Genomic DNA, 57,671 nt, shown 5'->3' on the forward strand with positions numbered 1-57,671 from the left:
CTATCTTATGTAAACACGCTCAGAATAGAAAAAGCGAAAGAGCTCCTAAAGGATACCGATATGAACTTGGGGGAAATCGTAAAACAAATCGGATATGTCGATCCATCCAGCTTTGTCAGGAAATTTAAGCAGGAGACGGGTATGACACCCGGGGATTACAGAAAAGTGAACGGAAATTTTTGAATCGAGCGATCGTTTGATCGTTCTTTTTTGTTCAGATGAGGATTTTCGCCTTCGTTTCGTTTTTGCATATGCCAAAACAAATGACAAATAGACATCTCGCTCTAAAAATTCATAATAAGGCATACATCGAGAAACGAGTGATGGAGGAGAGAGAGGCTCATGATACCCGGCATTGTGAAAAGCATTCGTTCGAACTGGCAGCTTTATGTATTCATTGCACCGGCTTTGCTATTGATCATTGTTTTTAAGTACGTGCCCATATACGGCGTACAGATCGCGTTTAAGAAATTTACCATTTCACATGGTTTTACAGGAGGGGATTGGAACAACTTTGCGAATTTTATCCGGTTTTTCAACACGTTTAACTTTTGGACGATCATAAAGAATACGTTTACGTTGAGCTTAACCAAGCTGGTTGTCGAATTTCCGCTGCCGATTCTGCTTGCCATTTTGTTGAACCAGGTCTACAGAAACGGATTCAGGAAGCTTGTGCAAACGGTTACTTATATGCCGCATCTGATCTCGATGGTCGTAACGGTAGGGATGGTGTCTATCTTGCTGTCACCAAGCTCGGGTGTCGTCAACAAGATCATGGGGATGTTCGGGAAAGAACCGGTCAACTTTTTAGGGGAACCGGGCTGGTTTCTGCCGATTTATATCATTTCCGAGCTGTGGCAGGATGTCGGCTTTGAAGCCATCCTCTATATTGCCGCACTGGCTTCCATCGATGTGCAGCAGGTTGAGGCGGCCGTCATCGATGGCGCGAGCAAGCTGCAGAGAATCCTATATATCGATATTCCCAGCATTGCCCCCACCATCATCATTCTTTTGGTATTGAAAATCGGAAAAATGATGGAAATCGGTTTTGAAAAAATTTTGCTTATGCAAAATGCAATGAACCTGGAGGTTTCTGAAATTATAAGCACCTATGTATATAAAGCTGGAATCCTGGAAGGTCAATACGGCTTTGCTGCAGCGGTAGGACTTATGAATTCCATCATCAATGTCGCCCTTCTCGTTATCGCCAACAGGACGGCCAGAAGAATGAGCGGTACATCACTTTACTAGCACCCGGAGGAATCCCAATATGAACAAGCTGGCGAGAACTAGCCAAGATAAGTGGTTTGACCTGTTTAATTATGCTGCCCTTTCCGTATTAATCGTCATTGTTATTTATCCGTTATATTTTGTGCTCATAGCCTCTTTCAGCGACCCCAATTTTACCAATGCAGGCAAAGTATTGCTTTTTCCCAAAGGCATTACGCTGAAGTCCTATGAGCTCATTTTTGCCGATATGAAAATATGGATCGGTTATAGGAACTCTCTCGTTTACACGATAGTAGGCACGTTGATTAATCTTGCCGTGGCACTGCCTGCCGCCTACGCATTTTCGAGAAGGGATCTGAAGGGCGGCAAGGTATTAATCTGGATCTTCTTATTCACCATGTACTTCAACGGAGGAATGATCCCTACTTACCTTCTTATTAAAAATCTCGGAATGCTCGACACGATCTGGTCGCTTGTACTGCCCAACGCGGTTATCGTCTATTACATGCTTATTGCGAGAACGTTCTTCGCGACGACCATCCCGGATGAGCTGCTTGATTCTTCGCGAATCGACGGTGCAAGCGATTTCAGGTTCTTCCTCTCCGTCGTGCTTCCACTATCCAAGGCCATTGTGGCCGTGCTTGCTCTCTATCATGCGATTATTCACTGGAACTCGTATTTTAACGCCATGCTGTATATCAGCAGCGCCTCGAAGCAGCCGCTTCAGATCGTGCTGAGAAGCATCCTGATGGCCACGGACTACACCAATGAAGCCATGGTGGACAGCAAATCGCTGGAAGAAGCGGTCCTATTGAAGGAAACCGTGAAGTATTCGGTTATTATAGTCGCAAGTATTCCGGTACTGCTCATGTATCCGTTCGTGCAGAAGTATTTCATCAAGGGTGTCATGATAGGCGCAGTGAAAGGGTGAGAACTCCCTTGCTTGAATTACCTTTCAGGTATTCAAAATAAATAAACGGAGGTTTATGAAAAAATGAAAAAATGGCTGCATCTATCGGTCGCTGCGCTTATGGCAACCGGATCCTTGGTGGCATGCAACAAAGAGGAGCCTCAGCAAGCCGCGCAAACCGACAAAGCATCGCAGGACGTCACATTTCCTCTGAAACAGCCGGTGACCTTGAAATTCGACGTCTCCAAGTCCGACAAAGACAGCAAGTTTTTTGAAGATCTGGAGTTAACCAAGAGAATGGAAAAAGAAACGAACGTAAAAATTGTATGGAATGTGCTCACAGGGGACAGCAAGCAAGTGGATGAAAAGAAAAAGATCATGTTTGCATCAGGCAGCTTCGGGGATGCCGTTCTCAATATGACCGATCAGGACATGATGAATTATTCTTCTCAAGGTTTGATTGTCCCGCTGGAAAGCTATATGAACGAGAAGAACACACCGAATCTCATGGAGCTCTTTAAGAAGCGTCCGTTTAACAAAAATGTGGTGACGTTTCCGGATGGACACATCTACACGATACCCAAGTACACCGGCTTTAAAGAGACTTTTATCGAAAACAGGTTATGGATCAATAAGGTTTGGCTGGATAAGCTCGGGCTTTCCATTCCGAAGACGACGGATGAGCTTTACACGGTTTTGAAAGCATTTAAGGAAAAGGACCCTAACGGCAACGGAAATGCGGATGAGATACCGCTTACCCTGGTTGATGAACACGCCTTTATGCATATGGAGTCATTTATGGGAATGTGGGGAGTAGCTACCAAGAGCGGATTATTCGACAGCTATCTTACCGTTAAAAATAATAAAGTTTCATTCGCTCCTTTGGAAGCCGGCTTCAAGGACGGGATGAAATATTTGAACAAGCTGTACCAGGAGAAGCTGCTGGATAATGAGGTGTTTACTCAGAAGGAAGCCAATGCGCTTGCCAAGATCGGGGCTACGACGGATACCGTTGGCTTGTTCGTTAATAAGACGAATTTGGCAAAAAATAGAGACAACTATATAGCCATAGCTCCGCCGAAGGCTCCGGGGTATGAAGTCAATTGGTATGTGCATCCGGGTTCCGCCGGTGCCAGAAGCAAGTTTGCGATAACCAAGTCGAACAAGTATCCGGAAATTACGCTCGCCTGGATGGATAAGTTTTTCACGACCAAGGATACTTATTTGGCCCAATTTGGCATTGACTCTTTGACTGAGGAAGCAGGCGTTTTGAAATTCAAGCCAATACCTGCCGGAATGACGGAGGATAAGTTTTACGATACAAATTCCTATATGAAGACGGACTGGCCGGGAGTTATTTATGACGAAGATATAGATAAAACGGTTGAGCTGCCCTTTATGTGGAGAGAATTGCTGAGCTACAAGGGATTGTACGACCCTTATCTAACAAAGAATTCATGGCCCAGACCGATTCTAACAGATGATGAGAATGAAAAAATTATCGCTTTAAGAACAGATCTGTTTAATGCCGTTAAAAGCATGAAATCGAAGCTGCTGACAGCAAGGGACGATGCCGCTTTCCTGGCGGAATGGGTTAAATTTTCAAACGATGTCAAGAAGATGAACGTAGACGAGTATGTCAAGCTTCAGCAGGCCGCTTATGACCGATTTATGAAAAAATAACGGATGAGGCGATAATCGGATGAATGAAGCGGTGAAGGTACAGGAATACGTATATAAAGAAACGCAAGGATGCTCTCTCCATTTAAAGGTTTACTCGCCGGAAGGGGAGCAAGGAGCCCTTCGTCCGGTTGTAGTCTTTTTCTTCGGCGGTGGCTGGGTTAGGGGAACGATCGATCATTTCCAGCCGCAAAGCGAGTTCATCGCGGAGCAGGGCATGATCGCGATTACACCCGACTACCGGGTGTTTAGCAGGCATCGCACCACTCCCTTCGAGTGCGTGGAGGATGCCCGGGATGCGATCAGTTGGGTATCGCGGCATGCGGAGGAACTCGGGACCGATCGGGAGCGCATAGCTGTAGGGGGCGGCTCGGCAGGCGGTCATTTGGCGCTATGCACCGTCTTGCTGCCGCCGGAGGTTGGTCAGGGACCGGACGTTAGCGGAGTGCCCAAAGCTATGGTGTTATTCAACCCTGTTTGCGATACGACGGATAAAGGGTTCAGATACGAGAGCTTGGGTTCCCGGATGCTGGAGCTATCTCCTCTTCACCATATTCGGGAAGGGCTGCCTCCGGCGCTCCTCTTCCACGGGACGGCGGACAGGACGGTGCCATTCCGATGCGCTTCCGATTTCCGCGCCCGCATGCTTGCGTGTGGAAACGAATGCGAGTTAATCGCATACGAGGGCAGGGGGCACGGCTTTTTTAATCCCGGACGATCGGAAGGGGAGGCAGACCACGAGGATACGAAGCGGAATGCCGTGAAGTTTCTGAAGCGGATATTCGGATAAGAAATATAGGTTGCCGATCAGGCTTTATTAAAAATGAAGTCAATAAGGAGGGCGTATAATGGTTATCGGTAAATTATGGATTAAAATCCTTATCGGAGCATTATTCGGAATCGCTGGAGGGTCGGTCATGCAACAACAGTCTGCTCATGCATCGGAGATTATTGTCGATAACGATCAGGCCGGTTTCACCAGAAGCGAGTTTGCAGCAACCAGCAACGCGGGTAATAAGGAACATTACGGCAGCAATTACCGATATGACGGCGATACGGTGGCCGGTGGCAGTCAATGGGCGAAATGGACGCCGACCATCGGCACGGCGGGAACGTATAAAATATACATGAAATGGTCGTCCCATACGAATCGTCCCCAAGCCGCCCCCATCGAAATTTCGTACAACGGCGGAGCTTCGGTTCGCCAGATGACCGTAGACCAGCGGATGGAAGCGGATAATTGGCATTACTTGGGGGAATACGAACTGAAGGCCGGAACGGGCAATTACGTGAAGATTACGGATGCCTCCGCAGGGGCGACCATTGCCGATGCCGTGAAATTCGCTTATGTCGAGGAGACGGCCATTACGATCGATAACGATACTGCCGGATTCACCCGCAATGGCTTCGATACCGTCAGCTCGGGCGGGAATGGCGAGCAGCTCGGCGTAAACTACAGGCAGGACGGGAGCGAAGCGAGCGGAGGCAGCCAGTGGGCGCAGTGGACTCCCGCCGTTACGGCAGCAGGAAACTACAAGGTGTATATGAAGTGGTCGTCGTTCGCCAACCGTCCGGACGCCGCACCTGTACAAGTCGTTTACAACGGCGGTGCGCAAACGTTCAATACAACAGTCAATCAGCAGCTTGATGGGAGCAACTGGCACTATCTCGGCGATTTTCAGCTGGCTGCAGGCAGCGGCAACTACGTGCGAGTTACGGATGCGGATAGCGGTTATACCGTTGCGGACGCCGTGAAGTTCGTCTATTCGCCCTGGGATTATGCGGATGATTTCGAAGACGAATCGATCGGAAGCAATCCAAGCCATTGGATCGAGAAACATACATTGAACCGGTGGTCGGTCGTGTCACACGAAGGCAGCCATGTATACAAGCATACTCCTGCCGCAGAATCGACCCATTCCTGGCTGCACGTGTTCGAGCGCGATGTAGAGTTTTCCGCGCGGTTCAAGGTGCTGTCACACAATCCCGAGAACGCCAAGATTCGCTTGTCGGTCCGCTACAATGACGAGGAAGCGCAAATTTATGCCGGCTACGATTTTGTAAATGCCAAATGGCATATCAAGGAGCGAAGAGGCGAAGATTTCGAATGGGTAACCTTGGCCGAGAGCGCAGCGGAAACGCTGTCGCTGAATACGTGGTACACGATAAAGGCTGTTACGGAAAATAATCAAGTGCAGCTGTACGTGAACGACATGCGGAAGCCGAAGCTGACGACGGCTGCAAGTCGGCATCAGTCTCCGGGAAGGGTGGCGTTAAGCGCGCTTGGCACGGAGGTTTACTTTGATCAGGTCAGGTTGAAGCTGAACAGCGGCCAAGGCCGGTTAAACGATGGTGTATTGGAGTACACGCTTGGCAGTGAGGGCGATATGTCTCGTGAAGGCGCTTCCATTGTGGAGAAGCTGAATGGAGATTTGGTGCTGCTGCACCGGAAGGAGACGTTCCTGTCAACGGACGATGGTCAAACCTTCCAGCCGACAACGTCCATACCGTGGCCGAAGAACGGTCATTCTCACTACAGCGTGATCCGGCTGCAATCCGGCAAGCTGCTCAATATGGTAGCCGAGTACAATATGCCGAATCCGAAGTTCGACTCGCCGTTGCGGTTCCGCGCTAAGCTGTCAAGCGATGACGGAGCCACTTGGACCAACGGAGGGCTCACATGGACCGCGTATCGCGAGGGGGTGCTAGGCGAGTCGGAGGCGATTGTCATGAACGATAAGCTGACGCAGATGCCGGACGGCCGGATATTTTTTGTCGTAGGCATACGTGAGGATGACGGGACAAAGGTCATCGGCCATAAGTCTGAAGTGTATTACAGTGACGACGAGGGAGCAACGTGGCATCAATCGGTGAACGATACCGACAGTGTTACGAGTCTTGTCCGATATGCCGAAGGCAAGGTCATCGCGACCGCTGACGGCAAGCTGCGGCTCTATACGCCATGGAATGAAGCGGATAGCGTCCGGTATTCCGTATCGACCGACAACGGCGTGACCTGGGCGGGGGACTACCCCTTGAGCAGTATGAAAAATTCGCGGTCCTCGTTTGCTGTCATTCAGGATCCTTACGCATCCACTTTGACTTACTACATGGTCTGGGTGTACAACGATAAGAATGATTATGATATCGTATTTCTGCCACGCTCGCGGCTTGCCTTGGCCAGAAGCTATGACGGCATCAATTGGGAATATATGATGGATGTGGAGCGCTGGATCAGTCCTGATCGTACTGACGGAAGAGCGATCACCCAGATTTTGGACCCGAGCTTGACGGCAACACAGGATTATTTGTATGTCACAATCGGCAGGTCGGAGAAGATCGATGAGTCGACCGGACACAACTTTCAGAGGCTGCGCGTTTACCGGATCGATAAGTCGAAATTGTTTGCCTACGAAGCTTGGCCGACCGAATATTGATAACATTCCTGTTAAGGCTAAGAAATCGCCTTTGCCAAAAAAGGAGCGCCCCGGTAGGATGGGTTTGTCCACGGGTTCGAAACCTAACACCATCAGGTGGTAACAGCTTATTTTCCGTTGACCGCTGCAATACAAGATGATGAAATCCTGCGAATGAGTGAGTATATAAAGCTCCTGAAAGGATGGTCGCTATGACCACCCTCTGTATAACTGCTCAAACGGTCCAGTGCATGGTTGTCCTGAGCCGAAATGCACGCCGTAAGTCACCGCGTACACCGGGCCGACGACAGCCAGGGGATGGACGCGATCGTCCTTCTGATCAGGGAAAACTCAACGTACGCCCCGACATTCGAGGTCGTATACAGTGAATCCCCGCCCCAGAAAAGCACGAAGCGGATTATGGAAGTCAACTGCGCGATCTTGCCATCGACGATCGTCTCGATTTTTTCCAGGAGGAGGGGACGCGGGCCGAACATGCCGCGATCGGATCGACGTATGGGGACCATACGATCTTTTGGGAGTTCGCGCAGGGAGACGGATATTCGCTTCAGGCTTTCGTGCAGCTGCCTGAAGACGATGGCGAGAGAGGGGGCGCCGCAGGCGTTTTCGTCGTTCCGGCCGATGTAGAGTTCCGGTTGTCCACGCTGGCCAACTCGAAGTTCGGCGTCTTTATTCGCAACGCGCGGGGAAACGCTCAGCCGTCTGTGTACGCCCCCATTTTCGGAGGGAGGGCTCGGAGAAGCTGAATGGAGATTTGGTGCTGCTGCACTGACGAATTGCTTGGCGGCCTGTTCGACGAAATGGTGAATAGTGGAGTCGGCATTGGAAAACATCGGATCTACTGGATCAAGTTCAAGAGAATTGCCTTCTATTTCGGCCGCATATCGTTTCCAGTATGCTAGGTACGAACGATCATGCCATATATAAAAGAATGAAGGAGCCGATTGTATCTCTTGAACAGTACGAGTGAAATTGTAAGCCGGATTCAATCCGTAGATCATGGAAACAGTTCACCGATAAGCTCGACGGCTGCGATTTAAACAGCAAGGGGCAGCAATTGGTCTACTATAGTCTGTTAGAGGAGCTGCGCACTCTTATCGCAAAATAAAGTTTGGATGAATTGACAATGAAGCAGGAACAGATTACTATATCATTATACTATGGTTATACCATCTTATCCTATCTTCTTTGAAAACGTTTCAACGATACGATTGAAAACGAGGACGGTGGTGTAAAATGTTGACGGCGCATTTTGTCGAAAAGTAGGATCGAAAAAAGAGGAAAAAGTGGTCTGACCATATTATTTAAAATGATTGCAAAATTTTCATTATTATCGTACTTGTGTGTTCATTGTACAGGGGGATAAGGAATTGATTGAACGAATTTTTCAACGCACCGACGGTTACATCGAGGTCAGCTTGCAGCCGGATAAAAAAATATTGCTTGTCAAATGTTGTACAGTGTAGGAGCCGATTCGGAGCGATCCGATTGGAAACCGGCAAGCGTATACCCGACGTTGGATGATGAATTTGTTCTTAACGGCTGCGATTACATTTGGAACGAAGCGCAATCGAGCGGCACCGTACGTTTATGCGAAACGAAACAAAACGCAATATGGTGGAATCCGTATATCAATATCGGCTTGATTCAGGCGGAAGTGCAAATCAAAGTATCGTTTATTACCGTTGATGGCGATTACGAGGATACCGGCTCCGTATCGATCGAAAGCGGAGGCATCTTGTACTTGTACGATTGGCCGCAATATTTGGGGGAAGCAGGTTCAGGCAACCCCCAGCCTGGCGAGCAAAAGTGGGTGTTTAGCGGTCAAGGTCGCGGTTCGTTCATATGGATGAAGCATAAGGAACAACTCCCGTCGATTCAAGTACCTCTTCCTGCAGACGGTACATACGACATATACTTTGGGATGAAAAATTCGGGTATCCATTTTTTAGCCCGCATAAACGATGAGCCTTTCACTCGTCTAATCACAAGCGGAACGACCGATTGTTTGAACTTCAGCAACTATCAGGGAAAACAAAATAAGGAAGTATTCTGGAAAAGGCAAAAGCTGCAAAGCGGATTTTTGGAAATAGCAGTTATGCAGGACAGTGTTCTCCGAGATCGCGATTTTGGCCGGCTATCCTACATTAAACTGGTGCCGTGCGGAGCGGAAACAACCGATTCGAATGTTAGCGCAAAAGAAAGCGTTTTCAACAGCCGTATACCGGAGCTGATTCTTTATTACGAGCCTTACAGCTATGCGCTGCGCGGATTTCACGATGCGAAATCGATGAACGAAATTATGCTGGAAGAGTTTTTGCGCATGAATCCGCATGAAATCACTTGCCAGACGGTAAGGGTCGGAGCAAGGTCGCTGCATTGGAGCCGCATCGTAGAACGGATGAACCAGTCGGCTACGGACGATTTCAATCAAGTGAACGAAGATTCGATGAAGCTGGGCACGCAATGCGATATTCTGCTGGAATCGAGCCAATATATGCGCGACGTTGCTCCGAATACTCGATTCACCGCCAATGTCGGAATGAATCGGCCTTATTTATGGAATCCGAGACTATCCGATACGTTTACGAATGAGCACCGCGATTATGTGAAAAATGGCGATTTCGATTATGCGATTCCGGAAGTACGCGCTTATGCCAAATCGATTTTGCATGAAATTAATTGAAAACTATGACATCGACGGGCTCGTGCTCGATTATATGAGAAATTACTTGAACCAATCGATAGACAGACTGACCGATTTATGCCGGGACGTAAAGCGCTGGCTGGATGAAAAAGGGCGGAAAACGGGCAAAACGTTGGAGCTGAAAGTCCGTATTCCCGCCGAGCAAATCGTGTACTACAAGGCGATGAAGCAGTGCGCGACCGAACGTCTTGTCGACGGCATTATCCCGTCCAATCATGTTTCCGCTGACCCGCTTCCGCCGGTCGAACATTACCAGCATATATGCAAAGGAACAGGGGTCAAAGTGTACGGCTGTATCGATGGGTGGAGGTGGATATTGGGACACCATGCCAAAACGGGCGTACTGCGAATGGCTCATTCGCCGGAAAGTATAGATCGGTACATCGATCACTACACCCGGCTTGGAGTTGACGGCATATTTGTTTACCAAGGAGATCAAGTGACGGGCAATCCGTATTTGTTCAATCTGTTTCGTTAATCATAATTACCACTTTATACGGGGGGATTTGCAAATGATAAAAAGAAAAGTTGCAGCGGTATCGGTATTGAGCTCCATGATCGCGCTGTCAGCATGCGGTGGCAATGCGGCGCAAACGGAATCGAATAAGCAGGAGCCGAGCGGCGCTGTCGTCGATGTACAAAAGCTGATCGATACGCCGACCGAGCTGAAAGTAACGTATCCGGGCGCTACCGAAGAAATGTTTAATCAAAGGTTCGGCGACCAGCTTCGCAAAAAATTTCCGAAATATACGTTTACATTTATTAAGTCGGACGGCAACACGTTTAAAGATTTGATCGCCACGAATCAGCCGATCGACATTTTGTTTTCGTCTTCAACCGGGATGGCCGTTTATTTGTTGGATTATAAGCTGCAAAGCGATATTAGCGATCTAGTGAAAAAATACAAGTACGATTTGTCCGGAATTCAGCAGGCGCCGATCGATTTGCAGAAGCAGATCGGAAACGGGGCGGTTTACGGCCTCCCTTGGACGATGGGGACGCTTATATCGATTTACAATAAAGATTTGTTCGATAAATTCGGCGTCGCATATCCGAAAAAAGGGATAACGTGGGACGAATTATATGACGTAACCCGGCAAATGTCGCGTACGGACGCCGGTATCCAGTATCGCGGACTGACGATGGCGTTCGATCATATGATGGGCTTGAACCAGTTGGAAGCGGCGTATTACGATCCGGCTACGTTTAAATCGAAATATACCGACGATACGTTCAAAAGAGTATTCGATAACGCGGCGAGATTTTGGAAGCTGCCTGGTAATGAGCCGCCCAGCAGCAAATATAGTTTAGCCCAACTGCGGGATTTGTTCAATAAAACGCAAACAACAGCGATTCATCTAGACGTTTCCGGCTATGCGCAAATAGCCTCGACAACGATGAACACGTGGGACCTTACGACATTCCCGGTATTTAAAGATAAACCGACGCAAGGCGCTTCCATACTTCCCGATTTCGCTTTCATCACGAATAAAAGCACAAACCGCGACGCTGCCTTCCAAGCGATTGCTTACCTCACCTCGGATGAATATCAGCAATGGATGGCGAGCACATTGATGTTATTGCCGATATTGGCCAAACCGGAACAAGCGATGAAAACGTTTGGCGACCAAATCCCGGGCGTGAAGGGCAAAAACGTACAGGCGATCGTAGCGAATCCGTTTGCTAAAATGCAGCCGTTTACGCCTTACTATTCGCTCTCCGCAGCCGAAATGACCACGGCTGTCAACGAATATATGGGAGGCAAAGATACGAACACCGTTTTGAGAGAAGCGGCCGAGCGGGTGGACAAAAAAATTGCCGAGCAGCGCACGAAATAATGCAGGGCGAATCCAGGCAGCTTGAAGTGCAAAAAGAGTCTTCGACCGTGTAGGACGGTTGAAGATTCTTTTTTTTTGCTAACAGAAAAGCTTCGTGCTTTCCATATCAGCTATAATGATGGTGTCGCACAATACGTTGTTTCTGCTAAAGGAGTACGATAGTTCAATTCTCCATAGGCGGTAGCCGGCTATACGATCGGCTGCTGTTGTTCTTTGAAGTAACGGGCAGCATAGTTGAATGTTAATTTCGGTGAAAGAACAGGTTCGATATCGATAGTAGTGGATCATAAATCTATCGCAGAACGATAGCACAAAAGTAGGCTGCCGATTGGCGGCCTGTTTCACTCCGAAGCGACGCAAGGCAAGCCGAACCGAAAAGCGGGGTTGACCTGGAGTCGACTCCAGCATGTAGAATGCGGAATGAAAGGAGGTACGCTCGTTGTACACGATCGGTCAAGTCGTAGAGATGACAGGGCTCGGACACGATACGCTCAGGTATTACGAGAAAATCGGGCTGCTCAAGCCGCAGCGCAAATGACCAGGCGGCGCGCGCGTGTTTAGCGACAACGATCTCCGACTGCTGTCCGGACTGAAATGTTTGAAACGGCTGGGATTGTCTTTGGAAGAAATGGAGACGATAGCGAAGCGATGGAACCAATCCATCGCTTATTTATGTAAATCCGCACATCGCTAAACAAACGGGAAGTATTCTTCAGCTGCATATGTTAAAAATAGGGATGGTTGTCAGCGAGTAGGCTCCTCAATCTGGAGGGAGGGGCGGTTAATGTGGAAACCTTATGAAGAAATTAGGAAACACCCAGCTGATTTCAGAGTTAAGTATAAATTATATTCACAATAAGAAGGCGGTATGTAAAAAGTAGTGCTTTTGCAAATAGTATGCTATAGTAAATTCATTAACTGTAATAATACATATGACAGTTTAAGTGGCGAGGCTTATTAAACCAATTTATTCATAATGGAGGTAATGCTAAAATGAATAATTATAAAATCCAACCTGGCTCCAAGCTAGGAACTTTATTCGATTCCTTCAAGCTTGGTACTTTGCAGCTGAATAACCGGATCGTCATGGCTCCAATGACAAGAGCCTTCTCTCCCGGAGGAGTGCCGGGTCCTGATGTGGCTGCTTATTACCGTCGCCGTGCCGAGAACGGTGTAGGGCTTATTATTTCGGAGGGCACTCTGATCAACGATCCGGCTGCCACCAATAATCCGAATATTCCGAATTTCCATGGGGAGGAAGCACTGAAGGGCTGGGCTAACGTCGTCGCGGAAGTACATGAAGCCGGCGGGCTGATTATGCCGCAGTTGTGGCATATCGGCACGGACCGTAAGGTAGGAGCCGTTCCGAACCCGGAGGAGTTGCCGATCGGACCATCAGGTTTGGATCTCGCAACCGGGGAAAAAGTCAATGAGCCGATGAGCCAGGAAAGGATCGATTCCGTTGTTGCCGCTTACGCACAAGCGGCGGCGGATGCCAAACGGATCGGCTTTGACGGGATTGAGCTTCATGGTGCTCACGGCTATTTGATCGATCAGTTTTTCTGGGAGAAAACGAACCAACGCACCGACAGCTATGGCGGAGACCTTGTGAAAAGAACCCGTTTTGCGGCTGAAATTATTGCGGCTTGCCGTCACGCCGTAGGACCCGATTTCCCTATCCTATTGCGGATATCGCAATGGAAATCAAGTGATTACGAGGCGAAATTGGCAGCCAATCCGGATGAACTGGCCAAATTCCTTGCGCCGCTTGTAGAAGCGGGCGTTGATGTATTTCACTGCTCGACCCGCCGCTTCTGGGAACCGGAGTTCGCCGGTTCCGATCTGAATTTCGCAGGCTGGGTTAAAAAATTAACCGGCAAGCCTACAATCACTGTTGGCTCCGTAGGTCTGGATAATGAGTTTCTATCTTCGTTTAGAGGGGAAAATGCAGGTACGGCGAACGTGGATACCTTGACCGACAAGCTTAACAATCGAGAGTTCGATCTGGTTGCAGTCGGCCGTGCGCTGCTGGTTGATCCGGCATGGGCGGCTAAGGTCCGCGATGGCCGGCTTGACGAACTGAAGCCTTTCACCCCTGAAGCGCTGAGTTCGCTATCTTGATTTCTGCTGTAATTCTAATTTTTGGACTATTGATCGGGCACTCCGAGTTAGTGGGAGAGCCCGTTTTTTTTGTAATATCAGAATTTATAAGGTTTCAGCGGAGCTGAACAATTCAGATATTGCAATAAAAGCTACCGCTAAAACACGAATGTGTCTACCTAGAAAGGGCTCCGATCAGATTTTTTATACAAGTGACATAGTACAAAAAGGCATGCTAAAACTGTTAGTGATATAAGAAAATATACATCTGTCTTCGATCCATTGGGACATTGTACATATACAAAGACCGGAATATGGCGGATGACAGTTGTGGTTTGATGATGTTCTTGTTCGACAAGACGGATATTTTGTGATAGATGAACTTAAGGGATTGAATCCAGATATTATGTCGATTTTATTGTATTATGGATAATAGAATGACTGCCTTAATAGGTATATAAAATAGAACATAGGGGGATTACATGTCCTGGAGCAAAATGAAGCAACAGCTGGAGAGCTTTCTCTGTCCTGCGTTATATGGAAGGGTCGAATACCTTGCAACCAGCTATCGTTATTTACCTGATAAAGCAGGACATTGTTATATTGCGGTAGATAAAAAGAAGGTACTCAATATGAGTGATATAACCTTAATCAGATGGTATCAAACGGAATTGGAAATTAAGAATGATTCAGATATCCATATTCCTATCAACAATGAAGAAATTGAAGCGGTCAGAAAAGATACCAAGGGGACCGTTCCGGAGGATCGTCTAAAAATAATTGCAAGAAATAGAAAAATATCAGAATATGCAAAGGAGCTTTTGTCAGCACAGCTATCATTAAGTAAATCAAATTTTATCGTTGTAGCTACTAAGTTTTTATCCACTTCTATAGAAGAAAGCTTAGAGAGCAATGATATCTTATTGAATATTCTAGCTTTGGTGGATAGGCGAGTTGGAAAAAAGCGAATTTTAAACATGACCGAGAAGATGAAGTTAAAGCATCCAATTGTACAGTATTTTCATGAACTGCGGCTTACTACCTTATAGTCGAAAGGAAAGATGAGAATAGCGATTGACGGGCAGGTATACTAACAGAGACTTCATATATCATGATTCGGAGGTATACATGATGAACGCAATCACAAAGATCCTTATGTCGGCCGCGCAACACCGTGGCACGAAGATTCCTCCTAATGGAATGGGAGATTAACGGGATTCGACAAAATCGTTACGATTTGGCTGGCACTGGACAGGAGCAATAAGGAAAATGGCTGTATGCGTGTTATCCCGGGCACACACCGCAACGGTTTTTCCGAGTATGAGGATGTGGATCTGAAGAAAAACCTGTTTCGTTCGCAAATCAAAAACGTAGATCAGTCCAGAGCGGTTTACTTCGAGCTGGAAGCGGGGGAATGTTCCATCCATGATTCACGAATTATTCATGGAGCGACTGTAAATACGAGTCCGTTTCGCCGCTGCGGCTATACGATGCGATATTTCTCCACGGAGTATCGCGTAATTCCAGAAAAAAATCCCAATTTCAAGATTTGGCTTGCCCGCGGCAAGGACATTGCCGGCAATACGTTCGTCAACATATATAAGAAGGTGGCTAGTAAAATGCAATTGCTCAGCTTTAAATCTTTATGGGACATGATTGTTTCGCACAGCGCAAAGGATAGCATGTCCTTCGAGGATCAACTGCGTTTTTTTGCGAAAGCGCTTGCCGTTGAGGAGGCCATTTCGATTCCAATTGCTCATGAAACACACAAATTAGACTTAAACTCACATATAGCATCGTCCTCTGTATGGATATTCGCATACGGAGGACGATTTTTTTGTGCACTAGAGTATATAGAGGAAGAGCTTGGAGCTCGATACCATAGGTACAGATTGTTCTTTGCTTTGGCAGGCGAGTTTCTCTTTGAATGTATTTAACTCGCTGGTACGCCCAATCAATTGCCGATTTGCCGGCAGGTCCCAATTGGGTTTCACGGGTGCGATGTGTGCCATTTTTTCCGAAAGGCTAGCGGCGTCATCTCGACCCGGGATTTAAACAAATTAATGAAATGGCTGACGTTGTCGATGCCGACGTTACCTGCAATTTCCTCCACCGAAGCGCTTGTGTGCCTCAGCCATTCTTTCGCTTTATTTATTCTCAGGTTAATGACGTATTCTTTCGGAGTAAATCCGATATACTTCTTGAACTCTTTGGCCAGATGGTGCTTGTTGATCGCAAACATGTCCGCAAGGCGGTCAAGACGAATATCCTCATTGTAATGTTTGTCCATATAGCTTACCACTGGCGGCAAAAAAACGGGCAAAGAATCGAAATCCGGTTGGGGGCGATAGGCGATCAACAATATTTCCGTCAAAAGATTGACCAATACGTTGGAGCTAAGCGCTTCTGTGCGAAAATCTTTCTGGTTATGAAGCTGGATCAATTGCATCAGCATGTCGGGAACCGGCGATTGTATACCCAACGAATGAACGGGTTCCGAGTCTTTGGCGAATTGTTCATAATACCCGCGGCTCGTTCCTCCATTAAAATGCACCCAATATATTTCCCACAAGTTTTGTTGATCCGTCGCATAATAATGGCGCTCCATGCAATCGATGAAAAACAATTGGCCGGGTACTAACGTATGCGAACGATTCCGGTAATTCAAATAACCTTTTCCCGCAATCGTGTAGACGATTAAGTATGAATTCAAATGTTCCCGCTCCGTAAAATATCCTGGCAACGTTTGAAAGTGGCCGACCTCTTGTACATAAAAAAATGCGGACCTTGCAGCTTTGCTTGGCGTCGAGACGAGACGTACGGATTGATCCGTCCAATGGCTGGCGAAGTTTTCTTTAAATGTCCCCATCCTTCGAATCACCTCACTAAAACTATTATTTTTAGCCAATATACTTTGATGTATTTGGTATATAAAGCGATTACAATCAATTTGTAAAACTATTATTCCATACTTGAGGGAGTGCGTAAAGATGTCTTTCTCAACCCCGATCAAACCGGCGAAAAAAGCGAGAATTGGTCTTTATTCCATCGGTTTAAGAGCATATTGGGACCAATTCCCCGGACTTCGGGAGCGATTGATCGAATACAGCGTTTTTTTAGAAAAGAAAATGTCCTTGAGCGGCGAAATGTTCAATTTCGGATTGGTCGATGACGAAGCGGAAGCGCGGAGAGCGGGCGAATGGTTTAACGAAAAAAACGTCGATCTTATTTTTTGCCATTCTGCAACGTATTCGACCAGCTCCACCGTTCTTCCGATTCATCAAATTTGCAAAGCGCCGGTGGTCGTCCTAAGCCTTCAGCCGACCGAACGGATCAATTATGGAAAAACGACGACCGGCGAATGGCTGGCCCATTGCGGAGCATGCCCCGTACCGGAAATATCCAATGCGTTTAATCGCGCCCGCATTCCGTTTAGAGTCGTGAGCGGACTGCTCGGTCTCGATTATACGCCCGCAATATCGCTCGCCAATGAAGTGACGAAAGACCGGAAAGAAGCGGTACGCGCATGGCGGCAAATCGATCAATGGATCCGCGCCGCATCCGTGCCTCGTAATTTGTGTCACAGCCGATTCGGATTTTTAGGAAATACGTACAACGGCATGCTCGATATGTATAGCGACTTCACAATGCTGCAAGCGCAAACCGGACTTCATATCGAAGTGTTGGAAATGTGCGATTTGGACCGCTTCTTGAAAGATGTTACGCCTGGCGACGTGAAACGGAAGTTGGAAGAAGTATATGAAATGTTCGAAATAAGCGGAGATTCGCCTTCCGACCCGATTGCCAAAAAACCTTCGGAACAACAGTTGGATTGGTCCTGCCGAGTGGCTGCTGCACAAGAAAAGCTCGTCCGCGAATATGATTTGGACGCATTGACGTACTATTACCACGGCGCGCCCGGCAGCGAGTACGAAAAGCTGCAAAGCGGATTCATCGTCGGCCATTCGCTTTTGACAGCGCGAGGAATTCCGTGCTCGGGGGAGGGCGATATGAAGACGGCGGTAGCGATGAAGATTTGCGATCTTCTCGGCACAGGCGGAAGCTTTTCTGAAATTGTCGTGGCGGATTACGAAGAGGAGACGATTATTCTCGGCCATGACGGCCCTTTCCATATCGCCATTTCCAACGGAAAGCCGATTCTTCGCGGGATGGGGCTGTTTCATGGCAAACAAGGTGCGGGAGTTTCGGTAGAAGCGAAAGTTAAAACCGGACCCGTTACGACGCTTAATGTAACCCAGACGGGAGACGGCAACCTCAAAATGATCGTCAGTGAGGGCGAATCCACGAACGGGGCTGTCATGACGATCGGCAATACGAATACGCCTGTGAAATTCCGCGGGCATCCGGACGAGTACATGGAAAGATGGTTTTCCGAGGCGCCTACCCATCATTGCGCGGTATCGGTTGGGCATAATGCCGAATTGCTGAAAAAGGTAGGGCAGTTAATGAATATACCGTATGTCATTTTGTGATGAAAGACACGGTGAAAGGAAGGGGAGAACACAATGGAACAACTAGCGGTCCGATTCGCCGATCTCGTTGCAATGGACCTAAAATGCGATTACGCTGTCAATCCGATCGGGATCGATACGATTCGGCCTCGGCTCAGTTGGGCGCTTGAATCGGGCGGAAGGGGGCGAAAGCAAACCGCATATCGTATTTTGGTTTCCGAAAGGTTGGAGCTTTTAAATCGGGATCAAGGGGAAGTATGGGACAGCGGCAAAGTGATCTCGGGCCGACAAAATCAGATTGAATACGCCGGTACGATGCTCCAATCGCGATTATGCTATTACTGGAAAGTTTGCGTATGGGATCAAGATGGCAACCTTTCGGAATGGAGTAAAGCGGTTTATTGGGAGATGGGGCTGCTGAAAGCGGAAGATTGGCAATCATCGTGGGTCGGTTGCCCCGAGTCGGAACAAGAGAAAACCGGCCCCCTGTTTCGCAGAGATTGGACGATCGAAGGGGAAGTCTTGAAAGCTAGAGCGTACATTTGCGGACTCGGTTATTATGAGCTTTACCTAAACGGGGTTAAGGTCGGCGATCACGTCCTTGATCCGGCGCAAACGGATTACGATCAGCGCTGTTTCTATGTGGTCTACAATATCGCCGAACATATGAACAAAGGACAAAATACGGTTGGCGTCATGCTCGGCAACGGCTGGTATCATCAGAACAAAGTTTGGAATACGTCGGTGATGGATTACGGCAAGCCCAAATTCGTTGCGCAGCTTGTCGTGACATTATCGGATGGCACGGAACAAATATTAACTAGCGATGAGCAATGGAAAACAGCGCCGGGGCCAATTGTTGCCGACAATATATACGCAGGAGAAACGTACGATGCCCGCTTGGAACTGGACGGATGGGCGAATCCCGGCTTTGACGACAACAACTGGGGGCAGGCGCGGCGAGTGAGTCCACCTGGAGGGAAGCTTGTTATTCAGATGATGCCGCCTATCCGCAAGGTGAAAACGATACGGCCTGTCCGCATGACGAATCCGCAGCCGGGTGTATACGTGTACGATATGGGTCAAAATTTCGCCGGTTGGGCGAGGCTTAAAGCTTCGGAAACAGAGGGAACTGCGATCCGGCTGCGCTTCGCCGAGACGGTAGATGCGGACGGGATGGTCGATACGGCAAGCACCGGGGTTTTTGCGACCGGTGTAGAGCAGATTGACACGTACATATGCAAAGGCGGCGGGCTTGAGATTTGGCAGCCCCGATTTACCTATCACGGTTATCGCTATGTGGAAATGACGGGCGTTGCGGGAAATCCGGAGCTTGATGATTTGACCGGCGTCGTCGTGCATACCGATGTAGAACCAGCAGGGTCGTTCGAATGCTCCGACGCGATGATCAACAAGATTCAACATGCCGTGCTATGGACGCAGCTCAGCAATTTGCACGGTGTGCCTACGGATTGCCCGGCGCGGGAAAGATGCGGTTGGCTGGGCGATACGCATGTCATTGCGGAAATGTCCATTTACAACTTCGATATGGCGCAATTTTGGAGCAAGTATATTCACGATATAGAGACATCCCGCCGCGGCTCGATGCCGTTCGACATTGCCCCCGGAAAGCGGCTCTGTTTGCGCGGCGTGCCGGACTGGTCGACGGCTTTTATCCAATTGCCCTGGTACTTGTATTTGTATTACGGCGACGAACAAATCGTGCGTGAACATTATTCGGGCATGAAGCTCGTATTGGAGCAATTCCATTCCCAGGCCAAGCAGTGGATTTTATATGAAGGGAGAGGCGATTGGTGTCCTCCCGGAAGTATCGTGCCGATTGAAACGCCGGTGGAGATTACATCGACCGCATTGTTTTACTTGGATTGCACGATCATGAGCCAGATGGCAAAGATGATTGGACATGCTGAAGATTCGGAAAAATACGGCAAGTGGGCGAATCGAATTAAAGAAGCGTTTATCGCGGCGTTTTATGTCAGAGAAAACTATACCTTCGGCAGTCAGACGGCTGACAGTATCGCTCTTTATCTTGGACTTTTGCCTGAAAGCGACGCGAAAGAAGTGGCGGCAAGTTTGGCGGACGACGTGCGGGTGAAACATAAAAGCCATCTTTCGACAGGGATTATCGGCAGCCGGCATTTATACGGGTCTCTAAGCCAATACGGCTATGGCGATGTGGCGTATGCATTGCTCAATCAGACGACTTATCCGAGCATCGGCCACTTGTTTTCCAAAGGTGCGACGACGATCTGGGAAAATTGGGAAGAAACAAAGTTCAATGCGAAACTAAACAGGGTGGAACACAGGTCGATGAGCCATCCGATGCAGGCAGGCTTCGGCGCCTGGTTTTATCAAGGTTTGGCGGGCATCTCCCCCGACCCGGAGCAGCCGGGCTTTAAACGTATCGTATTGCGTCCGCAAATCATCGAAAGCCTTCATTATTCCAAGGCGGAATACCGTTCCATACACGGTCGGATTGCGAGCCATTGGAAGCGGCATGAGGGCACGTTATGTTGGGATATAACAATTCCGCCGAACACGACAGCGATCGCTTATTTTCCTGCACAATCCGCGGATTGCATTTCCGAAAGCGCAACGCCAATTGGCGATATCGAACATGTTCGTCTGCTGGGGGTTGAAAATGGCAATGTCGTCTGTGAAATTTCGTCAGGTGCTTATCATTTCGAGATCGGATGAGGTGTAACGGCAAGACATTATTATGGAGGTTGATAGACATGAGAATGACAACCAACTACGTGGTTCCACTTTCGAAAATTGCAATTATTTTAAGTATGGTCTTCCTCTTCGGTTGCAGCAACGATGCAAGCAACAAGCCGGAAAGCACGAAGTCAAACGATGCGCCGAAAGAAGAAAAGAAAGAGCCGGTAACGTTGCGTATGGTTTGGACCGGTGCGCAGCAAGTTGTCGACGAAACGATTCTCAGCAATCCGATCATAAAGGAAAAGTTTGCTCATGTAACATTTGAATATCACCAGACCGGGGCTCTCGACCAAATGGTGGCGACGGGCGTGACCCCTGATTTCATTAACGTGAACGACGCATTTTTGCCTAAGGTAGAAGAAATGGGATTAGTCGGCGATCTCAGCGATTTGCTGAAAGCATCAAAATACGATTTGGGAAAGTTCCCGTCTTACTGGATTGATAAACTGAAATCTTTTAGTAAAAAGGGAGAGATTTGGGCAATTCCGCAAATTATACCGGATAATGCGAATTCAGCGGTGAACCCTTATATGCTCGTTTACAACAAAGACATTTTCGATAAATTTGCGCTGCCTTACCCAAAAGATAAGATGACTTGGGATGAAGTGATTGAACTGGCAAAACGGTTTGACCGAAACGATGGCGGCGTACAGTATAGAGGGCTGCAAATTATGAACTATGCCGATGTTATGTTGGCGGCCAATAACCCGACCTATATTACAAAAGATGATCGTGTTGATTTATCCGACCCTAAGTGGCAGGATCATCTGCGCATACTTCGGGCGGCCTATGAAGCAAATGGCAACTGGATGCCGTTTCCAGGTGTTGTTGAAGATTGGGCCAAAGAAGCGAATGTCGCCATGTTTGCCGGTCATGCGGGAGCATTGATTTTTAAACCCGAGAATTATCCGAGTTTGAATTGGGATCTGGCCACTTATCCCATTTTTCGAGATGGAAAACTGTCGGTCCCCGGAGCTTTAGGTATATATATCATCCCATCGACTAGCAAACATAAAGAATTGGTGTTGGATTTTATTAAGACGCTGCAATCCCCGGAATTTAACGCCGGGAAACCGGATCAATGGAAAAACAGCATCCTATTAACCAAAAACTCGAAAGCCTATACAGGAATTCCGGAATCGTTGTATATCGCCAGTAAATGGGATGTGTCGGTAACGCCGATTTTGCGGAAAAAACTTGCAGAATATTTAACAATGGGCAAAGATATTAACTCTACATTGAGCGAGACGCAGGAAGAAATTAAGAAATTTATTGATTCGAAAAAAATTGAACAAAAGTAAAATGAAGGCAACTAATCGAGGAGTAGATTTATATGAAGCAAAAACCTAATATTTTATTTATTCAGGCTGACCAGCACCGCTATGATTGCGTGGGACGAAGTGCGGATTATCCGGTACAAACACCCAATTTGGATCGTTTGGCAGCGGAGGGAGCCTGGTTCAATGAGGCATATACGCCCATTCCGACTTGTTGCCCGGCAAGGCAGGCGTTATTGAACGGTCGCCGACCGGAAAGTTTCGGCGCATTATGGAACTATGACAACGGGCTGCCGATCCCGGCCCTCTCTCCGGCTGAATACAGTTGGCCGAGAGAATTGCAGCAGAGCGGATATCGCACAGCTTACTTCGGGAAGTGGCACGTAAATCCGAATCACGGACCGGAGGAATATGGATTTGAGCATGTGGTACTGGATCAGGAACATAATCGCTTTATTCAAGATAAATACGGGAAGCTTACGTATTCCAACGGTTTTTTTGGCGAACCTAGCCCGGTTCCGCTTGAGGATACCCATACCCATTACATGACAGCCAAATGTGTGGAGTGGTTGAAGGAGGCCAGCATTAGTGACGAGCCGTGGCACGTCCGGCTTGACTTCCATGCTCCGCATTTGCCTTGTCGGCCGGCAGAACCGTTCGCTTCGATGTACAAACCGGAGGAAATCCCGATGTGGCGAAGCTTTGGCGAAACTTTCGACAATAAGCCGTATATACAGAAGCAGATGCTGCGCAACTGGAATATTGAGCATTATACATGGGAAGATTGGACGCGAACTGTCGCGCTTTATTACGGTTTTGTCAGCCAGGTGGACCATGCCGTTGGCCTGGTTTTGGAAATGCTCGATGAAGCGGGACTCCGCGAGAATACGATCGTCGTATATACCTCGGACCACGGGGATATGTGCGGCGGCCATCGTATGCTGGATAAGCATTATGTCCTGTATGACGATGTAGTCAAAGTTCCGCTTATCGTTCGTTGGCCGGGGGTTATCGACGGGAATACGATCTGCGATCAATTCGTATACAATATGCTCGACTTGCCGCCGACATTGCTGGAAGCGGCAGATCTTCAAGTGCCTGCTTTTATGCAAGGTCAATCTTTGTTGCCGCTGTTCCGCAATGATATCTCCGAGCCTTGGCGCGAATACGTCATGTCAACCTTTAACGGGCAACAATTCGGCTTGTACATCCAACGGATGTTAAGAACCAAACATTGGAAATATATATGGAATCCGACGGATGTCGATGAATTGTACGATTTGACTCACGATCCCGAAGAATTGCATAACCGCATTCATGACCGGACTTTAGCGGATGTAATAAAGGATTTTCGCAAAAATCTATATGAAGAGCTTAAAAGAGTTGGGGACAAGTCAGCGGATGGGCAGTGGCTTCGACGGCAACTGATAGGCGGCGAAAAATATTAAATATGGCCCGGGGCTGAGAGGAGCTTAGTATGTCTAATAAATACGAACTTTTTTTAAATCCTACATCGGAATTCAAGGGCAAGCCGCTCTGGGCGTGGAACGGTAAATTGAATAAAGAAGAATTGATTCGACAAATACATACATTCAAGGAAATGGGCTTCGGCGGCTTCTTCATGCATTCGCGCACCGGACTCGCTACGGAATATCTCGGTGAAGAATGGTTTGAATTGATCAATGCATGCGCAGAGGAAGCAGAAAAACTAGGTTTGGAGGCTTGGCTCTACGATGAGGACCGCTGGCCGAGCGGGACGGCCGGCGGTATGGTTACGACGGAGCCGAAGTATAGACTGAAATTTATTCGATTGCGGACGATTCAGGCTGACGAATTTGCTTGGAGCGAGGACATAATCGCCGCATTTGTGTGCGATCTGGACGGGGTATCGTATACTCACTGCAGACGGTTGCGATTCGGTGAGCTGGACGCAGATACCTATGGGCGGACGATTCTCGCATTCCATATTAGCGAAATGGATAAAAGCGATTTTTATAATGGCGCAACTTATGTGGACACGATGAATAGAGAAGCGACAGAAGCTTTTTTGCGCATGACGCATGAAAAGTATAAGCAATATTGCGGCCATCGATTCGGAAAAAGCATCAAAGGCATATTCATCGACGAGCCTCACCGCGGTTCTCTTCTGGACGGATTTGGGATTACCAATGAAGGCAAGGAGTGGCATCTTCCCTGGACCTATGAGCTGTTTGACCGCTTCCGGGAACAATATGGGTATGACCTGATCGAACGTCTCCCGGAGCTTTTTTTGCAACATGAAGGTCGGTCGGTATCCCAAGTGAAATGGCAATATACAGAGCTTGTGCTGCAGTTGTTTTTGGCAAATTTTGCAGCCCCGGTTCAGGAATGGTGTACGCAAAACAAGCTGATTCTTACCGGACATGTGCTGCATGAAGACAGTCTGTCCTCACAAACGGCGATGATCGGCTCCGTGATGCGCTATTATGAATATATGGACAATCCGGGGATCGACATTTTAACGGAAGGTAACCGCTGTTATTGGGTTGCCAAGCAGTTGTCCTCGGCCGCAAGACAACTCGGAAAGCGATGGCTGCTTTCAGAACTGTACGGCTGCACAGGATGGCAAATGTCATTTGAAAGCCATAAAGCGGTTGGTGACTGGCAAACGCTATTCGGCATCAATGTACGCTGTCATCATCACTCTTGGTTTACGATGGCAGGCGAATCGAAGCGGGATTTTCCCGGAAGTATCTCGCATCAGTCGACATGGTGGAAAGATTACAAATACGTAGAAACTTATTTTTCCCGCATGGGTGTCGTGCTGGATCAAAGTACGTCGGTTTGCGATATTGTTGTCCTCCATCCGGCGGAAAGCGTCTGGTGTCAAATTTATCCCGGCTGGTCCAGCAGATTAAGTGCAACAGGCGAGGAAGTCCGGAAGTTGGAGCGTCAATTTCGAGAAACGTTCCATTGGTTGGCCGAAGCGCAGATCGATTTCGATTACGGTGATGAAGGGATGATTGCGGATAAATGCCGCATCGGTAAAGATGGTGACGGAAGGCCCTTGTTTATCGTCGGGGAAGCGGCGTACAAGGCGGTCGTCGTGAGCGGAATGTTAACGATGCGGTCGAGTACGCTTGCCCTTCTGGAGTTGTTCCGAGAGTCGGGAGGAACGATCATATTCGCAGGCGAACCTCCGCAGTATATCGACGCGGTATCCTCTCAGGAGTGCGCGCAATTGTCTGCGCAATCGGTGCGAGGGCCGCATGAACGTGAATTTCTTGTACATGCATGCGGCTCCTTCCGTTATGTACAGGTGTTGGAGCGAAACACGGGGCTGGCGCTGACGAATATATTTTGCCAGGTGCGGCGAAACGGCGATGATTTCTTTGTCATGCTGTTGAATGTAAGTACTGAGGAAGCATACGATGACGTGCTCGTGCACGTTCGATATGAGGGCGAGGTCGAGGAATGGATGTGCGCTACGGGGGAGCGCCAAAAACCTTGCACCCGGCAAATGGACGGCGGATTGGAAATAATCACCCGATTTCCACCTTCCGGTGAACGTATATATCGCATCTGCCGCAAAGCCGCCGATCATCTGCCTGTACAGCTGGCGTATGATGATGTTGCCGAGGTTTCCGTTCAAGGTCCTTATGAATATCGACTGAGCGAGCCGAATGTGTGCGTGCTGGATATGGCGTCCTACCAGTTGAATGGAGGGGAGTGGAAGTCTGAGGCGGAGATCTTGCAAGTGGATCGGAGTATCCGGAGAACGATGGGATTTACGTTACGTGGACGCACTATGGTGCAGCCGTGGTTTGCGAATAAATATAAAAAAAATGAAGCTGAAGACGTCGGAAGAGTTAATCTTCGGTTTGAATTTGTCGTGGAATCGCTGCCCACGACGCCGCTGCAACTTATCATGGAAAAGCCGGAACATGTTGATCTATTTATTAACGGGAACCGCTTGCCCTCTACGGCAAGCATAGGCAACTGGATTGATTCGTGCTTCGAAATATTGGAGTTTCCTTTCGAATTGCTGAGGATCGGAGAAAACCGGATAGAGCTCGGACTGGACTATCACCAAAACACCGATTTGGAGGCCATTTATTTAACCGGTCAATTCGGAATCAGATTGGAAGGCTCGCGGAAAATAATGACCTCACTTCCGGAAACATTGGAAAGCGGAGACTTGGTCGATCAAGGTTTTCCTTTTTATAGCGGCTCGGTCATATACAAGCTGCCCGGAACAACAGATTTACATCCTGAAGCCGCAATTCATGGTGATCCGGATTCTGCGCGCCTGCACCTTAAATTTCCTTCATTCGAGGCAGCGCTTGTCAAAGTACATAGCGGTACGAATTTTCCGCAAATCGTTGCCTGGCAGCCTTATGAGACGGATATCACGGAATGGGTGCAGTCGGGCAAAACGATAGAAATCGAAGCGGTTCTGACGCGGCGAAACACCTTCGGTCCGCTGCATCTCAATCCTGTTTATAGCAATGCCTACAGCCCGGATCATTTTGTGATGGAAGGAGACCGTTTCTCGGAGGAATATAAGCTGGTTCCGTCGGGATTGTTGGAACCTCCGCGGTTAGTGCTGCGCAAATTACAACACTAAACCTTTACAAATTATATTGGAGGACGGCGTAACGCAGCCGTTCTTTTTGTTCTCTCTTATATGCGCGCCACCAATAAAAAATTTCGTGACTGTTACTGCAGACAACGGTGCTATTCCATAAAGGTTGCAGTCGAAAGTCAACTGCTTTGTCTGCGTCAATATTCTATGATTTTTAGCCAATATACTTTGATGTAATTCGCATGCAAAACGATTACAATTAAGACGTTATTTCCGATCGGAATATATTGAATTATGTTTGGTTTGGAAGTTATGGATTGCCCGTAAGTGGCTTGCCGACATAGGGTGGTAATCATTATTTATCGAATGGCCGACACCATAATCCAAAAAAGGAGAGATGTTTATTTATCCGTGAAAACAAAAAAATCGCATTCGTTTTTGTCCTCCTATCGATCATTACATCCAATCGCGGAGGAAACATCGCATGGAACATCGCAACGCATCCTAATCCGGAAAATACCGCTACAGCATGAGCGCGGTATCGCCGAACGGCAAAACTACGGGGCGTGCTCTTGCCTCTAAGATTGACAATCAGGGGCGCGCGGTATGCCATTTTTTACGAAAGGCGAGCGGGGTCAACTCGACCCGGGTTTTGAACAAGTTAATGAAATGGCTGACGTTGTCGATGCCGACGCTGCCCGCGATTTCTTCAACCGAGGCGTTGGTGTGCTTTAGCCATTCTTTGGCTTTATTGATCCGGAGGTTAATGATGTATTCCTTGGGAGTATACCCGATAACCTTTTTGAACTCTTTGGACAGATGATATTTATTGACCGCAAACAGTTCCGCCAGACGGTCAAGTCGAATATCTTCATTATAATGCTTGTCCAAATAATCGATCATCGGCGGCAGGAAAGCGGGAGAAACATCGAAATCCGGATAAGGCTTATAGGCGGTCAACAAAATCTCTGTCAGTAAATCGACCAAGATTTTGGAACTCAGCGCTTCCGTGCGGTAATCTTTTTGGCTTTGAAGCCGGATCAACTGCAGCAACAGATCGGGAATCGGTGACTGTACATTCATCGAACGAACGTGGTCCGAGCCCTTGGCGAACTGCTCGTAATAGCCGCGGCTCGTTGCGCCGTTGATATGCACCCAGTAGATTTCCCATAGGTTGTGTTGATCGGTCGCATAGTGATGGCGCTCCTCGCAATCGATAAAAAACAATTGGCCCGGTCCCAGCGTATGCGAGCGATTCCGGTAGTTCAAATATCCTTTACCAGCAACGGTGTAGACAATCAGGTAAGAGTTCAAGTGCTCCCGTTCCGTAAAATAGCCGGGCAGCGTTTGAAAGTGACCGATTTCCTGAACGTAAAAAAAGGTCGACCTCGCGGTTCTGCTTGGTGTCGAGATGAGACGTACGGACTGATCGGTCCAATGGCAGGCAAAGCTTTCTTTGAATGTACCCATACCTGATCACCTCATGGGATAAATAATAGTATTTACATCGAATTAGTTGGTTATAGATGTTGGAATTTATTATTTCATATTTTGAGGGGAGCGTAAAGATGTCTTTCTTACGAGAACAGATGAGTATGCCAAGCCAAACGAACAAGCCGAACATCGTCTATGTCATGACCGATCAGATGCGGGCGACAGCCATGGGGTGCGCCGGCGTAGAGCAGGTGCGGACGCCGACGCTAGACCATTTTGCCTCAGAAGGAACGCGGTTTACCCGGGCGATCTCCAATTCCCCGGCCTGCTGCCCCGCAAGGGCCACCCTATGGACGGGCATGCATACGAGCGAGCACCATGTCGTCAGCAATGACATCCAGTTAAGAACAGACGTTAAGTCGTTTGCCCAAAGCTTGAATGATATCGGGTATAAATGCGGATATATCGGCAAATGGCATCTGGACAACAACGATCGAGGCATATACGTGCCTCCCGGACCGCGGCGTCAAGGATTTGACGATTATTGGGCGGCCTACAATTGCAATCATTTGTATTTCGACGGCTACTACTATGTGGACGACAATCCCGACCCGGTGTGGATCGACGGTTACGAGCCGATGGCACAAACCCGGTTGGCGGTGGATTACATTCACCGAAAAGCCGGCGAGGAAGAGCCGTTTTTTCTGGTAGTATCCTGGGGACCGCCCCATGACCCTTACCGGGAAGTACCACAGCGATACTTGGATCTGTATCCGGAGGAGAGCTTGCAGCTCAAAGCAAACGTAGGCGACAAGGTGAATCGCAAGCACATTTCCGGCTATTACGCGCATATGACCGCTTTGGACGAATGCTTTGCGGACATTTTGGAAGGGATCGAGGATGCAGGTATCCGGGAGAATACGATCGTTGTCTTTACCAGCGATCACGGGGACATGTTATACAGCCAGAACGAAATCCATAAAAGCAAGCCGTGGATCGAGTCGATTAACATTCCGCTGATTATGCGTTGGCCGTCCAGGATCGCCGACGGTCGTGTGACGGACGGACCGATCAGCATTGTCGACATGATGCCGACGCTGTTGTCTTTGTGTGGAGCTGACATTCCCCATACCGTACAAGGAAAAGATTTGTCCGCTTATGTCCTTGGAGACGAGACCGCTGCCCAGGAAACTGTATTTATCAATCAGCCGATCGTGCCCGATATATTCACCCACTATGAATGGCGCGGCGTCGTGACACGCACGCATACTTACGCGAGCATGCGCCGCAAGCCCTGGATTCTTTACGACGACAAGCGGGACCCCGATCAGTTGAGGAACCTGGTCGATCTGCCGGAAAGCGAAGATCAGCAAGCCAGTATGGAACGTTTGATGCAGCACTGGCTGGAGAAACTTAACGATCCGTTCGAAGATTCCGATGAAGTGTCGGCGAAATACTACAAAGGCTCGAAGAACGGAATTATGCCCATTTTCGAAAATGAAACGGTCAGCGTGACAAAGCGGCTTCGCAGGCAAACCAGAAAGCAGCTGCTTGATGCGGCGAACCCAACCAATCGGACGTGATCTCAGGAGGATTTTATTCATGAAACGGACAACCAGCTTCTCGACCCCCCTTGCCAGGACGGCACTTTTGTTAAGTATCGCCCTCCTGTTCGGCTGCAGCAATCAGGCGGGCAGCCAGCCCGAAAGCCCCAAGCCGGCCGAGGCGACCGCCCAGAAAGAAGAAAAGAAGGAGCCTGTTACGCTGCGTATGGTTTGGACCGGCACACAGCAATCCGTCGAAGAGTCGATTTTGAACAACCCGATTGTAAAGGAAAAGTTTGCTCATGTCACATTTGAATACTATCAGACCGGAGAGCTGGAGAAATTGATTGCGACGGGCGTAACCCCCGACTTCATTAACGTGACAGACTCCTATTTGCCCAAGATAGAAGAAGTCGGGCTCGTTGGTGATCTGAACGATTTGTTGAAGAAATCCAAGTATGATCTGAGCAAGTTTCCTTCGTACTGGATCGACAAGCTGAAAGCGTTCAGCGTTAAAGGAGAGCTGTGGGCCGTTCCTCAGGAGGTGCCGGAAAACGCCAATGCGGCGGTAACTCCCTATGTGCTCGTTTACAATAAAGACATTTTCGATAAATTCGCAGTTCCATATCCGACCGATAAAATGACTTGGGACCAAGTGATCGAATTGGCCAAACGGTTCAATCGAAATGACGGCGGAACCCAGTACAGAGGGCTGCAAATTCAAAACTATGCCGATGTGGTGCTAGCGGCCAACAACCCGACCTATATTACGAAAGACGATCGCGTCGATTTGTCCGGGCAGAAGTGGCAGGATCATCTGCGTATCCTCAGGGCGGCTTATGAAGCCAACGGTAACTGGATGCCGTTTCCCGGCCAGATTGCCGATTGGACGAAGGAAGCGAATATCGCGATGTTTGCCGGTCACGCTGGCGCGCTGATTTTGAACCCGCAAAACTTTCCGGATATCAACTGGGATCTTGCGACATACCCGATCTTCCGAGATGGAAAGCTGGCGGTTCCCGGAGCCTTGGGCGTCTATGTGATTCCTTCGACAAGCAAGCATAAGGAACTGGTGCTGGAATTCATCAAGACACTACAATCGCCGGAATTCAAAGCAAGCAAGCCGGACCAGTGGAAGAACGCCGTCTTATTGACGAAAAACGCGAAGGCGTATACAGGAATCCCCGAATCGCTGTATATTGCCAGCAAGTGGGATACGGTGGTAACAACGATTTTGCGAAAGAAGCTCGCTGAATTTTTGATATCGGGCAAGGATATCAACACGACCTTAAATGAGACGCAAGAGGAAATTAAAAAATTCATCGATTCCAAGAAAATGGAGCAAAAGTAGCGCAAAAACCGGTCGGTCAAGAGGAGAACCGCCCCTCTTGGCCCGCCGGAAGCATAACGACGATATCGGGAGAGAAGCCGCATATGACAAGCCATACACCTTTAAACATCTTGTTTATCATGAGTGATCAGCACAATGCGAGAGCTCTGGGCTGCTATGGAAACGGCGAGGTGCAAACACCGCATCTGGATCGGTTGGCCTCCGAAGGCGTTCGGTTTGGGCAAGCCTTCTGTCAAACCGGACAGTGCAGCCCCTCCCGCTATTCCATACTGACAGGACGCTTTTCCCGTACGCACGGACTATATGCCAACGGCAACCACGAAAATCCGGATGTGCCAACCGTAGTCGAAACGTTCAAGGCGGCGGGTTATGCGACCGCGACGATTGGCAAGCATCATCTGAGTATGGACCGCATTCCGGATCGGCATGGCTTCGATACGGTTATCGACGAGCGCGACTTCAGCTCGTTTATCCAAGCGGAAAGCGCACCGGTATATCACAGAGACGGCCATTGGCTGCCAGATTTCATCCATCCGGGAAGGTCCCGGGTTGGAAGAAGCCATGCCGGCAATGCCCATCATCCCAGCGGCTATTTCGCTGCGGAGACGATAGCGTTTCTTCGCCGGAATCGGGACAAACCCTTTTGCGTCTGGTGCTCCTTTCCAGACCCGCATACCCCGATTGCGCCATCCGAACCTTGGGCTTCGATGTATGAGCCGGACAAGCTGACCCTCGCTCCGAATGTTGACTATGCGTTTGATTACGAGACGCCTGGGCTGAAGCAGACGCAAAGCAAATCCGGCCAGTTCAATGAAGCTTATCACCGTGCCTGTCTGGCTTATTATTACGGTTCCGTTTCGCAGATCGACTACAACATTGGTCTTATTCTTGACCAGCTCGACCGCCTTGGATTGTCGGAGAAGACGCTTGTCGTGTATACCTCGGATCATGGAGAAATGATGGGGGAGCACGGTGCCTGGACAAAAGGCTTTCTTGGGTATGACGCGACCTTGCGGGTGCCCTTGATTGTCCGGCTTCCCGACGCATTCCCGGCTGGCGTGGAGCGGGAGGAGCTCGTCTGCTTAATCGATCTGGCTCCGACTCTGCTTGAGACCGCCGGTCTTGTTGGGCCTTCCGGGCAGCAAGGCACGAGCTTGGCGCCGCTCCTGACGGGACGAACGGAGCCCTGGAGAGACGTGATTTTCAGCGAGATTGGAGAACCGCGTCATCACGTCACATTGACGGCGAGAAGCCAAAGCCGAAAATACGTCCGATTTGACCGATTGACCGATGGACAAGTCCAGACGAAGTACGAACAATTTTTCAATCTGCATTTGGACCCTTGGGAGATGAGAAATGAGATTGAAAATCCCCTGTACGGCAGGGAGATAGCGGCTTTGCGGCAAAAACTGGCGGATTGGGAAGCGATCACCCCGGCCGCGCCGCTGCCGACGCAGTAAACGCATTCGGACGCGAAATTCGCGTACGAACGTTGGAAGGCCGCAAGTAAATAACCCCGGAAGCATATGAGAGGAGTTGTCTGTTGTGAAGAAGAAGCTGCTGATTGGTGTGTTGGGATTGTCCACGGTCTGGGGTGCTACGGTTGGCAACGCTGCGCCGATTACCGAGACGGTGAGCTACAGCGGGTTTACGGGATTCACTTCGGTGGATTATACAAGTGAATTTTACGGTTATCAAAAGGCCATAAATCGGGACTTTACGAACTACGGTTTCAATTTCGGCAACGAATCCGCAAATGTGTTGAATATCGACTGGAACAGCAATATGCGGTTTCGTCTTGCCGATGTTGATGGCGACAAATTGGATGATGCGCTGTATTACGATATTGTCAGCGGTCAACTCCAATGGTTCCGCGGTTTAGGGAACGGCAATTTCGGAAGCGCGAACACCTTTCAATGGAATGACGGGAAAAATAGCGGGTTTGTCGCAGCAGACTTCAATGGTGACGGTGTCGCTGATTTAGCTGGCGTAAAGGTTACCGGCTCCAGCGCTACTATTACAATCAGCTACGGGAACGGATCCGGTGGATTCAGCGGAACGACGATCGCTTCGGGCGTTCCGATTTCAGGCGGGCAGATTGTAGCCGGCGACCTGGATGGGGACAAAAAGGCTGACTTCGTCGTCTATACAGGAACTACGGGCTCCATCGATATATGGTACGGTGATGGTACCGGACAATTTCCTACAGCATCGAGCACTAACTGGAACGGCACGATTGTCGGTGGGGAGATTGTGATCGGCGATGTAAATCAGGATGGATTGGCTGATATCGGGTTGTACCGCAGCAGCACGCATTCGACCGGCTTTGCGTTCCGCATGGGCAGAGGAGACGGCACATTCGGACCGAAACCGGGCGAGATCGGTACCAAAAGCGAATATCACTTAATTTCGAAGCACACCTGGGACAATGCTTCGGCAATTCCTCGCGTCGGTCAAATCAATGCCGACGGAGCAGCGGATCTGGTGGAATTCATTCCTGGCAATCTGTATTTCCGAACAAGATTCGCCTATGGACTCGATGCCTACGATTATTCCGCCCATCTGATCAAAGACGGAACAGGCTATAAGCTTTGGACCGGCGGCCGCTGGAAGACGGTGGATCAGAACGGAGATCCGATTCTCGTGAACAATGAGAATGTGTACGACGGGGATCATATTCTATATTCCCATTCGCCTGACGGGTATCAATGGTTTCGCCAAATTGAGCGGCCGGCCTTCTATAAGGGGGAAGAAGAAGGCTATTCCGGCTGGTGGACGGACAATACGTTGGAGCCCGAAGTCATCAAGGTTGACGGCACTTATTACATGTTCTGGCAGGCGCAAATTTTTCCGGGTCAACAGGTGGATACGGGGGAAACGGCTACGGTATTGGCAGATCGAATTGGGCTCTCTACCTCAAACGACGGGGTAAACTGGACGAGAAAAACCGATCGGGGCGTCGTCATCAATTTGGCTTCTCCCGAATCGACGAAGCTGACGCATCAGGAAATGGTATATGTCCCGGACGACCCCGATGGCAAGAAGTGGTGGATGTATGTGTACTACTATGTGAATGGCGCTGCTCAATCGCATGTCAGAATCCGTTCGGCCGATCCGACAACATTCGATTGGCTGGAGCGTGAAACAGTTACAGGCATGGGGCAGTTGGGCAATCAGATCGGATATGCGAATGAAGCTCCGGGAGGACGGGTGTTCGTCCGCATTTCATTCGTCAAGAACCCGCTTGCGAATCAAACCCACCCGACCATCGAGTTGTCGCGGGATGGACTATTGTGGGTACGGGATGCCTCGCGTCAATATCCGCTTTTGGCTACCAGTGACGGACCTGCAACAAATAGCAACGTTTACTTTCTTGGCCTGTCTACGATCGATGGTACGGGACAGCTGGAGTATTTGGGAAGTGACACATTCCGTGCCCTGTATGTCGCGGCAACCTCGGAGGCGCCGACTCCGCCTAAGATCTTTAAGGCTGAAATCGGGTTAGGCGAGTTGCAATTTACGTTTCAGTGAGAAGTTATTTGCGCGATGTCGGCAGGGTAATGAACCTGCCCTATAACGATGTTGACAGGGCCGCCAGAATGATTACCGGCCCGGCCATCTCGGGATCACGCTGCAGGAGGCGCTTACGGTCAATCCTGAGCTGAAGGCGCCAGCAGCCAAGCACCCAAAACCGCGGAATTGCTCGGCATGGCGATGCAGGTCGAAGGGTTGCCCCGTCACGCATCCCCGCATGCGTCGGGCGTCGTTATTTCCCGCGAGCCGCTTACCCGGCATTTCATCGATATGCCTATCGTTCGTTTTTATGCGTATCGTTGGGAAAAAAGACATTGCGAAGATAATTCAACGAAAATGCGATATTCGGCCATCTTGGCGGCGGTTACAATTGGAGCTAGCCGGAAAGGAGGAAAAGTAGTCGCGAACCGTCCCGGGTTGTTGTACGATAAGTGCTTTTTGAATTAGATCGAACAATCTTGCCCGAGAAAGGGTATCCGATGAGAAGAGACGGGTTGGTCGCGTCGGCTGCATTCGTATCTGTCATGATTTTGTGCGGCTGCAAGAAGGAGCTCCGCCAGAATGGAGCGAGCGATACCGTTGCCGTATCTCTACAGGCATCGAACGATAAACCTGTGCTGCGGGTTACGACCAATGACAATTACTACGCGGCTAAGAGCTACATGGACAATATGCCCGTATAAGTATGGCGATGCGATGTGGCTGAAGCTGTAGAAAGGCACGGATCTGCCGGACATTTTCGTAGCGAACAAAAACGAAACGCTGCTCGTTGTGCAGGCGGTATGGTCCCGCGACAATCAGATGACACAGGTGACGGTTTCGCGGACCGTTCCATACGCAAACACGGCTCATTGCGATCGAGCACTACGACGACTACATTGACGGAAAATAGACGTTTGAGGAAGCGTTGCGCAGCGGTGATCAAGAGAGCAATGCGTTTCTGGTCGCCCAAATCGGACGCAAATGAGGAACAGGAGTGACCAATTTATGAAAAGACAGCGATTCATCGCAAGCTGTAAACGGCTTATTGCCACTGCGGCGCTTGTTGGAACTGCGGTGGTTGCAGGAGCTTCGTACAGCGAAGCGTCCCCGCCACCGCTCCAGGTTAATTTGCTGGACAATGCAAGCTTCGAAACGGTGACAACAGCGGGAGTGCCGGAGCCTTGGCTCGGTATCAACAACTGGGCAAACGATGAGGTCGAGGTAACGGCAGTTGCTACGCGCTCTGGATCTGCGGGCGTAACGGTGAAGACCGAATCGACTTCGCGCAATCCGTGGGCATCCCAAGTGGTGGAAGTCGAGGAACGTGCGTCGTATGATTACAGCGTCTGGTACAAATCGACTGATATTCGCGATCGCGGTGTTGCGATCAAGCTCGAGTTTTATAGCGGAATGCCATTGTCCTCCGGTACGTATGTCGGTGAGGCTCAAGGGACGTACAGTAAAATAGTGACAGGAAACTGGGCAAAGTACGAGCGTTCGGTTGTTGCGCCGGATAACGCAAAATATGTGAAAATGTATGTGCGGCTGTATGGGCGCGGGCTCGTTCATTTCGACGATGCGTCGTTTGTCAAGACGAAACATGCAAGCGCATTCAAACTGCACACCGACCAAGTTTTTTACTACACCGATCAGACAACTGGCTCCGTACAGACAGAGCTGGTTCTCGATGCGGCGGACTATGCCCAGCATCAGGTCGATTTCCTTGTAAAGCGGCAGTCCGACGGCCAGGTTATTGCCAGCGAAACGAATGTGCCGGCAGTTGCGCTGACGACGTTTTCGTTCCAGCCGCAGTTGATGACCGTCAAAGAGCCGTACACGGTCGAGCTTGTGCTGAAGACGTTGGCAAATGTCGAGGTGGACCGCAATGAAGCGACGGTTTACCGGTTTGCGCGGCCGGCGATGCTGCCGGATCCGAACGGACCGATGATTGTGGATGGACAGCCGTTTTTCCCGGTTATGGGGTATCATGTGAAGGAAGCGGATTACGGCAAAATGGCAGAGGCCGGCATCAACACGGTGCAAGGCTGGGTTGCCAATACAACGACGCGTGTCGGACAACTGCTGAACAATGCGCAAGCGTATGGTTTGAAGGTGATGTTCCCGCTCTACTATGGCGGCAATATTGGCGAAAACGCGGCGTTGACGACCGATATTGTAACGATGTATAAAGACCATCCGGCCTTGCTTGGCTGGATGATGGTTGATGAACCGCAGGACAAATACAGCATCGAGGAAATGACCGAAGCGTACCGGATCATCCGGACGATTGACGACAAGCATCCCGTCTACTTGACCGAAGCGAACCCGCTGTTTGCGGAGCGCAACGGCCGCATGACCGATATTTTGTCCATCGATTCGTATCCGTTCCCGAACAAGCCGATTACGGAAGTTGGGGACGACATTCGCAGCGGTGTTGCTGCTGTGGGCGGGAACCGGCAAGTGTGGACGATCTTGCAAGCGTTTTATTATCCGTCAAGCACGACATGGACCTATTTGCCGACGATCGATGAACTGCGCAATATGGCGTACCAGTCGATCATCGGCGGAGCGCAAGCAATCGGTTACTATGCATATAGCGATCCGGATTGGTATTTGCCGGACTCGGATCTATATCCTGGATTCGTCGCATTCCAAGACGAGTATAGCTTGATCCAGACGCTGGCAGAGTATCCCAAAACAGCGGAAGCGCGCAATGCCGACACCGAATATGCAACATGGAACGTGGCTGGTGACGTATACGCTGTCGTGCTGAACCATTCGAATACGGAACAAACGGTATTGGTGCCGCTGCCATTTACCGGTTACACCGAGGAACTGCTGTATGGAGCAGCTACCGCGCCCGTCAGCGGATTGATAGCGTCATTACCTGTCACGATTGGCGCGCATGAAGCGTATGTATACAAGCTGTCATCGTTTGTGCAGACGGCGCAGCGTGCCGCACATGTGGTACAGGATACAAGCGGTGCATCCGCCAACAATGTCTGGGTGGAAGGTATCCATAACGTGTTGCAGGCGCTTTCTGGGGTGGAGAACGCGTTGACAAGCGAAAATCAGCATGGAAACAGCAATAACGGAAAAGGGAAAGGCAAAGGTAACGGAAACGGCAATGGTACTGGTAATGTCAACGGCAATGGGCATGGGACGGGTGTCACAGCGGCGCTGCAGCATGCTGCCGAAGCGGTGAAGCAGTTGGATGCGCTGCTGGCATGGCTGCCAGGCTCGTCTGTGGCGAACAAGGAAGAAGTGGCTGTTTCACTGCAGCATGCACGTGCACTTACGGAGCAGATCATTGTGAGCCAGGTCACGATCGAGATTCAATTCGATGCCGAGGCATTGTACCGCGGGGAGCTTGCCGAGGTGACGTATGTCGTGACCAATCATGGCAGCGCTTCGCTTACAGGTGTTGTGTTGCAAGCGGTATGGCCGTCAGGGATTGCCGCGCCGGCATGGTCGCAGACGCTTCCGACAGTTGCTGCGCAAGCGAGCGTCACATTGGTTCAGTCGTGGACGGTTGCCGGTGGGTATACGGGGACAGCAGCGCAAGTGGACGCAAATGTTTCCTTTGTGTTTGCAGGCGCAGCAGTGCAGACAAATCGCTCTGTAACATGGTCGGTCAGCTCGCTATTGACAGCGAAGCTCAACACGTCGTCCGTGCTGGCGAAGACATCGGGAACGTATCCATTTGAACTTCAACTTGCGAACCAGAGCGGCACAGAGCAGCATTTGTCACTACAGACAAGCAGCGCAAGCGGGCTGGCGATGCAGCTGCCAACTTCGGCGCAGGTCGGTCCGTACGGGATGCTCGTTGTGAACGGAACCGTTGACGTTGGCGAGTCGCTTCCGCGCGGCGGCTACCCGGTGACGATTAGCGTGTACAAAGGAACAGGGCTTGTCGAGACTTTGACGCTACATGTACGCGTCGATCGCAACATATTGACCAGCGGCGGATTTGAATCGGCGGGAAGCTGGGTATATGGCAAAGGCGCACGTGTCACAGATGTTGTGTACGAAGGACAATATGCAGCTACTTTGTTCCCGGAACCGGCAAGTACAAGCAACCAGCTGTACACGGCAACTTCGATACCGGTCGGGGCCAATGCGTCGTTTACATTCTCTGGCTGGGCGAAAAGCAATGCGACAACAGGCTTGGCCCGGTTCGGCATTCGCGAGATGAATGCAAATGACGTAACGGTGCGGTACACCTGGATTGAAGTTCCTGCCCAGACCGACTGGACGCGGTACGAGCGGTCCATCACGCTGTCACCAAATACAGCCAAACTGCGCATCTATGCGAAACTGGATCAGAGCGGCAATGGACAAGCTTGGTTCGACGACTTTTATTTGGAACTGAATCCTTGATCCGCAGATGAAGCGATTGCCGTTATTGCCGGCAGTATGATCACACCGAAGACTGATGTTCTGTATGATGTGGGCGGGGTTTCCGGGCCGAATGGTATAGAACTTTCAAGAAGGACCTCTCACGCCGGGAATTGTTCCGGAGGAACCGCGTCGCGAAAGAATCGAGGCTCTTTTCACGTTTCAAGACCAGTATGACGGAGCGCCAGCCCATATGATCGAGTATGATTCATCCTTGCTGGCCGACTTGAGGCAGTCCGGCTTTAACACGAATACGCGCACTCATCTGTTCAGCTATGAGCGGTTTATTCCCGGTCAGACTGGAGCGCTGCCGAATCCGTTGTCCAATGTGCCCGGCGTGTTTTTTACCGAAGATCCGCTCGGTTTCGGCCAGGAGCAAGGGCAGCCCATTGCATATCAGGGGGGGCGGAGATTGGGGAGGCTATACCTCGCTGCTGGTACCGGACTCGACGGCATCGTTTGCCGCCGCAGGGTCCGCATCCAAACTTTCGCTCGATAACGATATTGGGGAGATCGGCGAAGCCTGCGAGGTGAGGCTGCAAGCCAACTCCGGCGGTGCGCGACTGGCGGGCGGCCTCTCGATGCCTGCGATGCGGATTGGCGAACCGGTCTGGGTTGAGTTTTCATTGCGGCGGTCGGCAGCGCTTCCGCTTGAAGAACTGACCGTTCAAATTGTTGACGGTTCTGGTTTGATCGACTTTCGGCGCAGGTTGCGGGTGCCAAGCGGCTCCGATTTGTGGACGCCGAGATACAACAGCGGCACCTCCTCGATCTCGATCCGCTTTATTACAGAGGGCTACGTTGTCGGAGTGGCGGAATATGCAACGATCGGCCGAGTCAAAGTGTATCATGCAAGAGAGCCTGTGCAAACCGGACATTTGCAGAGTCTGGGCTCGGAATGGAACCGTTCCCATCTTGTGCTTGGACAGTACCATTTTTGGGTCGATCAGAGCGGCATACTGCGAATCAAGCAGGGGACGCCGACGCATGACGAAGATGGAGAATGGGTCGCAACCTCGATTCCGAGCATGGAGTAGCTATATACGACCCGAATGCGTACGCCGGACTCTATCTGTCCTGCCGATTGCCGATCTTGCCAAAGTGAACCGATAAAAAGCTGTCCCCAAAGTCATTTCGTGATTTTCCAATAAGTAAAAATATTTAGGCGGTCTTAATCCTGTATTCCATAGGACTTAGGCCGTTTCATTTTGCCTGTAACCGTTCGTTATTGTAGAAGTGGATGTTTCAAGGTTCCCCAGAAGGCTTCCATAGGTCCGTTGTCCATGCACCGGCACACGTGACATGCTCTGCTTGGGCGAGATTTAACGAAGTTCAGATGTGAAATTATTAAAATATCGGACTGCGAACTCCTTAAACAACTCGGTGGATCGTGACACATAACGGTTGGTATTCCAAACCATGCCGATTGTCCGCTTGCACACAGGCTCTTCAATAGGCAGCAGTACGGACGAGCTGCCGATTGAGCCGCCCCATGTAACGGCGGGGAATAAAGCGACGCCTTGACCCTCTCCTATAAGCCCACGGACGATGGACGGATTGTCGCTCTCGAACACAATGTTCGGAGCAAAGCCTGTCAGCCTGCACAAATGCTCCGTCAACTCCCGCAAGTTGGATCCCCTTCGCAATGAAATAAACTCTTCGCCAGCCGCCTCCTCCAGTCGGATGCTCGTTCGCTTCGCGAGCGGATGGTCGCACGGGATTGCCAAAAAAATGTCCTCGGTCAGCAGCGGCACGGTTGCCGTTTCTGAAGAAGATTGATAAGGCAACGAAGTAATAAGCAGATCAAAATCCGGTTGTCCGTAGCTGGGAACGTTTTGCTGCAGCCGAAAGGTGATACGAGGATGCTTCTTCCGAAAAGCGGACAATAGCGCAGGAATCACATAGGAGGCGACTGTAAACGTCAGCGAGATCGGCTCCGCCGGTTCTCCTTCCAAATCGCGTAATTCCCGCTCAGCGTTATCAAGAATAGTCAAGGCTTGCTCCACATTTTTCAGAAACGACCTTCCATGCGCGTTGAGTTTAATATATTTGCTTGTTCGCTCGAAAAGTTGTACACCGACGCTTTGCTCTAGTGAGGCGATCGTGCGGCTTAAGGCAGGCTGAGAAATGCGCAGTTGTTCCGCGGCTCGCGTCATATGTTCATGACGAGCTACGGTAATGAAATATTTTAATTGCAGCAGCTCCATAACAGTCTCCTTTAATATATTGAGATATATCAATAACATGACTATTTATATATTATTATATTTTAAAGTGACATGATACACTCGTTTTATCACATATCGCCCGGGAGGGTACAATCTATGCAAACGTCATTACGTATGAAACGTTCCTGGACAACCCGACGCGACGAGAAAAGCCGAAGGATGCAGGCGGCTCAGTGCTATATGAAGGGGAAGCTGGTGGACGCCGAATCGATCGTGAAGGTGCTGGAGCTGCTGCTTATGCCAGGCGATCGCGTCGTACTGGAAGGAAATAATCAGAAGCACGCATCTTTTTTGTCCGATGCGCTTTCCAATTTAGATCCGGAAAAAGTGCATGGGCTGCATATGCTCATTTCAAGTATTTCCAGACCGGAGCATCTTGACATTTTTGAGAAAGGGATCGCTCGCAGGCTGGATTTCTCCTTTGCCGGTCCGCAAAGCTTGCGCATGGCTCAAATGGTCGAGGATGGCAAGGTGGAGATCGGCTCCATTCATACTTATCTGGAGTTGTACGCGCGTTTGGTTGTCGATTTAATTCCCCGGATCGCGCTTGTTGCGGCGGATAAGGCCGATCGGGAGGGTAACTTGTATACCGGCGCCAATACGGAGGAAACGCCAACACTCGTTGAAGCCGCTGCATTTCATGACGGTATTGTCATCGTTCAGGTCAATGAGATTGTGGATGAGCTTCCGCGTATTGACATTCCGGCTTCCTGGATCGACGTGATCGTTGAAACTGCCGAGACTTACCAACTGGAGCCGTTGTTTACACGCGATCCGAGACATATAACCGATATTCAGATTTTGATGGGCATGATTGCGATTCGGGGCGTATATGAACGCCATCATGTTCAATCTCTCAATCACGGAATCGGATTTAATACGGCTGCGGTTGAACTGCTGCTGCCGACTTACGGAGAACAGCTCGGGCTGAAAGGGAAAATTGCCAAGCACTGGGCATTAAATCCGCATCCGACTTTAATTCCTGCTATAGAATCCGGCTGGGTGGAGAGCGTCCATTCCTTCGGCGGCGAGGTCGGCATGGAGCTTTATACGGCTGCCAGGCCTGATGTGTTTTTCACCGGAAAAGACGGCAGTCTGCGTTCCAATCGTACGTTGTGCCAAATGGCTGGCCAGTATGGAGTAGATATGTTTATCGGATCGACGCTGCAAATGGATGCGCAGGCAAACTCCTCCACAGTAACAGCAGGCCGACTAGCAGGCTTCGGAGGGGCTCCCAATATGGGGCACGATCCGCGGGGACGACGCCATGCAACGCCGGCGTGGTTGAACATGAAAGTCGGTAACGATCCGCTTGTTCAAGGCAAGAAGCTGGTCGTCCAAATGGTGGAAACGTTCCAAGGGCGCGACAAGCCGACTTTCGTGGATACGCTGGATGCCGTCAAGGTTGGCGAGCGGGCAGGTTTGGCGACTGCGCCTGTGATGATTTATGGGGATGATGTCACCCACGTTGTGACAGAAGAAGGGGTCGCTTACTTGTATAAAGCGCGCAATCCGGAGGAGAAGAGAGCGGCTCTTGCTGCGATTGCCGGCGTGACGCCGCTTGGCTGCGGGCACGACCTTTCCGTCAACGACAGATTGAGACAAGAGGGGTTAATTGCTTTCCCCGAGGATTTGGGCGTTCGTCGTTCGGCTGCCAAGCGATCGCTCTTGGCAGCCGCAAGCATTGAAGATTTAATCGAATGGTCGGGGGGATTATACAAACCGCCCGCAAAGTTCAGAAGCTGGTGAGGCTGATGCTCAAATTGATGAATGCCCGGGCATGCGTGGAACAGCTGTCCGCTTATGCTACAAGCGCCTTAATCGACGAGGCGGAGCTTACTCCGAAGCCGGGATTGGTTGATTTGCAATCAAACGGGGCGCATGACGATTTGAATGTTGATCTGATGCGGCGTTCTGCCTTCGCGTTGCAGCCGACTTTTGCGGAGATGGCGGAAGCTGCTTACGGAAGCAAGCCCTCGATACAGCTTCGGGAGCGTCTTGCGGCAATAGGCCGTAACGGAGAGCGGATCATGCTGGAGGCAACCGGCGGCGTGAACACGCATCGCGGAGCGATCTGGGCGCTCGGATTGCTGACCGCAGCTGCGGCTATGGCTATTACTGAGTGTGGCGATCCCGATTTTTTAATCGGGTTCAGCCCCCCGCCTCTACTGGCGGGTTTTCAAACAGGTGGAGCGGAGATTCCAACTGATTACCCGATGTTCAGACATGTTGAACGAGTTCGCTGTCCTGCAGGCATCGCCCGTATAGCCGGTGTAATTGCCTGTTTTCCCGATCGGTTCGCGCCGGCTTCGAACACGCACGGGCGGCAGATGCAGCGGCAGTTCGGCGCAGCCGGCGCGCGTAGAGAGGCGCAACAAGGGTTTCCTCATGTGCTCAGGCTGGGGCTTCCCGCGCTGCTTGACGCACGCAGCAGCGGCATGTCTGAGACGTGCGCCCGATTGGATTCTCTGATGCATATGATGTCCCATCTCGAAGATACTTGCCTGCTGTATCGCGGCGGTATGGATGCCTTGCATACCGCAAGGCAGGGCGCCCGCAATGTTTTGTCGTTAGGCGGAACTTCGGTGAAGGAAGGCTGGCAAGCGTTGGAGCAGCTGGATCGGGACCTTGTGGCTCAGCATGCTTCGCCAGGCGGGAGCGCCGATCTGCTGGCTGCCGTATTGTTTTTGGACCGGATTAACCGGTGGAAGTCGGCTGAGCACGAGACAGTTCGGTAATGAATGACAGGAGGGGTGTTTCATGGAGTCGTTATATTTCGAATATGCGGCTTGCGGGAAAATTGCGAAACGGTCGCATGTCGGCGTGGCGGGCTCCGGCGACCTGGAAATATTGCTGGAGCCGTCTCCGGACGAGTGTGCGCGAGTTTCAATCCGCACGAGTGCCGAAGGATTTTCCGAACGCTGGAAAGCTTTGTTCGATCGTTTCTTCTCTACGCACGATTATGCTGTTGCGGTTCATATTAACGATTTTGGAGCAACGCCGGGTGTCGTTTCCTTGCGTCTGGCGCAAGCTGTGGAGGTGGCGCAGACATGATCGGCATTCGCAGCAGTTTTATCGAAGGAAGGGCCAGAGAGCGAGCTTCGGCGATTTTGGATCCGGGTACATTTCGCGAGTTGCTGGATCCCTTCGAACGAATGGAGTCGCCGCATCTTGCGCGTCTTGGTATCGTACCCCAAAGCGATGATGGCGTAGTTATTGCACGCGGCACGATCGACGGACTGTCGGCAGTCGTTATCGCAATAGAAGGGAAATTCCAGGGCGGAGGAATCGGGGAAGTATCAGGCGCCAAAATAGCCGGTGCGTTGGAGCAGGCGCTCAGCGATAACCGAGAAGGTTTTGCGACTCGGGCTGTGCTTGTGCTCGAAACTGGCGGCGTCAGGCTGCAGGAGGGCAACTACGGATTGCTTGCCATCGCCGAAATACAGGCAGCCATTGTCGCTTTACGTCAATATGTTCCGGTCGTATGCGTCATTGCAGGGATGATCGGCTGCTTTGGCGGCATGTCGATTACGGCTGGGTTATGCAGCAAAATCATTATGACTCGCCAGGCGCGTCTTGGTCTGAACGGACCGGAAGTGATCGAGCAGGAGGCCGGCATTCTGGAATTCGATTCGCGCAATCGCCCTATGGTGTGGTCCATTACGGGCGGGGAACAGCGCGTAGAGACGGGACTTTCGGATGTGCTTGAAGAGGACGAGGCGGAGCGTATCCGGCATGCCGTCATAGCATCGCTTCGCCAGGGATTGCCCGCCAAGCACAGAAGCTCGCAAGTTGCCCGGTTTCTGGCCCGGCTCGGCGCGATCGACCCGCAGGAGCGAATAAACGCGAAGGAGCTGCGCCGTTTATGGTCCCGCGATATCGATAGCGAGGTCCTGAATGGCGCAACGCCTGTGCAGCTGGAAGATGGGCAGGCGCCGGCGAAACCCGCCGTGACAAGCCGGGGGCGCATTTGGTTTGATGCGCTCAAAGGGGAAGCGCCTCGCCAAACTGGCGAATTCCCTTCCGTATTATGCGCAGATGTTCATTACGAAGGGCAGGTCATTCGTTTTTTGGCAGTCGTTCCCGATCCGGATAACCGATTCCCGCGCGCGACCCGAGGAGAAGTGGGCTTGAACGAAGGCTGGACACTCGCGCGTTATGTGAACGAAGCGGTTGAAGCAGACCGAGACGGGAGCAGGCGGGCGATTGTCGCTATCGTCGATGTGCCCAGTCAAGCTTATGGGTATAGGGAGGAAATGCTGGGCCTTTTCCAGGCATGCGCGGCAGCTGTGGATGCTTACGCAACAGCCCGGCTCGCGGGACATCCGGTCGTCGCGTTGCTGGTCGGGAATGCAATCTCCGGCGCTTTTCTTGCCCACGGGCTGCAAGCGAACCGCATGCTGGCGTTGGATGATCCGGATGTCGCTGTACAAGTCATGTCGAAAGCTTCCGCAGCGCGGGTAACCAGGTGCAGCGTAGAGGAGCTGGAGCATAATGCGCGACACATGGCCGCCGCTGCGCACGACATTCGTTCGTTTGCGAAGTTGGGCGCCTTGCACGAGTTGATCGAAGGGATCAACCCCGATGCTCCTTCTGCAGCAGAAATCGCGTGCGTGAGAAGCAGGCTGTTTGAAGCTGTGGAATCGGCTCGAGGCTCAGCTACTGACCTCAGCCATCGGCTGGCGTCTGAAGAAGCCGCTTCAAGCCGAAGCGCCTCCATTGCCGTTCGAGAACGGATGCGGCGGCAATGGAAGTAAACGTTCACGATTTGCTCCGGTTGAAGGAACACAATCAACTTGTCCTGGCGGAAGCAGCGCCGGAATGGCTGCGGGCTTCGGTAGAGCGGGCGCCATGGGTTGTTGTGCGCCGTGCGGCACGTTCAGGCCCGCTGATTCCGGTTGGCGTGCGCGGATTTACCCGCGGCGAGCGTTTTGCCGCGTGGGTTTCCGCCGAGCACATTGCCGAATGCGTATCGCCGGAGCAACTGGCAGAGCGTATCGTCTGGAAGCAGGCGGTTCGTTCAGAGCAAATCCGCTTGTTCCGGGCCATAAATGAATTATCGGGGATCTATGAACAGTATCGGATGAAATGGGGACCTGCAGGGAGCATCGGCTTTGAACTGGCGAGCGGCGTCCAGACTATAAGCACGACAAGCGACCTGGATTTGATCATCAGAGCCGCGCTCCCGCTTGACCCCCTGCTGGCGGCCAGACTGCATCAGTTGCATAAGCAGCAGCCGATCCGCGTCGATGTGTTGATCGAGACCCCGTTCGGGGCGGTGGCGCTTGCGGAATATGTCGAGAGGGAGCCTTTCGCCCCCGTACTGCTTCGTACAGGCGCCGGCCCTGTTTTTGTGCGAAATCCTTGGTCGTCGGAATAAGGATGGTGGGAGAACGTGAGCGTTGCATTTCTGTTTCCGGGTCAAGGCTCGCAGTCGCCGGGGATGCTTTCCGCCTTGCCGACCCATCGCGTCGCTCAGGACGTATTGGCTGAAGCAAGCGATGTATTGCAACAGGATATACACTCGCTGGAAACGGCTGAAGCGTTGTCCTCGACGATTGCGGTCCAACTGGCAACATTCATCGCTGGTGTGGCGACGGCTACAGCGCTGGAACATGACGGCATGACGCCCAAATTGGTTGCGGGCCATTCCGTTGGCGCTTTTGCCGCCGCCGTTGTCGCGAAAACGTTGAAGTTTGCCGATGCGCTGCTGCTTGTGAAACGGCGCGCCGAATGGATGGAGCAAGCTTTTCCACACGGATATGGCATGGGAGTTGTGGTGGGACTAGACGAAGAGCGGCTGTCCGCGATCGTCCAGAAGGTACACGCAGTCACCCGACCGGTCAATATCGCCAACAAAAATGCTTCACGGCAATTTACGGTGGCCGGGCACGAAGCCGCCCTGGAGATGGTGCTGGACGGAGCTCGAAAAGCGGGAGCAAGCAAGGCGGTGCGTCTCCCTGTCCGGGTGCCTTCCCACTGCGCGCTTATGGCGCCGATCGAAGCAAAGCTGAAGGAAGCGCTGGAACGGGTCGCGATGTCGGATGCCACGGTGTTGTATGCAGCTAATGTAAACGCCCGTGCTATTCGAGCCGCAGCCTCCATTCGCACCGATCTTCACGCCAGCTTGTCCAGACCTGTCATGTGGTACGAGGCTATGGTCATGTTCTACGAGCGAGGGGTTCGTCTATTCGTGGAAATGTCGCCGGGTCGTGTGCTGACATCTATTGCGGAAGCCGCTTTTCCTTCTGCGAGGGCGGTTTCTGTAAACGTTTCGGGTTTGGAAGCTGTGAGAAGCTTGTACTTCCACACTAATTAGGCGGCCCGTCACTGTTCCAGAAGAACGGCCGTCCCGCATGGCGGACATGCGGAATAAGCTTCCAAGCGACAGAGGGAGGTTTTAATACTTGCGAAATAAAATAGCGGTAACTTTTCTAGCGACACTGCTCGTATTCGGGATTACAGCTTGTGGAATGACTTCGCAGGAAGGTAAGCAACAATCTGCCGGAAATCCGGAACCGACGAAACAGGGGGCGACGATACAGGTGACGACAAAACCGGAGTCGGTAACACCGGCAATGTCTAATCTTAACGATGATTCCATCTCACCTGTTCAAAAGAAGAAAAATGAGAAAGTACAACAATATAAAGAAATGAACAGGCGTGCAGAAAAGGGGAAAACGGTATTTGTCGGCTCTTCGTTGATGGAGCAGTTCCCGATTGTGAAATTTATGCTGAAATTTGATAAAGATTACCGCGTATACAATCGTGGGATCAGCAACTATGTTACAGCAGATTTATTGGCCACGATGGAAGAATGCGTGTTTGAGCTGGAGCCAGCGAAAATATTTATAAATATTGGAACAAATGATATCGCTTCGCCCCAATACAGACAAGAAGACTTGCTTGCCAATTATGATTTAATTTTAACGCGAGTTAAAGAAAGATTGCCAAAAAGCAAGGTGTTTGTTATGGCGTATTATCCGGTTAATGCCAAGGCTGATTTTCCAGGGATCGATCAAACTCAGAAAGAACAACTGTTCAAGACAAGAACCAATCAAGCGATTCAGGATGCTAATCGGGCGATTGAGCAATTGGCCAAAAAACATAAGGTTGAATTTATTAATGTGAATCAAGGACTAATGGATGCTGAAGGGAATTTAAAGCAAGAGTACTCTAAGGATGGCTTGCATATGGTCGAGAAAGGCTATCAAGTTGTGTTTGAAAATTTAAAAAAACACTTGTGACTTTGCGTTTACGGCGTGTTTGCAAACCGGTGAATGGGCCGAATCCGAGAGCGAAAGCCGGCGAAAGAAGCGTCTACGCGCGCTCTTTGTGACTGCTTCGCCCGCAATCGGCAAAGGATGGACGGTTTGCAAACACGCCCTAGGTAACAAATCCCTCGTGCTGTATTAGCGCGAGGGATTGCTTTTATTCCTGAAACGCTTGCTTCATTCCCCGTATTTGAGTTGATGGCAGTTCGAGTTTAGAGCCGTATAACCTGCATGGGGAACTGGTTCCCGCTCAAGTCGGCTTCTTGTTCCAGCCTGCACTCCTCATTCAGAATCATCATCGAACGTTCAGATAGGTTGAACTTAAGCCATTCGGGCAGCCCCTCCGCTTCAGGCTTACCCGAACGAATAAAAGCAGCCCATGCCGCATGCATCCGACCTGCAAGCTCCATTCCTTCCGCTGTGTTATCATCGTTGACATATGGACTTTCCGCCCCGTGAACCGCCCCCCGTGTACCCGCATATTCGAAACGGTAAAGCCAGACAGATTGCCCCTGTTGTGCCGCCATCTCTGCGAGACGAACTGTCGCAATACGATAGAAGCAGTCCGTCAGCGTGTCTTTCCATGCTTCTTCGTCAGGCTTCAGGAAAGCCGCTTTGCGATAAGCATCCAGGACGAGTCCGCTGTTGTTTCCGAATAAGGCTTGCAACTCCTCTTCGTTCCGCGCTTCCAGTCCTGGCGAGCCCGAGATGAATGACACGGCTTCATCTTTATTCGTCCCTATAAGCAACGGTACTTTGCAGGTAAGCTTGCCGAGAACCTCGGAAACAGGTTCCAGCGGGATCGTGATCCCGTCGCGTACAGGACCAAAAGTATGAAGCCTGTTATCTTGAGCCTCCATAATCGTTTGTGCAGGAAGTGTCAGCAACCGGTGCGCTTCCTTATGCGGAATGCCCAGCTTATCCAGAAGCCCAAGAGAAACTCGGGTCGCAGTTTGTGTATCGCGGATTGCTTGCGTTGCGCCGCTTCTGGCTATGAGCTGGTGAAATAATCGTTGCGCAGCAGGTACAGTCAAGAGTGTGCTTGCGCATTTGGCTCCGGCCGACGCGCCCGAAACGGTGATTCGGTCGGGATCGCCTCCGAAGTTTGCTATATTTTCTTTAACCCACTTTAGCGCAGCGATGATATCCAGTATCCCGTTGTTTCCGGAGGTCTGATAAGCATCGCCCAACAAATCGCCCAAATACAGAAAGCCGAGCGCCCCCAGTCTGTAGTTAAGGGACACGCATACGATGTTATCCCGCTCGGCAAAAGTTATGCCAGCAAAATCAGCGCCGGCTCCATTCACAAATCCGCCTCCATGGATGTTGACCAGAACGGGACGGTTCGCTTGCTCTACGCCAGACGTCCAGATATTGAGACTTAAGCAATCCTCGGATTGTCCCTTGAGAATCACGTTTGGATCCTTAACGGGCTGGTACGACTTGGGACCGAACCGGTTAGCCTCATATGTTCCATCCCAAGGCAGTTTGGGAAGCGGCGGCAAAAATCGGCGTTCGGCGATTGGCGCCTCGGCGTATGGAATTCCGCGAAAAATATAAAGGTTGCCTTCCCGTACGCCTCGTACCTTGCCAGCGTTGGTATGAATAATCAACCGAAAAGCCTCCCGTCTACGTTGTTTAGACCATCCGATTACTTTTCATATCGGCACAGATAAGTTATACTTAATTTATTATAAATAATATAAAAGTATCGTCAATAGTATATAACTAAGGATGTGTGTTCCGTGCCTAGCATGCCTTTATACAAACAAATACAAAACGATATTAAGAAAATGTATGCGGAAGGGAAACTTCGCGATGGCGACCGCATCCCTTCCGAGAAAGAACTGGCCGATCAATACAAGGTAAGCCAGATTACGAGCAAGAACGCCTTGATCGGTCTTATGGAGGAAGGCTTTGTCGTGCGCATCAAAGGAAAGGGCACATTCATAAAGGGCGGAGCATATCAGCACAATCTGCTCGCCGGCTGCAGCGCCGAGCAGTCGCAGGGAAGAGGAACCATAGGACTCATCATGCCGCTCTTGGGCAACAGGGTGGGGCAACAGTTTGTGAATTGGATCGAGTACTATTCGAACGAGGCAGGCTACGACCTCATGTTAAGAATTACGAGGGAGTCCGCGGAAGAAGAGACGAAAGCAATCGAAGCCTTCTTGCGCAAAGGGGTTCAAGGCATGATCATCTTCCCTGTGGAGCAGGAAAGCTATAACGAGTCGATATTGCGGTTATCACTGGAGAAGAAGCCGTTGGTGCTGCTGGATCGATATTTGAAAGAAATTCGCACGTACAGCGTAAGTTCTGATAATGTTAACGGCGCCTGTACCGCTGTAGATGAATTGTTGGAAGAAGGACATCAAGCAATCGCCTATATAACCTTGGAAAATACGAACAGCGCGACGGATGAACGAGCGCAAGGATTTGAAAAAGCGTTTCAGCAGAGGGGAGTCCCGATTCATAAAAGATTATGGTGCGTCATCCCTCTCAGAACGTTTTATTCAGAAGGAGCCTACGAACAAATCTTTGAATTTTTGCAACAAAATCCCGATATTACTGCAGTGTTTACCGTCAATACCGTGCTTGCGCAGCTTACGTACAAGGCGCTAAACCGGCTGGGGCGGACCATTCCGGATCCCATTAAACTGGTCACGTTCGATTTCCCGGATCTGGATCACGTTTCCTGGATTCAACAAAATGAACAGGAGATGTGCAGGCAAACGCTTCAACTTCTTATCGAACAAATGCAGGGCGTCTATGAACCGAGAAGAGAAGTCGTGCCGGTTAACCTGATCAAGGGAACACAATCATCATCTGAATAAGTATTTATACCAGATTAATTTTTTATACTAGATTAAGTATTTATACTAAATTAAGTATATTAATATATATTTTCATACTGTATAATTTGTGATGAAACAGACGAACCAATACTTATGGGAGGGTCATGAATATGAAACAGTTCCCGGTTATGAAACGGTCCAGGAAGCATCTGTTGGTTTATCCTTTGTTGCTGTCGCTCGCGGCAGGTTGTTCAGGCGGCGGGGGCCAGCCGTCTGCAACAGACCCGGCAAAAGACAATAAGCCAAAAGATCCGGTCACGCTGAAAGTGCTTTTTGCGAACCCAGGGATGACAAAGGAGATTTTTCAGGAACTCATCGCCGAGCCAGTAAAGAAGCTGCATCCGCATATCTCTTTTGAGATGGTCGAATTTCAAACCACCTACGGGCTGAATGAAATGATAGCCGCCGGAGATATTCCCGACTTCATTTATACCACTCCGTATATTCAGACCATGCTCGATAGCGATATTGCGCTTGATCTGACAGAGCCGTTGAAGAAACATCAAATTGATACTGCCCGGTTTAATCCGGTTGTTATGAATGCGATCAAAAGCTTCGGCACGAAAGGAGAAATTTATTCCCTTCCGTATATGAGCCAATCGTTCGCCATGTGGTACAACAAAAGTCTTTTTGATCGATTTGGCAGCGCTTACCCGACGGACGGCATGACCTGGGATCAGGCGATTGAGCTGAGCAAAAAGCTGGCCCGGCAGGAAAACGGCGTGCAGTATCGCGGGTTGGTTGCTACCCATGGCGGAATTTCGACGTTTGCCTCTTCACTGTCCCTCGAACTTATCGATTCGAAAACATTAACCGCGCTTATTTCGGACAAATGGAATGCCGTTTTCGCCAAAGGGAAAGCGCTTTACGATATTGTCGATAATCGCCCCCTCAAGTTGAATGCAAGCAATGTACAGCTGTTCGTAAGGGATCAGACACTCGCCATGGCGCCGTATTGGACCGGTGGCATGCTCGGATATTTAAAAGATGCGAAGGACCTGAACTGGGATGTTGTGCAAGTACCGTACTTTGCAGAAGCGCCTAATAAATATTATCAGGTCGATTACCATCAATTTGTCGTCAGCAAAACAACCAAACATCTCGATGATGTCATGGAAGTGTTGAAGGTGACCGTATCGGACGAAGTTCAGGCGAAGGCTGCCCGGCAGGGGAAAGAAACCGTACTTACGAATCAGAGCATTGTCGATCAGTTCGCGCAAGATCTTGATTTTGTCAAAGGCAAAAACCTGAAAGGTATTTTTAAGGGTCAGGCCTCCAACATGATTTTCCAATCCAAATATAATGGTGCGGTTTCGACTGCGATTAACGCGGCGTTTAATGACGTATTCGAAGGGAAATCGGATATCAATTCGGCATTGCGGAAAGCCAAAGAAGAAGCAGACAAAAAAATCGCCGAGTTGAAACAACAATAAACGGATCGGTACGAGTGTTCCTACTTCCAGGATCATGCTCATGTGGCAGGGGGATATTCGAATGAATAAAGCTCGCTTTGTATGGATTGGTTTATCGATTTCAGTCCTTGTCGTTATTGTTTATGCCGTGTTGTTTCGAGAGACAAACGATAGGGGGACCATCAATATGGAGGGAACCGGTATGACACAGAAATTGAAAGACCGGGAAACCTATAAAAACTGGATGAGTTTGACCGTGGACAAGAAAGCGGGATACGAGGACGACGCTCTCAATGGAAAAAATTATCCAGGCGGCGACCCATTCGTCATGAAACATAACGGTATTTACTATTTATATCCGAGTACGCATTTCAATTTATCCGACATCAGGGCGTGGAGCTCGGAGGATTTGATCCATTGGAACTATGAAGGCATCGTGGCGCAGGACGATCGCTTGAAGATGGCTTACGCCCCCGAGGTTACTTATTGGAACGGTTATTTCTATATGGTTACCTCACCGGGAGGAAACGGACATTATGTTTTGAAAAGCGATCGTCCCACAGGTCCCTTCACCGTGGAGACAACTAATGTTGGCATGAGTATCGACGGTTCCATTTTTATCGATGATGACGGCAAATGGTACTTTTACTATTCGGGTCGGAACGGCATTCGCGGGCGGGAAATGACTACCCCGCTAACGTTCGGAACAGAACGCATTTTGCCAGGAACAAGCATGAATCATTGGACGGAAGGGCCATTCCTGCTCAAAAGAAACGGTACTTATTTCATGACGCAAACCGGCAATCATCTGATGAGCAAAGGGTACCGGATCAATTATTCCGTATCGAAGGATGGACCGCTTGGCAAATTCGTCACGCCTTACAATAATCCGATTATCATTAACACGGATAACGGGTTTCACGGCTTAGGGCATAGCTCCACCGTATTGGGTCCCGATCTGGACTCGTATTACATCGTGTACCACAATAACAAAAATCCCGTAGCGCCGGGAATCGGTCATGACAGGTATTTTAATATTGACAAGCTCGTGTTTAACGGGGATAAAATGGACGTTCTCGGGCCAACCAACTTTCCGCAAGTTGTGCCGAACCGGGCATCCTTTTATACGTGGATCCAACGGGACGGGGTTGAACGGCATTTTGACAAGCTGACGCAAGGAAAATCGACTATGATGGTCAGCAAAACGGGAACGCTGGAAAGCTATACGGCAGAGTTCAACTTTAAGGCGGCTTGGGAATCTAAGCCCACTGAGGGTGGGAAACCGCTTACTGGCGTATTATTTTCTTATGAGAATGAATCCCATTACGGCATGGTTTCCGTCCATGTACTTGAGAAGAAGCTGGAGCTTGCAAGCGTAATCCATAACGAAAGTCGTTCCATTGCCGTCGCATCGTTGCCTGAAGATATGGACCTGACTAAGCTGCATACCATTCGGATTGAAAAGGATCGTCAAAAGGTAACCGTTTATTTTGACGGCATGCACAAATTGGATGCCGAAATGAACGACTTGGCGGCAGGCCGTATCGGATACGTTTACGAAGATTGTGTTTTAATGCCGGACTATACCGCATTCAGCGATGAGGTAAATGGTTCGAGCGATTTCGATGCCTACAAGCCTGTTCCGGGAAGCATCGAGGCGGTCCATTATTTGAAAGGCAACGGGCGCGGCTACTCCGCGAAGCAGAAACCGGAAGCTGAAAATCCTTTCCGTCCTGAAGATGGCATTAGAATCGATAAAACGGATGGCAACAGCTACCTGGTTCATCTGAATCATAAAGGAGATTGGCTCCAATATAACATCAACGTCCAAGAAGATGCGACTTATGGGATCGATTTCAGAGTTAGGGGTCAGAACAAAGCCGCGGAATTGGAAGTTTATGCGGATGATAAGCGGATCGCCACGATTGTAGTGCCTCCAACCGAAGATGATCCGCGTAACGGCTGGGTGAAAGTGAAAGGAATCGGAAGCATTCCTCTTCATGCCGATTTGCACACCTTGAAGCTTAAGGTGAAGAGCGGTGAAATCAAATTGTTGGATTTTAACATGTATAAGTTGGGCATGGAGATGCCGTATCGGTCTGTCGAACTGACCAAGGTTGGGAATCGAGCCGACGGGTTATATAGCGATTGGACTTATACGGGCAATTGGTCCATATCGAATCAAGGTTTAACATCCGCCCCCGGCGTTAACAGCATGGCATTTACAGGAGAAACAACCTGGAGCGATTATGAAGTCGAGGCAGATCTGATCGTATCCAAAGCTTCCTTGCAGGATGATGTCGGTATTGTAATCCGCGCTTCCAACGAATCGACGCATAAAGACCAAGTGTCAGATGCCTTAATGGGATATTATATCTCATTTGCATCCGGCTCGGTGGCTCTGAAGAAGTTAAACTATAACGCTACGGTGCTTGAACGAGCCAATTTCAGCTTTCAAAAGGATAAAAAGGTCCGCGTCAAGATTCAAGCGGAAGGAAGCACGATTCGGGTTTATCTCGAAAACAGCCCGAAACCCGTCCTTCAGTATACGGACAGCGATGCGTTTACTACCGGAAAAGTCGGCGTCAGATCCATGGCGAATGCGACTGCGTTTTTCGAGAGGTTCATTATTAAATCTTTGCCCGAACAACCGTGAGCTTACCCGAATCGAGCTATCAGCCGAGAAGCGAATAATGATTTTTGCTGGGGCTGCATGCAGGCCCCAATTTTATGACTATTGGTTCAATAATTGTTAAATGTAATTCATTTTACGTGAAGCAATGAGCGGGATTGCCTCTGGGAAAGAAAGGATCGTGATTTCGATGGCATCATCCAAGGCGAAGGTACAAGTACAAACGGAGCAAGTCGGAAAAGGCAAAATACACCCTTATTTGTTTGGACATTTTGTAGAAGATATTCGCGATCATATGTCTGCGATGTTAGCCTATCCTCTGGCGGATATGGATTTTGAAAGCATGGACAATGCGTATCGCGGGCTTTCCGGCAGCTGGCGGCCTTATACGAACGGGAAAAGCACGACCTACGCCCTTGAGCCTGCGGCGGCGAGACATTCCGGACATAGCCAGCTGGTACGGATGGCAAGCGATGACGAAGCCTATGCGGGTATAAGTCAAACCATTGCCGTAAAGCAGGATCGGATCGGCTATGATTTGCAGGTATACGCTAGAGCTTCGATTGAGATCAAGTATGTCATTGCTGAAATTGTCGATCGCATGAGCAAAGAGGTGCTCGGTTTCACTAGAATCGACCTGGTCAGTCATAACTGGAAACAATACGAGTCTAGTCTTGTCGTACAACGGGATTGCGAGGAGGCGGAGTTCCGAATATACGTGCCTTCCGAGCATGAGCGCTGGCTGGATCATGTATCTACGGGGATGCTTTGGCTTGACCACATTTCATTGCTGCCCTCGGATAGCGCGGGGAATGTGCGCAAAGAAGTAATGGATATGACAAAAGACTTAAACGCCGGCATGATGCGGCTGGCGGGAAATTATATCAGCGCCTACCATTGGCGGCAAGCAATCGGGCCCGTTCTGGAGCGGCCCTGCATCATCAATGAAGCATGGGGCGGATGGACGAGCAAATATTTCGGCACGGACGAATATATTCGATTTTGCCGCGAGCTGCAGGTGGAGCCGCTGATTTGTGTCAACGACGGCTCGGGAACGCCGGAGGAGGCCGCCGAGTGGGTGGAATATTGCAACGGCGATGCGAATACGCCGATGGGCAGACTGAGGGCCGCGAACGGGCATGTCGAGCCCTATAATGTAAAGTACTGGGAGATTGGCAACGAGGTTTGGGGGCCTTGGCAGGTCGGCCATTGCAGCGCCGAGCAATTCGCGGAACGCTGTGCGCGATTTGCCCAATCGATGAAGCGTACCGATCCCGGTATTGTGCTGCTCGCATGCGGGGACACCCGTATGGAATGGAACGAAGCGTTGCTGGAGCGAGCCGCCGAACATATCGATTACGTAACCTTGCACCTGTATCACGGCTATGCCCGCTTCGGCATGAACCGTCAGACGCCTAAAGAAGAGCGCTTCAAGGCGATCGTCTCCTACCCGGAATGGACGAGAAAATCGATCGGTCAGCTCAGAGAGCTGTTCGGCTCATCCGAGCGTTACGCCCACCTGAAGCTGGCCGTTACGGAGTACAACACGATGTACTTCCCTAATACGATCCGTAAGGGGCTCCCTAACGAGCATACCCTGGAAGCAGCCGTCGCGAACGCAGCAAATTTAAACGAATTTATTCGGAATTGCGATTTGCTAGAAATCGGCAGCTTCTCCGATCTTGTCAACGGCTGGCTCGGCGGGTGTATACGGGTAGGGGATTTCCTTGCGGATCAGTTTCGCGGCAAAGTCCCGGGCGGGAGCGGCAGCTCCTTAACGGTTTACGGCACGCCTTCCTATCACGTCATGAAGCTGTACGCGAACAAAGACTTGAGTTATGTGGTGGAAAGTCATACGGAGTGCGGCAGCTTCTCAGTCAACAGCCCGATGCCCAATGCGCCGCAGTTGAATGACCTGCCTAATCTGGACGTCGTCGCTTGTCTGAACGCCGATGGGAATACATTGACACTGTTTATCGTTAACCGGAGCCTTGAAGCAACAGAAATCGAGATCCACCTGGGCGGCTTCGCCGTGTCGGGGACCGCTCGTTTGCAGGAAATTACGGCGGA

At 50.2% G+C, this 57,671-nt stretch carries 42 protein-coding genes and 1 pseudogene (2 of these 43 cut by a window edge); 38 read left to right on the top strand and 5 right to left on the bottom strand.

What is annotated here, in order from left to right; translation table 11 throughout:
* The 6 genes from FE784_RS11745 to FE784_RS11770 form a co-directional block, all read left to right on the top strand.
* Window positions 1–183: the final stretch of a helix-turn-helix domain-containing protein gene (locus FE784_RS11745; RefSeq protein ID WP_139602394.1), read on the top strand. 2,097 nt of this gene lie to the left of the window's left edge; 183 of the gene's 2,280 nt are visible here — the last part of the coding sequence; its start codon lies beyond the left edge, outside the window; it ends in the stop codon at window positions 181–183.
* A gap of 159 nt (window positions 184–342) precedes the next feature.
* Window positions 343–1,251: an ABC transporter permease gene (locus FE784_RS11750; RefSeq protein ID WP_139602395.1), complete on the top strand. Its 909-nt coding sequence runs from the start codon at window positions 343–345 to the stop codon at window positions 1,249–1,251.
* Between the two features lie 19 nt (window positions 1,252–1,270).
* Window positions 1,271–2,161, top strand: coding sequence for a carbohydrate ABC transporter permease (locus tag FE784_RS11755; protein ID WP_139602396.1), 891 nt, complete (start codon window positions 1,271–1,273; stop codon window positions 2,159–2,161).
* Between the two features lie 63 nt (window positions 2,162–2,224).
* Window positions 2,225–3,823 (top strand): extracellular solute-binding protein, encoded by a 1,599-nt coding sequence (locus tag FE784_RS11760; protein WP_139602397.1) that lies wholly within the window; start codon window positions 2,225–2,227, stop codon window positions 3,821–3,823.
* A gap of 19 nt (window positions 3,824–3,842) precedes the next feature.
* Window positions 3,843–4,610 carry an alpha/beta hydrolase gene (locus FE784_RS11765; protein WP_139602398.1) on the top strand — a complete coding sequence of 256 codons (768 nt, stop codon included), beginning with the start codon at window positions 3,843–3,845 and terminating at the stop codon, window positions 4,608–4,610.
* Window positions 4,611–4,737: 127 nt separating this feature from the next.
* Window positions 4,738–7,257, top strand: coding sequence for a golvesin C-terminal-like domain-containing protein (locus tag FE784_RS11770; RefSeq protein WP_139602399.1), 2,520 nt, complete (start codon window positions 4,738–4,740; stop codon window positions 7,255–7,257).
* A gap of 263 nt (window positions 7,258–7,520) precedes the next feature.
* Here the strand turns inward: FE784_RS11770 and FE784_RS11775 are convergent, their stop codons facing one another.
* Window positions 7,521–8,258, bottom strand: a complete 738-nt coding sequence (locus tag FE784_RS11775) for a hypothetical protein (protein ID WP_139602400.1) — start codon at window positions 8,256–8,258, stop codon at window positions 7,521–7,523.
* A 449-nt stretch (window positions 8,259–8,707) separates the two neighbouring features.
* Between FE784_RS11775 and FE784_RS11780 the strand changes: the two genes are divergently transcribed.
* The 7 genes from FE784_RS11780 (at window position 8,708) to FE784_RS11810 (ending at window position 15,839) form a co-directional block, all read left to right on the top strand.
* Window positions 8,708–9,943 carry a hypothetical protein gene (locus FE784_RS11780; protein ID WP_139602401.1) on the top strand — a complete coding sequence of 412 codons (1,236 nt, stop codon included), beginning with the start codon at window positions 8,708–8,710 and terminating at the stop codon, window positions 9,941–9,943.
* Entirely contained in the window at window positions 9,912–10,442 is a 531-nt protein-coding gene (locus FE784_RS11785) for a hypothetical protein (protein ID WP_139602402.1), read from the top strand. Before FE784_RS11780 ends, FE784_RS11785 begins: the two co-directional genes overlap by 32 nt.
* Before the next feature lie 34 nt (window positions 10,443–10,476).
* Entirely contained in the window at window positions 10,477–11,802 is a 1,326-nt protein-coding gene (locus tag FE784_RS11790) for an ABC transporter substrate-binding protein (RefSeq protein WP_139602403.1), read from the top strand.
* A 439-nt stretch (window positions 11,803–12,241) separates the two neighbouring features.
* Window positions 12,242–12,340, top strand: a complete 99-nt coding sequence (locus FE784_RS41855) for a MerR family DNA-binding transcriptional regulator (RefSeq protein WP_246131995.1) — start codon at window positions 12,242–12,244, stop codon at window positions 12,338–12,340.
* Window positions 12,341–12,795: 455 nt separating this feature from the next.
* On the top strand, window positions 12,796–13,923 hold the full coding sequence (locus FE784_RS11800; protein ID WP_139602404.1) for an NADH:flavin oxidoreductase: 1,128 nt from the start codon (window positions 12,796–12,798) through the stop codon (window positions 13,921–13,923).
* A 461-nt stretch (window positions 13,924–14,384) separates the two neighbouring features.
* Window positions 14,385–14,951, top strand: coding sequence for an SF0329 family protein (locus FE784_RS11805; protein WP_139602405.1), 567 nt, complete (start codon window positions 14,385–14,387; stop codon window positions 14,949–14,951).
* 177 nt (window positions 14,952–15,128) lie between these two features.
* The gene (locus FE784_RS11810) at window positions 15,129–15,839 is read left to right on the top strand and encodes a phytanoyl-CoA dioxygenase family protein (protein WP_281287086.1); all 711 of its coding nucleotides are present in this window, start codon (window positions 15,129–15,131) and stop codon (window positions 15,837–15,839) included.
* A 53-nt stretch (window positions 15,840–15,892) separates the two neighbouring features.
* On the opposite strand, the gene FE784_RS11815 is transcribed toward FE784_RS11810, so the two are convergent.
* Window positions 15,893–16,771, bottom strand: a complete 879-nt coding sequence (locus tag FE784_RS11815; RefSeq protein ID WP_139602406.1) for a helix-turn-helix transcriptional regulator — start codon at window positions 16,769–16,771, stop codon at window positions 15,893–15,895.
* Between the two features lie 121 nt (window positions 16,772–16,892).
* Here FE784_RS11815 and FE784_RS11820 point away from each other — a divergent pair, with 121 nt between their 5' ends.
* From FE784_RS11820 to FE784_RS11840, 5 genes are read left to right on the top strand one after another with little or no spacing between them, the layout of a single operon-like run.
* Window positions 16,893–18,395: an L-fucose/L-arabinose isomerase family protein gene (locus FE784_RS11820; RefSeq protein WP_139602407.1), complete on the top strand. Its 1,503-nt coding sequence runs from the start codon at window positions 16,893–16,895 to the stop codon at window positions 18,393–18,395.
* A 33-nt stretch (window positions 18,396–18,428) separates the two neighbouring features.
* Window positions 18,429–21,092, top strand: coding sequence for a family 78 glycoside hydrolase catalytic domain (locus FE784_RS11825; RefSeq protein WP_139602408.1), 2,664 nt, complete (start codon window positions 18,429–18,431; stop codon window positions 21,090–21,092).
* Window positions 21,093–21,130: 38 nt separating this feature from the next.
* Entirely contained in the window at window positions 21,131–22,417 is a 1,287-nt protein-coding gene (locus FE784_RS11830) for an ABC transporter substrate-binding protein (protein WP_176706129.1), read from the top strand.
* A 32-nt stretch (window positions 22,418–22,449) separates the two neighbouring features.
* Window positions 22,450–23,841 (top strand): sulfatase family protein, encoded by a 1,392-nt coding sequence (locus FE784_RS11835; protein ID WP_139602410.1) that lies wholly within the window; start codon window positions 22,450–22,452, stop codon window positions 23,839–23,841.
* Window positions 23,842–23,870: 29 nt separating this feature from the next.
* Window positions 23,871–26,999: a glycosyl hydrolase gene (locus tag FE784_RS11840; RefSeq protein WP_139602411.1), complete on the top strand. Its 3,129-nt coding sequence runs from the start codon at window positions 23,871–23,873 to the stop codon at window positions 26,997–26,999.
* A 549-nt stretch (window positions 27,000–27,548) separates the two neighbouring features.
* Here the strand turns inward: FE784_RS11840 and FE784_RS11845 are convergent.
* Window positions 27,549–28,427, bottom strand: coding sequence for a helix-turn-helix transcriptional regulator (locus FE784_RS11845; protein ID WP_139602412.1), 879 nt, complete (start codon window positions 28,425–28,427; stop codon window positions 27,549–27,551).
* Between the two features lie 98 nt (window positions 28,428–28,525).
* Between FE784_RS11845 and FE784_RS11850 the strand changes: the two genes are divergently transcribed.
* The 9 genes and pseudogenes from FE784_RS11850 to FE784_RS11890 all read left to right on the top strand — a co-directional run bounded on the left by FE784_RS11850 (window position 28,526) and on the right by FE784_RS11890 (window position 40,237).
* Window positions 28,526–29,974 carry a sulfatase-like hydrolase/transferase gene (locus FE784_RS11850; RefSeq protein ID WP_176706130.1) on the top strand — a complete coding sequence of 483 codons (1,449 nt, stop codon included), beginning with the start codon at window positions 28,526–28,528 and terminating at the stop codon, window positions 29,972–29,974.
* A gap of 19 nt (window positions 29,975–29,993) precedes the next feature.
* Window positions 29,994–31,286: an ABC transporter substrate-binding protein gene (locus FE784_RS11855; RefSeq protein ID WP_176706131.1), complete on the top strand. Its 1,293-nt coding sequence runs from the start codon at window positions 29,994–29,996 to the stop codon at window positions 31,284–31,286.
* Window positions 31,287–31,369: 83 nt separating this feature from the next.
* Entirely contained in the window at window positions 31,370–32,746 is a 1,377-nt protein-coding gene (locus FE784_RS11860) for a sulfatase family protein (protein ID WP_139602415.1), read from the top strand.
* A gap of 85 nt (window positions 32,747–32,831) precedes the next feature.
* The gene (locus FE784_RS11865) at window positions 32,832–34,817 is read left to right on the top strand and encodes an FG-GAP-like repeat-containing protein (RefSeq protein ID WP_139602416.1); all 1,986 of its coding nucleotides are present in this window, start codon (window positions 32,832–32,834) and stop codon (window positions 34,815–34,817) included.
* A 5-nt stretch (window positions 34,818–34,822) separates the two neighbouring features.
* Window positions 34,823–35,075, top strand: a pseudogene (locus FE784_RS42810) (hypothetical protein); the annotation flags it as partial.
* A 224-nt stretch (window positions 35,076–35,299) separates the two neighbouring features.
* Window positions 35,300–35,503, top strand: coding sequence for a hypothetical protein (locus FE784_RS11875; RefSeq protein WP_139602417.1), 204 nt, complete (start codon window positions 35,300–35,302; stop codon window positions 35,501–35,503).
* A gap of 304 nt (window positions 35,504–35,807) precedes the next feature.
* Window positions 35,808–39,182: a carbohydrate binding domain-containing protein gene (locus FE784_RS11880; RefSeq protein ID WP_139602418.1), complete on the top strand. Its 3,375-nt coding sequence runs from the start codon at window positions 35,808–35,810 to the stop codon at window positions 39,180–39,182.
* A gap of 211 nt (window positions 39,183–39,393) precedes the next feature.
* On the top strand, window positions 39,394–39,699 hold the full coding sequence (locus FE784_RS11885) for a hypothetical protein (RefSeq protein WP_139602419.1): 306 nt from the start codon (window positions 39,394–39,396) through the stop codon (window positions 39,697–39,699).
* Window positions 39,590–40,237: a hypothetical protein gene (locus tag FE784_RS11890; protein ID WP_139602420.1), complete on the top strand. Its 648-nt coding sequence runs from the start codon at window positions 39,590–39,592 to the stop codon at window positions 40,235–40,237. Before FE784_RS11885 ends, FE784_RS11890 begins: the two co-directional genes overlap by 110 nt.
* 285 nt (window positions 40,238–40,522) lie before the next feature.
* Here the strand turns inward: FE784_RS11890 and FE784_RS11895 are convergent, their stop codons facing one another.
* Window positions 40,523–41,407 carry a LysR family transcriptional regulator gene (locus tag FE784_RS11895; protein WP_139602421.1) on the bottom strand — a complete coding sequence of 295 codons (885 nt, stop codon included), beginning with the start codon at window positions 41,405–41,407 and terminating at the stop codon, window positions 40,523–40,525.
* A gap of 117 nt (window positions 41,408–41,524) precedes the next feature.
* Between FE784_RS11895 and mdcA the strand changes: the two genes are divergently transcribed.
* The 7 genes from mdcA to FE784_RS11930 all read left to right on the top strand — a co-directional run bounded on the left by mdcA (window position 41,525) and on the right by FE784_RS11930 (window position 48,675).
* A complete protein-coding gene (gene mdcA, locus FE784_RS11900; protein ID WP_139602422.1) occupies window positions 41,525–43,177 on the top strand; it encodes a malonate decarboxylase subunit alpha in 1,653 nt (550 codons plus the stop codon).
* Complete coding sequence (locus tag FE784_RS11905) at window positions 43,129–44,166, top strand: triphosphoribosyl-dephospho-CoA synthase (protein WP_139602423.1); 1,038 nt, start codon at window positions 43,129–43,131, stop codon at window positions 44,164–44,166. Before mdcA ends, FE784_RS11905 begins: the two co-directional genes overlap by 49 nt.
* Before the next feature lie 22 nt (window positions 44,167–44,188).
* Window positions 44,189–44,482, top strand: coding sequence for a malonate decarboxylase subunit delta (locus FE784_RS11910; RefSeq protein WP_139602424.1), 294 nt, complete (start codon window positions 44,189–44,191; stop codon window positions 44,480–44,482).
* Window positions 44,479–46,185, top strand: coding sequence for a biotin-independent malonate decarboxylase subunit beta (gene mdcD, locus FE784_RS11915; protein ID WP_176706132.1), 1,707 nt, complete (start codon window positions 44,479–44,481; stop codon window positions 46,183–46,185). The genes FE784_RS11910 and mdcD overlap by 4 nt, the downstream gene beginning before the upstream one ends.
* A complete protein-coding gene (locus FE784_RS11920; protein WP_139602425.1) occupies window positions 46,176–46,808 on the top strand; it encodes a malonate decarboxylase holo-ACP synthase in 633 nt (210 codons plus the stop codon). The genes mdcD and FE784_RS11920 overlap by 10 nt, the downstream gene beginning before the upstream one ends.
* Before the next feature lie 15 nt (window positions 46,809–46,823).
* On the top strand, window positions 46,824–47,747 hold the full coding sequence (locus tag FE784_RS11925; protein WP_139602426.1) for an ACP S-malonyltransferase: 924 nt from the start codon (window positions 46,824–46,826) through the stop codon (window positions 47,745–47,747).
* Window positions 47,748–47,835: 88 nt separating this feature from the next.
* Window positions 47,836–48,675, top strand: coding sequence for a GDSL-type esterase/lipase family protein (locus tag FE784_RS11930; RefSeq protein WP_139602427.1), 840 nt, complete (start codon window positions 47,836–47,838; stop codon window positions 48,673–48,675).
* A gap of 239 nt (window positions 48,676–48,914) precedes the next feature.
* Here FE784_RS11930 and FE784_RS11935 read toward each other — a convergent pair whose 3' ends face one another.
* Window positions 48,915–50,315 carry a carboxylesterase/lipase family protein gene (locus FE784_RS11935; protein WP_176706133.1) on the bottom strand — a complete coding sequence of 467 codons (1,401 nt, stop codon included), beginning with the start codon at window positions 50,313–50,315 and terminating at the stop codon, window positions 48,915–48,917.
* A gap of 141 nt (window positions 50,316–50,456) precedes the next feature.
* On the opposite strand from FE784_RS11935, the gene FE784_RS11940 reads away from it, so the two are divergent.
* The 4 genes from FE784_RS11940 to FE784_RS11955 all read left to right on the top strand — a co-directional run.
* Window positions 50,457–51,536, top strand: coding sequence for a GntR family transcriptional regulator (locus tag FE784_RS11940; protein WP_342779096.1), 1,080 nt, complete (start codon window positions 50,457–50,459; stop codon window positions 51,534–51,536).
* Between the two features lie 131 nt (window positions 51,537–51,667).
* A complete protein-coding gene (locus tag FE784_RS11945; RefSeq protein WP_176706134.1) occupies window positions 51,668–52,990 on the top strand; it encodes an ABC transporter substrate-binding protein in 1,323 nt (440 codons plus the stop codon).
* Between the two features lie 181 nt (window positions 52,991–53,171).
* The gene (locus FE784_RS11950) at window positions 53,172–55,625 is read left to right on the top strand and encodes a family 43 glycosylhydrolase (RefSeq protein ID WP_176706135.1); all 2,454 of its coding nucleotides are present in this window, start codon (window positions 53,172–53,174) and stop codon (window positions 55,623–55,625) included.
* Between the two features lie 166 nt (window positions 55,626–55,791).
* A protein-coding gene (locus FE784_RS11955) for an alpha-L-arabinofuranosidase C-terminal domain-containing protein (RefSeq protein WP_139602432.1) crosses the window boundary here: on the top strand, window positions 55,792–57,671 show its 5' portion. Its footprint extends 136 nt past the window's final position; the window shows 1,880 of its 2,016 coding nt (coding positions 1–1,880); its start codon is at window positions 55,792–55,794; its stop codon lies beyond the right edge, outside the window.

Source organism: Paenibacillus hemerocallicola, from assembly GCF_006265175.1.
Taxonomy (GTDB): domain Bacteria; phylum Bacillota; class Bacilli; order Paenibacillales; family NBRC-103111; genus Paenibacillus_AB; species Paenibacillus_AB hemerocallicola.

Bases quoted from the DNA above. Each gene is read 5' to 3' on its own strand.
- FE784_RS11765 (WP_139602398.1), top strand. From the start codon at position 3,843: ATGAATGAAGCGGTGAAGGTACAGGAATACGTATATAAAGAAACGCAA.
- FE784_RS11910 (WP_139602424.1), top strand. From the start codon at position 44,189: ATGGAGTCGTTATATTTCGAATATGCGGCTTGCGGGAAAATTGCGAAA.
- FE784_RS11880 (WP_139602418.1), top strand. From the start codon at position 35,808: ATGAAAAGACAGCGATTCATCGCAAGCTGTAAACGGCTTATTGCCACT.
- FE784_RS11950 (WP_176706135.1), top strand. From the start codon at position 53,172: ATGACACAGAAATTGAAAGACCGGGAAACCTATAAAAACTGGATGAGT.
- FE784_RS11905 (WP_139602423.1), top strand. From the start codon at position 43,129: ATGGTCGGGGGGATTATACAAACCGCCCGCAAAGTTCAGAAGCTGGTG.
- FE784_RS11785 (WP_139602402.1), top strand. From the start codon at position 9,912: ATGCCAAATCGATTTTGCATGAAATTAATTGAAAACTATGACATCGAC.
- FE784_RS11790 (WP_139602403.1), top strand. From the start codon at position 10,477: ATGATAAAAAGAAAAGTTGCAGCGGTATCGGTATTGAGCTCCATGATC.
- FE784_RS11750 (WP_139602395.1), top strand. From the start codon at position 343: ATGATACCCGGCATTGTGAAAAGCATTCGTTCGAACTGGCAGCTTTAT.
- mdcA (WP_139602422.1), top strand. From the start codon at position 41,525: ATGCAAACGTCATTACGTATGAAACGTTCCTGGACAACCCGACGCGAC.
- FE784_RS11800 (WP_139602404.1), top strand. From the start codon at position 12,796: ATGAATAATTATAAAATCCAACCTGGCTCCAAGCTAGGAACTTTATTC.
- FE784_RS11885 (WP_139602419.1), top strand. From the start codon at position 39,394: ATGATCGAGTATGATTCATCCTTGCTGGCCGACTTGAGGCAGTCCGGC.
- FE784_RS11830 (WP_176706129.1), top strand. From the start codon at position 21,131: ATGAGAATGACAACCAACTACGTGGTTCCACTTTCGAAAATTGCAATT.
- FE784_RS11820 (WP_139602407.1), top strand. From the start codon at position 16,893: ATGTCTTTCTCAACCCCGATCAAACCGGCGAAAAAAGCGAGAATTGGT.
- FE784_RS11895 (WP_139602421.1), bottom strand. From the start codon at position 41,407: ATGGAGCTGCTGCAATTAAAATATTTCATTACCGTAGCTCGTCATGAA.
- FE784_RS11775 (WP_139602400.1), bottom strand. From the start codon at position 8,258: ATGATCTACGGATTGAATCCGGCTTACAATTTCACTCGTACTGTTCAA.
- FE784_RS11875 (WP_139602417.1), top strand. From the start codon at position 35,300: ATGAGAAGAGACGGGTTGGTCGCGTCGGCTGCATTCGTATCTGTCATG.
- mdcD (WP_176706132.1), top strand. From the start codon at position 44,479: ATGATCGGCATTCGCAGCAGTTTTATCGAAGGAAGGGCCAGAGAGCGA.
- FE784_RS11825 (WP_139602408.1), top strand. From the start codon at position 18,429: ATGGAACAACTAGCGGTCCGATTCGCCGATCTCGTTGCAATGGACCTA.
- FE784_RS11855 (WP_176706131.1), top strand. From the start codon at position 29,994: ATGAAACGGACAACCAGCTTCTCGACCCCCCTTGCCAGGACGGCACTT.
- FE784_RS11815 (WP_139602406.1), bottom strand. From the start codon at position 16,771: ATGGGGACATTTAAAGAAAACTTCGCCAGCCATTGGACGGATCAATCC.
- FE784_RS11920 (WP_139602425.1), top strand. From the start codon at position 46,176: ATGGAAGTAAACGTTCACGATTTGCTCCGGTTGAAGGAACACAATCAA.
- FE784_RS11840 (WP_139602411.1), top strand. From the start codon at position 23,871: ATGTCTAATAAATACGAACTTTTTTTAAATCCTACATCGGAATTCAAG.
- FE784_RS11940 (WP_342779096.1), top strand. From the start codon at position 50,457: ATGCCTTTATACAAACAAATACAAAACGATATTAAGAAAATGTATGCG.
- FE784_RS11860 (WP_139602415.1), top strand. From the start codon at position 31,370: ATGACAAGCCATACACCTTTAAACATCTTGTTTATCATGAGTGATCAG.
- FE784_RS11945 (WP_176706134.1), top strand. From the start codon at position 51,668: ATGAAACAGTTCCCGGTTATGAAACGGTCCAGGAAGCATCTGTTGGTT.
- FE784_RS11770 (WP_139602399.1), top strand. From the start codon at position 4,738: ATGCAACAACAGTCTGCTCATGCATCGGAGATTATTGTCGATAACGAT.
- FE784_RS11805 (WP_139602405.1), top strand. From the start codon at position 14,385: ATGTCCTGGAGCAAAATGAAGCAACAGCTGGAGAGCTTTCTCTGTCCT.
- FE784_RS11845 (WP_139602412.1), bottom strand. From the start codon at position 28,427: ATGGGTACATTCAAAGAAAGCTTTGCCTGCCATTGGACCGATCAGTCC.
- FE784_RS11835 (WP_139602410.1), top strand. From the start codon at position 22,450: ATGAAGCAAAAACCTAATATTTTATTTATTCAGGCTGACCAGCACCGC.
- FE784_RS11850 (WP_176706130.1), top strand. From the start codon at position 28,526: ATGTCTTTCTTACGAGAACAGATGAGTATGCCAAGCCAAACGAACAAG.
- FE784_RS11755 (WP_139602396.1), top strand. From the start codon at position 1,271: ATGAACAAGCTGGCGAGAACTAGCCAAGATAAGTGGTTTGACCTGTTT.
- FE784_RS11780 (WP_139602401.1), top strand. From the start codon at position 8,708: ATGTTGTACAGTGTAGGAGCCGATTCGGAGCGATCCGATTGGAAACCG.
- FE784_RS11760 (WP_139602397.1), top strand. From the start codon at position 2,225: ATGAAAAAATGGCTGCATCTATCGGTCGCTGCGCTTATGGCAACCGGA.